Raw genomic sequence first — 47,676 nt, forward strand, 5'->3', positions numbered from 1 at the left:
ACGTCCTAAACCTGTTGATCCACCTGTAATTACAACTACTTTATCTTTTAAATCTGTATACATCATAAAATCCTCCTATCCCGCAGAAATATACTCTCTCTTCTGAGGTGCTTTTTAAAACAACTAATAAGTTTTGTCTTCTTGTTAGATTACCTCTGAATATATAAAATAAAACTCATTTTACCTAGTAATCCAGTAAAATGGTTAAACAGCACTATTCATTCCATATACATGTCACCTTAAAAGATTGTTTGAAGTTTTTCATTCCTAGAGACACACAATGGTTAAAATTGATTGGTTAATTAATTGAATATGAATATTTCCAAGAAGAAATAAATGTATATGAAAAGAACATTTAGTGAAAATATATAGTTTATAAGAATTAGTTTTTTTATAGAAATCTAACTTTTTCAAGCCAAAAGATTATATGAGGTCGCTTATTTCTTCCTCACTAATTACGTTTTCTCTGTTAAAACATAGGGTAAATACTTGTGCAGATAAGAATAATTTCTAACACTACCTTAATATCTATACTTACCTGCTATAGAGTTCGCTCGTTACGGAGAACTTATAACAAACATTTCAGGATTAATAATGATAAAAAGGAGTTCTTGACCAATGGAAAAGAAGTGGTGGAAAGAAAGTGTAGTTTATCAGATATACCCCATTAGCTTTAAAGATTCAAACGGTGACGGTATTGGGGATTTGCAAGGCATTATATCAAAGCTTGACTACCTACAAGAGCTAGGCATTGAAGTGATTTGGCTATGCCCTATTTATCAATCACCAAATCATGATAATGGCTATGATATTAGTGATTATCGAGCTATTATGAAACAGTTTGGAACGATGGAGGATTTTGATGAACTATTAACTCAAGCACATAAACGAAATTTGAAGATTATTATGGACTTAGTTGTTAACCATACATCGGACGAACACCCATGGTTTATTGAATCCCGCTCTTCTATAGATAACCCAAAGAGGGACTACTACATTTGGAGAAAAGGTAAAAATGGAGGTCCACCGAATAACTGGGAATCTTATTTTGGTGGATCTGTTTGGGAATATGATGAACTGACGGACGAGTACTATCTTCATCTCTACACTAAACAACAGCCAGATCTGAATTGGGATAATAAAAATGTTATAAGAGAAGTTGAAGAAATGGTGTCTTGGTGGCTAGATAAAGGAGTAGATGGATTTAGATTAGATGCTATTGCTCATATTGTTAAAGCTGAAAATCTTCCAGATGCGCCGAATCCAACGGGCCTTCCATATGTAAGAGCCTATAAGCTATTTTCTAATTTGGAAAAAGTTCATACTCTACTTAGAAATTTATATGAGGAAGTACTGTATAAATACGATATCATGACAGTGGGGGAAACATCAGGATTAGGACCTGAACAAGCATTGAACTATATTGGGGATAAACGTCACGAACTGAATATGGTCTTTCATTTTGAACATATGCTATTAGATTCAAAAGCTGGGGGGACTGGTAAATGGGGATTTAAGCCATGGAACCTTCTGGATTTAAAGAATGTAATGAGTAAATGGCAAACGATTATTCATAACCAGGGTTGGAATGCGAATTATCTCTGTAACCATGATCAACCTCGGTCAGTCTCGCGTTTCGGAAATGATGGAAAATATCGAAAAGAATCAGCCAAAATGTTAGCAACGTTCTTGCTAACATTAGAAGGGACACCTTACATATTCCAAGGAGAGGAAATTGGCATGACAAATCCCAATTTCCCGTCCATTGAGGATTATCGAGATATTGAGACCCTTAACTATTATAAGGAATCAACGGAAAGGGGAGCTTCGCTGGATTCTACTATGAAAGCAATTTGGAGGAAAAGTCGGGATAACTCTCGCACTCCTATGCAATGGGATGATACACATGCTGCGGGTTTTACTCAAGGTAAACCTTGGATTAAGATAAACGCAAACTATAAAGAAATTAATGTACAGGAAGCTCTTCAGGATAAGAATTCTATTTTTCACTATTATCGAAAGATGATTGCATTGAGAAAAAAACACGATGTCCTTATCTATGGAGAATATAATCTCTTATTACCTATTGATCCAGACCTTTACGTATATACTCGTACGTTAGGTGAAGAAAAATTTTTAATTATATTGAATTTCTTTGATCGAACGCCAATATTTGAAATGCCAGAAGAGTTAAGTATGTTAGATGCTAAACTTTTGATTTCTAATTATGATGTAGAAAGAGAAGATTTACATGGGTTAAAGCTACGGCCTTATGAAGCTCGGATTTATAAATTATAAAAGAATTAATGATCGAAATTTCACCTTTACTTTAGGGCGGGTATATTTAGGAGTATCGTAATAAATTAAACTATATATTTCATATTTCAATCGATAATTTTCTCAAAATTATTACAATCATAAAATAAGTATATAAATAAGCCAAGACATTATAACCTGTCTTGGCTTATTTAAAAAATTCAATAACCAACCGATTTTGATTATATATCCAATTTTTATTATAAAATTAAATGGGTTCGAAGAAAGTCCAGCATGTTAAATAACTCTATATCTCCCATACATCATAAAAAGACAAAAAATTAGAGGTTTAAAATGAACTGAAAATCCATCTAGTATAAATTCTATAATGAAGAAAACTACGGGCTTTTTTGATGATTGTTTTTATATTAGTTTAAAAAAGAGTCAAGATAAAACAAAATAATGCAAATATAGCAAAATTACTAGCACTCATCCTTTACTTACCCGTCGACTGAAGACTCATAATCCTAGAAATTTTGCATGTTTCTTTCTTTTCAACGAGGGAATATCCAAAGTAATACTTGTTTATAAGGAGTTGGGAAATCAGTATGAAACTGAGAGCTCTTGCACTTAATTGTACATTAAAGAAAAGTTCTGAAGTCTCAAATACAGGTGCGTTAATTGGCGAAGTGGTGAAGATATTTGAGAAGAATGAGGTGCAAACCGAAGTTATAACCGTAGCAGACTATAAGATTGGACACGGAATTACAGAAAAAGCAGTAAATGAAGAAGATAAATGGCCTTCTATTTTTGAAAAAGTAAAGGAAGCAGATATTGTACTAATAGGCTCTCCTATTTGGCTAGGTGAACAAAGCAGTATTACTACTCAAATTATAGAAAGGCTTTATGGTGGAAGTAGTCTAACAAATGATGAGGGGCAATACATTTACTACAACAAAGTAGGGGGAGTAGTAGTGACGGGAAATGAGGATGGTGCCAAACACGTTTCACGTTCGGTCATCTACGCATTATCTCATATAGGTTTTACCATTCCTCCCAATGTGGACACGTATTGGGTAGGAGAAGCAGGACCGGGACCATCCTTTATTGAGGCAGAAGGATATAAAAATGATTTCACCATGCAACATGTGAAAATGATGGCTCATAACCTAATACATTTTGCAAGACTGTTGAAAAGTCACCCAATTCCTGCTGAAGGAAATGTAGTCAATAGTTAATAAAAGAGGATCCCATTAACGGGTCCTCTTTTATACGTTTACATACATCCTGTACCTATTTTTGCAAAAAATCTTCCTTTTTTATGTTAGCCTGCTTTGGTTGCAACTACTAGTACACGTCCTTGATCTAATTCTCTTTCATATTGTTGAGCTTCAGCATCCGATAACCCTAAAGATTGAATTTTAGAACGTAATTCATCTCCACGAGATCGGAATACATTGGCTACTAAATCAAATGCGCCTTGTTCTGAAACACCAACATCGTTCGTCTCTAATGCTTCCGTTAAATCTTTGGAACGATTTTTATCGTGAGCTAATAAATATACTTCCTCCTTTGTGTATCCTCGATTTAGAAATTGTTCAATTGCCTCTTTTGCTTGGACTCCGTTTTCTACTACTCTTACATTTTTCATAAAAACCCTCCTTTGTAGTTAAATGATATATACCCATTTTCAAGAAATAAAAATCTTTTTTTACTAGCTAATAAAATGCTATGAATTTTCCTAATTCACAATTCATTTTCTCCCCCTTAAAATCTAAAGCTGTGTTTACTAAAACTCAAGCTTATGTTTTAGAAGATGCTGTACGGGAATGAAGTAAAATAAGACGATTATTTAATAAAGGAGGAATTATTATGAACATAACAGAAGTAATGACCTCAAATATTGAGACATGTAACCTTAAAAGTTCTTGTGGTGAGGTAGCCAACATGATGAAGAATCTAGATGTAGGAGTTATTCCCATTTGTGAGGATAATAAGCTAATAGGATTAATAACGGATCGTGATTTAGTTATCAAAGGATTGGCTAATAATTTTAATGCAAATACGCAGATATCTGAAATGATAACAACGGACGTCATTACTGGTACAAAACATACGTCTGTAGAACAAGCTATGGAAATCATGTCTCAATATCAAATACGCAGACTTCCTATTGTAGATGATGGAAAACTCATTGGAATGGTTTCTTTAGGAGATTTAGCAGTAAGTAATGATTCAAATAAAGAAGCAGGGAAAGCTCTTGAGGATATTTCAGTCCCTGCTGAACCTACTAAATAAAAATCAGGAGATTTTATCTATAAATTGTCTCTTTCTTAATTTCAAAAATACAAGGATATGAGAAGGGAGTAAACGTTATGCCATTGTTAGAAATAAGTATTATACCTGTTGGAACAGATTCAACAAGCTTTAGTTCAGAAGTGATTAACGCTATACGTAAGCTTAAGGGAAAGGAATTACATTATGATGTAACACCTACTTCTACCATAATAGAAGGAGACCTGGAACAATTATGGCAAGTAGCAAAAGAAATACATCAAGAGGCAATTTCAAGTGGTCCTAATCGAGTTATCACAAATATACGTATTGATCACCGGAAAGATAAGAAAACAGATATGAACCATCAAATAAATACCGTTGAGGATGCGTTACATCATAGTTAGGATAACGAAAAAAAAAGATAATCTACTCAACGAAAGGGATTTTTTAGTTTTTCTCTCTCTATAATAGCCATTATGATAAGTAGAAGTTTTAATATTTATACCTAGGGAACATGAATAATAGAAAAGAAATAGGAGGAGATGAAAATGGAACGAACTGCAAAGAGAGTTGTAGGGATCTACAACTCTGAGCAAGAAGCCATTGCAGCTGTAGAAGATCTTAAAAATCAAGGGTACGCTACACGTGACATCTCCATCATTGGACAAGACCGTAAAGAAGTAGATAGAGTAACAGAAGAAACAGATACTGAAGTGGTGGATGGAATTGCAACAGGTGCCCTAACTGGTGGAGCTCTTGGCGGGCTAACAGGTTTATTAGCAGGAGCTGGTGCACTTGCTATTCCAGGAATAGGACCGATTGTTGCTGCGGGACCAATTGCAGCCGTGTTAACTGGCGCTGTAACGGGTGCAGGAGTTGGAGGATTAACAGGAGCTCTTGTTGAAATAGGTCTTTCTAAAGATGAAGCTGAATACTATGGTAACTCAGTCAAAGAAGGAAATATCTTAGTACTCGTTGATGAAAAAGAGCAGTTTAGTAAAAATACAGAGCAAAAACCACCTCTATCCCGAAGAATTCTTTAAATTTGAATAAAAAAGTTTATAAAAAGAGTTCTCTAATAGATGATGGGGCTGCCTCAGAGAGTAAAACAAATAAAAAAACTACTGGCATATGTGTCAGTAGTTTTTTTAGGTTAAATGGTACGTAGATAAGAGCCTTGTATTTTAGAATCTAAACACTTCATGAGTAGTTTGCTCCAGATGTGAAAACTTATTACTCTTACTAACGAAAAAATATAATTTATAAAAATAAGTTTATATAATTATTTTAAATCATGTAGTTATATATTAATTGACTACTATTAACGAACTACATATATATTTTTTGTTTTCTTATTTATCAAAACTAGAAAAAACTTGTTAAAAGAAAATAAATCCTTTTAACAAGTTTCTTTTTATCGGCATCAGCATGCTGAAAAGCCCTTTCATCAAGGGCTTTTTGAAGCATTTTTATATAACGAATTTTTAGAGTGTTATGTAATATTATCAAGTAGAATCTTTTTATTAATTAGGTTACATTCCTTTTAAAGCCTTTCGGTTTGGGGCCTGAGGCGGTTGCTCTAGCCATTCTCGGTTGACCATAATATTAAATCCCTTTCCAGCATACATTAATATTTCTCCAATTAATTTACTATAATAAGTAGCTAAATCCAACCTCATAGATAAAGACAAAGCATGTCCGATAAGTGTCACATCAATAGAATTTAAAAAATGAAAAAGCGCAACGATCAGCTTGTCGGAAAAAGGAGAAACCGTTGAAGTCGTTACTTCCATACTAACAGGAACTGTGCCAAGAAGTTCTTCTTTCTTTAAAAGATCATTAAAGAAATTAATTTGTTTTTTTGATATTTCCATTCCATCTTTTATATAATTTTTAATTTCTTTATCCTTAATCACTTGTAACAAGCCCATACAGAGCAACACCGAGAAATAGTTACGTTCAATATTAAAGAATATCTCAGTAAGCTCGATAGCATTTAAAGGTCTTTTTTTTCCCATGGCTGCTACTATATAAGATTGTTTTTTTACATATTCAACTTTTTTAGGATAGGTAATCATAGGTGGTCGATCGTAAATGCCTTTAGATAACATTAAAGTAGTAGATTCTGCATAAAGCTCTGTAGCCTGATTCAAAGCTTTAGTGAAGAAATTAAGAACATCTGCTCGAGCAACAGTAGAAGTAGCAAACCCTAAGTTAACCATCGCCATACGATTCATCGAGTAGACAAAGCTCAAAGCAAAAAGATCATAAAAAAGGGGAGGAGCTGATAAGTTAATATCCTTTTCCGTAAACCCATCAGGTAAAGGGATATTTTCTTCGGAAAAAATATCTCTAATTTGGTTTAGGTGTGTTTGAGAGATACGTAAAGATTTTTGCAAAATAGGCTTTATCTCTTCATCTTGTACGTGATGAAGAAAATACTTTAACAAACAAGTGGACATTGTTTCTTGAATATAAACTCCCCATAATCCACCAATTTCCGGACTTGACAACCTTACATTACGCTTAACCATTGATGCCTCCTAGTTACATGTATTTATCTTGATTATTGTATTTATTTTCCCGAATTATTCCTTTTTACTTCACAAAAAGATAATCTGCCTACAAATACACAATTTCTATATTGTATACTCCCTTCATCTTTAGTCTACATAAAGTTGTTCACCAAAATAAAGTGTCAGTATATGTCGAAGGGGTAATATAAAAGAAAGAACATCAGGAGGGGAGGACATGTTAGATAATTATGAACTTTCCCTATTCCATAGGGAGGTTAAAGGTTTAATTGCGGATTATAATAAGTGTAAAGATTTAGCTATTAAAAATGAATTATATCATCAAATAATACTTCTAAAAAAAGCGCTTAAATATAAACGAAATAAGGTCCCGAGATAATATAGGCGATCTATTTATTGAGGAAAACGATTTATCTCTCAAATCAAATTGTTTTTCTCTTTTTTTATATAAATAGGCTTTTAACCTTTCAAACGAAATAAGAAAATAATAAAAATGGAATAAACTATCCTTTCTAACATGCTTGGTCGAGATGATACTTAACTTCTTTCTAGTTTATATAAAAAAGATATGGGGAAATTAGCTATATGTAAGTTTTTGATAGAGGGAACATTTTAATGTAGTCACTTTTTTATTAAATAGTATAGTACCTCGTCACTACATGAAGAAATTTCCTCAAAAGTTACTCCAAACTGAGGGGGAAATCCTTACACAAGAAAAGGCAGACTTAGTTTCTTTCCTTAAAGATGTAAAGCCAACTAAATCTTTTAATAAATAATGTTTAATGTACATATTGTGAATGTTAATTAGTTGTGAAATTAATGGATAAATCGCTGGTTTAATTATAGGAAATGATGGTCCCTTTTTTAGCTTGTTATAATGAAAGTATATATAATACGGGGGGCAGAGGATTTAAATATGATACTTATTAAAAACAGTGAAGAAGTAATAAGAGAAGCAAAATATCAACTTCACCTGACTATGGATGATTATCAAACCAAAATTATCTCTATTTTTGATAAACAACGTATTCTAATGAATCAACGAATTAAATTAATGATTCTCCTGTCGGATATAAAAGAACAGGCTGTATTAATTGGAAAGCATTCCGCAACCAAAGGAAGATTAGAATATGAGGGACAGGATCAACTAATTACAGAAGTTATAGATGAAGTTCCTTTTCAGTACAGCAAAGAGACAGTAACCGATTTAGAAAATAACATACAAATTAGTAAAAGAGAAATCGAAGAGCTAGCAAAAGAGTGCGAATTAGATACTGAAGAAACCATTAATCTTAAGGCTCTTTTACTTAATTTAAAAATATCTAGTTACATAAATGGACACTATGAAATGTATGTAAAAGATAATACTTTATCTGGAAAAAGACCCTAGAATGTTAGGATAGAAAGAATAAAGCTTTACATATAAGTAAAACGCATCAAGATTTGGTGAGATATTAGTGCTTAAATATAAGACATATATGTAACAGAAAAAGTACTGTACAGAAGTAGTACCTTTTCTATGTTTATGCTTTGTACTCCATATATTTTTAGTTACTATATTGTAGTTTATCGGAAATAAAGATATTATAGAGAATTTATGATATAATTTAGGTGTGCTATACAACTAAATAAAGATTATAAGTAACTTACCATTTCATTAATCTTAATACACTTTTCGACATGTTTAGTCCTCTAATCCTCATCTATTAGAGGACTTTTACTTTTTTAAATAAAAGGAGGAAAACCTTTGCACTATATACAACAAGAAAAATTACATGTGATTAGAGAAACAATTTTACAACGAAAAGAAGAGTTTGCTGAAAATAAAAGAGAAGATCTTGCAACATCTCATAACATTTATACAGAATTAACTACTTTTCGTTTTGACCTCCTTACCACTTATGCCGATTCTCTTTTGATGGAAAAAGAGGCAGCAAATGAAGCCGTACAACAATGAAGGGAAAATATGGCTAATTTATTAGTCAATTACGGTCTTCCCTTAAACCTAGCTCTAGAGGAGATTATCTATTATCGAGGTGTAATCGGAGAAATAATTAAAGAAGAAGCAAAAAATAATGATTTTTCTCTCGATGCTTTTTATCAAATCATTTCTCATTTTAATAGCATTGTAGATAATGCCATCCAATTCGTAAGTAAGTCGTATGTAAAAGATTACACTGAAAAAATAAATTATGCTCAATATGCCATTGATGAATTATCTGTTCCCGTTGTTCGTATGACAGAAGAAATAGGCATCCTTCCTTTAGTAGGTGATTTAGATACCAAACGGGCACAATATTTGATGGAGAGTGCCTTAGAGAAAGGAAGCCAATATAAATTAGAATGGCTTATTATTGATTTATCAGCAGTTCCTATTATTGATACGATGGTAGCCGATCAACTGTTTAAAGTAATAGCTGGGCTACAGTTAATAGGAGTTGAAGTTGTCATCAGTGGAATACGTCCGGAAATCGCTCAAACTATGGTGAACTTAGAAATAAAGGTTGAGGAAGTCAAAAGTTTTTCTAGCTTACATCAAGCTGTTCAGTATACGAATTCATTTACAGAATCTTTAATGTAAATATTTCTCTATATGATGAGCAAACTATCAAAGACGCCGTGAAGCATCACACTAAATTTCCTATTCTAAATAGAAGAAACCTACTGTACAGGAGCAGTAGGTTTTTCTATTTTAATTTGTATATAATATAACTCGTAGTTAACAAAAATTTTATCAGTAATACAGCAAAATAACTCTAGGGTTATCTAAGTAATCGTTGCTAAGATAGAATAGACCTTATTTAATTTTTGAGTACGAATTTATTTTCACAAACTTATCTGCATTTCCACGTGTAGAAAAAAATTCTCTATTCTTTCTATAATCGGTTCTGTTCTAAGTATTCCTTTAAAGTTTGCTGTAACGTTCCTTTTGCTTCTGCCTTATCCTCAAAGGAGATTCCAGAGTGAATCATTGTTCGTACCAAGTCAGCACGTAAACCTGTGAGAATGGATTTACTTCCCATCATTGAAATTCCGGTTAATATTTTTTGAAAATGGTCAATAACATGCATCTCCATGTTGGCAATTCCAGACAGGTCTATAATTAATGTTTGAATCTTTAAATCTGAGATGCCCATCAACACTTTCTCCTCAATCGTTTGGATACGATTGAGGTCAATCATTCCGATCAATGGTAGTACAGCCACAGATTGGCTAAGTGGTATAATGGGTACCGAAAGGTTTTCAACTAAGTCCCTTTGGGAGGCAATTAGTTCATCTTTATACTCGGAATAACTAATGAGAAAAGTATTAAGGAATTGATCAATCTTATCATTAATTCGCTTCTCTAAGGCATAAAATTCTTCACGGCTATTAAATTGGTCATTTATTCGATCATATTGATAGAGAAAATGCCATAATGTTCGCCTAATGGCCTGTACCCATTCTAGTTTGAAAGCAAGAGTTAAGGCGTGCTCTGCCCAAGCGATCCCTTCCTGTTGAGCGAAAGCAATGAGTTCTTCCTCTTTTTGCTCCACGACATATAGAGATAACTTTTGAGCATTTTTCAAAAGATCAATATTTCCCTTTTCTAAAATGTCACTAATATTAGAAGCCACATTAACCGCCTCTGATAAGAGCTTATCCTGGAAGTTCTGTTTGTTGTCTTTAATAAAATCGGTCATTTTTTCTCTTTTGTTGTAAATAATATCCATTTTGATAATCTCCTTATTCAGTTCTAGGTTATAGTTTCTTTAAATGAATTTTTGTCTACTTTTTTTCATTTTTTGTATATAAAGAAAGATCCTCATTCTTTGTACTATCTCCAATAGATATATTTTTAGGTAAAAACCAACAAAGTTTTTATAATAAATCTTTAACCCTCGATATACCTATAATTATGAGCTTTTCTTACATGAGAAAAGGTTAATTAAGGCTATTTTCACTAGACGATAGCTGTTCAGACAGCCCATCAAAGATAGTCTGAGCTTATTTTTCCCTTTAACATGTCAACTTTCTCTTAAGCAATAGGGATATAACTTTATAAAGGATTAATCAAGAGTAAATACTTTATAGAATAAAGGATTAACATTTCATCTAGGATTGTAAAACCGCATTTTGCATCAAGCTTTACTACTCAGTTGACATATCTCTTATCCCCCTTGACACTATTCTCTTTTCAGTAAGATTCTTTTTTATTTTACCCCAAAAAATATATATTTCATATACATCTTAAAGGAGTAAATTCTTCCTCAACATTATAAAACCGTAAATTATATAAACCATGTTACATTAATAAAGATTATATACATTTTTATGTGTAAATACCTTATTCCATATAAGATAATTATCTTAATATGGTATTTCTCACTCTATATATTAAGTCCTTGAAATCTATTTCGAGGGCTTTTTTTGTTGGGGCTTCATCTTTTAGTTCAATATATATAGAAAAACTCCTGGTGCCAATCAGGAGTTTTTCTATTTTTGAATTCGAAAGACAAACTTGTACTTTTACATTTTTCATAGTTACCATAATTAAATCGAATCGACCAGCCCATGTACGATTTTCATCTTCTAGCGTGGGATACATACGGCATCATTTGTTCATCTACATATATACTGTGCTATGAGCGACATACTGAACTTATATGTAATGGAGGTGTAAAAATGAAGAGGACAGCAGTTACAGCCTTTGTCCTAGCTACTTTCTTAACCTTTGGTAAAAGCATGCAAGTTAAAGTTCTAACTATTCCTGAATTACCAACGACAGAAGCGTCTAAACAATGGACCTTGGAGGTCAATAATCCTGACAACGATTACCCTAATTTAGCCCAATCTAAGAGGGGAGTGTATCACACATATTGTTTAAACATGAAAAACGTAGGGAAGAACGTACACGATGTAAAAGTTCAATTATTTCGCAATGAATCCAATTCAAATACTAAATATGGACTTTTACCAACTATGGAGTCGCCAGAGCTTTCTCAGAAAGACGGACATCCCTTACATGTTTCCAATTTTGGTTTGTCTGAAGAGGCAACCGACTTAAATATTGTGATAACGTAGAAAGAAAAAGGAGCAGAAAGAGAATATCAAGAAACATTTACTTTCCATCAAAAATAGAGTCTCAAAGTTAATGAGGCTCTATTTTTGATGGAAAGCTAGTATTAAGTAGGATTTTTAGTTAACATAATTACTCCTTCCGGAAGAAATCAAAAAAAGAACTCTTTTGGAAGAAGGATTCTGCATAGGACCTTGTCTCTTCTTTATGCAGCTTTTTATACATCCTTGATCTATCAACATTTATGACTAATGCGAATGGGGAAAAATGAATAAAACAACTGCCTTTTATACATCTATCATGAACATCTCAAGGGAAATTAATAAAATGAGAATCCCTAAAATGACGCCGATTATTACAATGTATGATAGTATTTTTTGAAATATCCAGTACTTGAAAAGCCTGTTATAAGGTATGAAATTTACTCTTTAGGTATATAAAAAGCACCTAACCCGCAGTTAAGTACTTTTTTGTGTATGATGAGCAAGTTTCTTTCTCACCGTCATAGTAATCATAAGAACGCCTATGATACTTAATATAGTCTCTAGAACATACACTTTATGTTCTTTTATATATTCTGTAACAGATTGGCTACCAAAGATGAGAAATAAAATAGCTTCTAAATAAAACGAAGGATTTTTACTACACCAACTCATTTTTGATTCCATCTAATTCCTCCTTTCACGCTTTCTATTTTGTATTTATTGTATCTTGACTAAGAAAGGAGTAAGGGTTCCTTATGTATCTATAAGAGGACTTGAGAAAGGTTTCAACAATAACATTCACTCTCTTTTAGTATAGAGGTTTATTTTACATTCAAAACTGAAACTAATTTTTTTAGTGTTGTTCCTTGTATAAGAAGAGAAAAGACTACATTACTAAATGTCATTGCTAACAGAAGATTTTTTCCTTCAAATTCGGGTGTAATGCCTAAAACAAGCGCAATTGAAAGAGATCCCTTTAATCCTCCCCACGAAATAATAGGCTTCCAAGATGTTGGAATAGATTTATCAAAAGCTAAGCTTATATAGACAGCGAGAAAACGCGCTAACAGGACAATAAGAATACTTCCAACAATGAGCCATCCTTTGTCTAAAAAATCAATACGACTTACTTCTAATCCTACCAGTAAAAAAATAAGAGCATTAGAGAGAAAAGCAATCGTTTCCCAAAAGGAATTTACTTTTTCATGAGTTAAGTCTGACATACCTATGTTTCGTCCATAAGTTCCTAGGATTACACCACCTACTACTACAGATATTACTCCAGAAACCCCAAAGTGTTCAGCTAGCTGAAACGTACCATAAAATAAAACCATTGATAATCCAGTCTCCACTAAATAATGATCAATCTTAGATGTAATACGAGAAGCTATTAAACCAAACACTCCACCAATCAATACACCTCCAGTTGCAACTTTCAGAAATTCGAGAAGAGCATTCAACGTACCGGTTAAGCTCAAGGCGGTAGTTACCACAGCAATTTGAAATAACACAACAGCAACTCCATCATTGGCTAAACTTTCGCCTTCGACCACAATGGAAAGGCGCTTGTTTAGACCCATTGACTTAAAAATGCTTAGAACGGATACAGGGTCTGTAGCTGCCATAAGTGCACCAAAAATTAAGGCTTCTTGTAAGGAAAGGTGTAAGAAAAAATAAGTAGAAAGCGCAACTAGTAAGAACGTGAGAAATGTACCTAACAAAGCTAATAAAGAAATTGATTTCTTATTACGTTTTAATTCATCAAAAGGCAGTTTAAGTGCTGCATCTCCTAACAAAGCTGATAAGAAGATGAAAATAACAGTCGTTTGAAATACGGTATCATTGGCTGCATAACTTTTTATTTCTCCCAATGCAGGAATGGGTACCAAACCAATGATTAATCCTATTACTACAAGGAAAGTGGGATAAGGTTGTTTCATTTTTTCTGCGATAAATACTACACCTATAGCAATCGCTAATAAAATAATCCAATATGTAATCATTTAATTTCTCCTTTTACCTCTAATAGATGACATGTTTTATTAAAGAAATATGCAGCTATCCATGGAATTTCAGCTTAGCTAGATTAATTTGCCAGTCTTACTTTGATTGGAGAAAGTAAAATTAATCTTAAATTACCATTATATACGTTTGACCTGCTATATGTAAAAACCGAGTTGATTTCCTCACGAAGCGTTTCCCTGCGTAACAGATAAATTATGCTCCTACGGGTTTTATTTAACCAAGCTTGTTCCTTCATTTGTTCTAAAATGTTCAATGTTTTTGTCTGCTATTTTAAGAAAATCACTCTACTGAGTGATTTTCTTTGTTTAAGGCTAAACTTATACTAAGAATGAGTGTTATAAAACAAGAATATATAGGTGGAAAATGTATGTTAAAAAAGATAGCTCTACTCTTATTCATATCTTTTTTTGCTTTAGGTGCACCTCTTAATGTATCAGCACACGCAGTCCTTTTGGATGCATCACCGAAAGAAGGAAGTCAACTAAAGCAAATGCCTGGCAAGGTATCATTGACGTTTAATGAACGATTAGGAGAAGGTGTTTTTAATCTTCAAGTACGCAATGATAAAGGGAAACTTATTACCACTAAAAAAGCAACAATGAATCGAACTCACAAAACGATCTCTTTGGATGTGCCACCTTCCCAAAAAGGTATTTATACCGTTAGCTATTCAGTCATTTCTGCAGATAGCCATCCTGTACAAGGAACGTACGTCTTTTCTATAGGAGAAAAAATAGATCAAGCTATTACGAATGATAATAGTAATCAAGACGAAAGTGGGAAGCAGAGTTCTTTTTATAATATAGGTTTTTCTTTAGTACAGACATTCTATTATCTGGCTTTATTATGGTTAGTTGGCTTTGTCCTATGGAAATGGTATGTTCCTTATCAATCAGGTCAACAAAAACAAAAGTATAAGACGAATGTAAGGTACCTTCAAACTGGATATATTATTTTTTTACTGATTAGTATAGGAGTCCAAAGCACTGCGCTATTAAAGGGTGCTAACCTTTCCCAAATAAAAACATTTGTCATTCATTCTGCTACTGGCTGGTCATGGCTAACTTGCATTCTTCTTGCCTGTGTTGGATTTCCTTTCCTACTAAAGAATAAGTGGCTTGATTTTATATGGGTAGGTTTGCTGTTAGTAGCTACTACGTTAAATGGTCACGCTGTAGCATCAGACGTACCAGTCTATACAATAATTTTAGACTTTATGCATTTGGTTACCGCCTCTTTATGGGCAGCTGGGTTAGTTTATCTTTTCATGATTTGGCGTAAGGAGAGAGAACAAGCTTTAGCTTTTCTTCCGATTTTTTCGCGCATAGCCTTTGTGAGTCTTATATTATTAATCCTTTCAGGTGTTCTTTACACTTTAAAGCTTCTTCCAGATATAACAGCACTCTTTAAAACCACGTGGGGACTGTTATTGTTAGCTAAAATATTTATGGTCATGTTAGTAGGTGGTGTAGGGCTACTCATTAGAGAACATCTACGAAAGAACGATTCACCAGGCCTTACAAAGTTTTTAATGTCTGATATAAGTTTTATGCTGATTATTGTATTAATTGTAGGAACGATTACACACTTAAACCCTGTTCCACAGAATGAACCTTTGGTATGGAAAGAAAACAAGCAAGACATAGAATTTTTAGTAAAAACGTCGACCTTATCTCCTGGCAAGGGTTCTCTCTGGGTAACAGCATCTTTACCACAGGATGGATCTTCTATCCAATCGATAGACATCGCACTTTCTCCTAAGAATAAAGGAGAGCTTGCACCAATTGATGTGCCCTTAAAAGTAAATAAAGACGAAAGTCAGGAGAAACAACAAGTGCAGTATAAGATGTATGAAACAAACAACCTTGTCATTCCTTATGCGGGAAGATGGCAAATTGCTGTACGGCTTGTTACATCAAACCTAGATGAGATTGTAATCTATAAGGACATCGTTGTTTATGATGTTAAATAATGATTTTAGAAAGAAGGAAAAGAAATGAAAAAACAAGTAACAGCTCTTTTATCTACATTAGTTCTTTCAACGATTGCATTTGCGGGAACAGCAAGTGCTCATGTTGTCGTATACCCTCAAGAAGCGGCACAAGGCTCTTATGAAAAATTTACTGTGCGCGTTCCAACTGAAAAAGATATTCCAACTACAAAAGTGAAAATTGAGATTCCAAAAGACGTAGAGATATCTCGATTCGAACCTATGGAAGGGTGGAAATATGAACTTCAAAAAGACTCTTCAGGTTTGATTACAAGTGTGACATGGACAGCTACTAATGCAGGTTTATCACCTACAGAGTTTGGAGAATTCAATATGCAAGGAAAAGTAGGCGATAATGCTAAGAAGATTGTTTGGAAGGCTTATCAAACATATAAAGATGGGTCAACAGTAGCATGGGAAGGCCCTGCTGATGCAGACACACCTGCATCTATCACAACGGTAGTAAAAGGAAACAGAGCAGAGGGAGATTCTCATACATCAGCTACTAGCGACACAACTGCTACTAGCGAAGCAACTAACAATGATTCAAATTCTGCACTTCCTACTACTCTTTCAATTATTGCATTAGTATTAGGCGTTATTTCATTGATCTTTAGTTTAAGAAGAAAGAAGCAGAGCTAATTATTTTTATTAAAGATCTAATTAGACAGCCATCTAAAAACGCAGGTTAACATTTGTTAGCCTGCGTTTTCTGTTCTTATTTATTGATTATTACGATATACATAAGGATCATCTGGTTTTTCTTCACGTTTTACTTTTGTTACTTTTACAATAGGAATTGTCTTTTTAAATGGTTGATAATACATCGTACTTACTTCACCCGTTACCGTTACCCAATCATCATTTTTAAATGATACATCATCCGGAAATTGAACTAACATACCAAACACACCTGAATCAGCTATACAATGAATGATACCAAAACGAAATAAAAAGTACTGATTGTCTTTTAATTCTTTGGTGTGGTACATAAATCCCTTAAACTTAATTTGTTTCTCGGTAAACTCACCAGGATATCGATAAATGGTTTCCATTGCATTTAAAAACTCTTCATCTTCTAAATTAATAGTTTTCCCTTTTGAAAACTTTTTTAAATCTTTATGAATCATTTTATCGTATGCATCTTCTCCATAAAAAGAACTCGTATCTGGCTGTAGAAACTGATGCGAAGAGTAAGGATCTTTTTTATCATAAATAGGAAAATGAAATCCTTTTGCTTCAACAATATTTGAATCAAGTGTAGCTACAGGTAAAAAGAAGACAGTTACAACAGGTAAGAAATAAAGAGGGTACCATGCCCGTCTTTTCCATTTGTTTGGTGATTCATGACTATGACCGCATCCGCTGTCACAATTATGGTCATGATCCTGGTCTTTCTCATCAGATCCTGTCATATAAAAAACGAGTTCTGCAATAGTTAAAAACCAAAGTAAAAAAATCGTTCCATATGAAATCCATGAATATTTCATGTTAATATATTTTGAAATATCTCCAGTTGCGTGAAGGTGCATAAAAATCATAGTAAAGCCTAACAAAATTAAAACTCTAAACATTAATATCCCTCCTTTTTAATGAACGATTAGTAGAGATAGGACTAGTACAAGAATAAACACGTATATAAATAGTGAAAAAACAAATTTTGTCTTAAATTGACTCAACATCATTAATGTATTTTTTATATCAAACATAGGGCCAAATACTAGAAAGGCAATAACTGCACTATCATTAAATGTACTTCGAAACGATGAAGCAATGAAAGCATCAGCTGAAGAACATAATGATAAAATATAAGATAACCCCATCATTACTACATTTGAAGATACTACTCCATGCCCGAGAGCCATGAGGGTAGAGGTCTTTACATAAGTTTGCATGGCAGCCGCGATTAGCCCGCCGATAATGACAAATTTTCCAACAGAAAAGAATTCATCAATAGTATGTTTAAGAGCATCTCCTATTTTTTCACTCATCTTCTTGGAAGCAGTGTGTACATGTATTTCATTTTTAACTTGTGGGGTTTTAAATTGAAAGGCTAAAATTAAACCTACTATTAAAGATACAAGAAAGGCAACCACACCACGTTCAATCATGATTTTCCAATCGTTACCGAAAGCCACAAATGTCGCGAATAGGACAACAGGATTAATAATAGGACCTGTTAACATGAACGGAATAGCAGCATATAAGGGAACGCCTTTTGCCATTAAACGTCTTGTAATTGGGACAATCCCACATTCACAGGCTGGAAATAAAGCCCCAATTACACTTGCTAGAACAATTGCGCCAAATTTATTTTTAGGAATAGCTTTTGCCATCATTTCGTCCGTTACAAAAATCTGAATAATACCGGAAATAATTACACCTAATAATATAAAAGGTAGGGCTTCAATTAGGATACTAATAAAAATGGTGTTCATTTGTAAAAGAGATGAACTCATTATACTCACTCCAACTAAGAAATAATCATGTTGCTTTGTATTCGAATTTTCTGTTTGTTTTTAAACATAGAAAAAGCCCCTTTAAATAGAAATTAATATCACTTACAAAAAGTGATATTACACTATTTATCTAAAGGGGACAATCTCAAAAAAAAATAAATATATACAAGAGCCGTAATAAAAAAATATCTTTATAACATAAACAACTAGCAGTCTCTAGGAAAGTGAGCTTAATCAAAACCATAAAGACCATATTATTTAAAAATACAAATTTAAACAAATCTTGGGATATCATATTCTTTTTATACAAATATCCTTTAATATTTACATGAACATTTCTTTTTACATTAGTACTTTACCATAGAAAAATGAAAGAATGGTGAAAAGTCATTTAACAATTTTTTACTTTTGTTTCTGACCATACGTTTTGCAGTACTTTAACACAATAAAAGGAGAATATAACTATTTTAAATACGTATAGCTTATCATAATGAAGTAGATCTATCTTAAAATATTTCTATTCACCTGGACCTATGAGCTGTTCACCTTGGTAAAGTTCGTACACGTATGGGTTATCAGGCGGGTGAATGGACTCAATTTGTTGAACCTGAACATAGGGGGCATCTTCTCTGTTGTACGTAGTTTTTTGTATTATTCCCTTTATATGAACCCACGTATCTTTTTTTAATGTTGAGGCATTTTCTAGTGTAGATAATAAGCCGTATACAGATGCATCTGCTGCACAACAAGATATCCCAAAACGAGCAACAACAAATTGATTATCTTTAAATCCTTTTTCACGATATACAAAGCCGCTGACTTCGACTTTTTTTCCTATGAACCGAGCCGTGTTGTTTTCAATAATGTTCATGACTGGAATATAGTCGGTGTCATTTATAGAAATCTTCGGTTGTTTGACTAGCTTCTTTTCCAGTAATTCATAGAAACCTTTAGGAGCCACTTTAGCAGCAATACTACTTTGATGTGTGATTGGAACATTCTTTGGCGTTTCATCTGAATTTCCGGACAATAAATCATTCGTATCTTTTTCTAGTTCTGAATTAATGACGTCAATTTTTTCATCATCTGCGGGTTGTTGCTGAGTATCAGATGTATTAACGGAAAAACTTAACCCTCTTTTTACTGCAACAGAACTATCAAGTGTGTGGTTAGAAAATAAAAAGCCTGTCATGATAGGCAATAGAAATAAAGAGTAAATAAACGTTGTTCGAATTTTTCCTTTTTCCGTATGATCATGACCGCATTCACAAGATGAATCCTTATTTACACTACTTCGCCAAATTTGTATAATTCCCAACAAAAAAAAGGTACCAGAAGAAAACAATATAAAAGGCATCATTTTAGGCGCAATAAATTGAATGATTTTACCTGTTAATATGAGTTTAAACATAAGGAGGGAAAAACCCATTAGTAATATTCCCCTTATATAAATGATAAATTGCTGATCAATTTTTTTCATCCCATTTCTCCTATCTACTAACTATTCCATAAGTTATGACGATAAGATACACAATCACAGTAATGATAAGAATCAGACTAAATGCAAAACGTTTTTTAAAAAAAGACAAGAGCATAATCGTGTTTTTAAAATCCATCATAGGCCCATATAGTAGAAAGGCAAGAAGAGCTGTAGGAGAAAATGTATGGGAAAAAGATGAAGCAACAAAAGCATCTGCTTCTGAACAAAGTGACAGTACATAAGCAAATCCCATCATAACGGCAGAAGACGTATAGTCATTGCTTGCAAGGTTCGTTAATAGTTGTCTATCTAAAAAGGTTTGAAATAGACTTGCTACGAGTGCACCAAATAATAAGTATTTGCCCATGTCGAAAAATTCATCACCGGCATGATATAACGTTTGTTTTAATTTATTGCCTACGTTTGCTTCTTCATGTTCGTGAACGTGTACATGTCGTAGCTGATTTGAATTTTTAAAAAAGAAATAAACGGATAAACCAATTAACAGACAAGCCACAGCAGCCAGGCCCATACGACTGTAGACGATGGACATATTTGACTGGAATGCATAAAAAGTAGCAGCAAAGACAACGGGATTTAAAATGGGTGCTCCAACTAGAATGACAATGCCGATGTGCAGAGGCATTCCTTTTCTTAATAAACGCCTTACAACGGGAATAATGGCACATTCACAGACCGGTAAAAGGGCACTTACCAGAACAGCTGGCAAAAGAGCTATATACGGATTTTGTGGGATCAGACTTTGGATGAATTTTTCTGAAATAAATACTTGAATAAGGGCAGATGCAAATACTCCAAGCAAGATAAAGGGGATAGCTTCAAGTACAATGCTTAAAAAAATGGAGTTTACATTTAATAAAGATGCTGGAATGGCTAAATCATTTGTATTTATATCAACAAAGAAAAAACAGTAACCAAAAAGCATTAGTAATAGCACACCAATTAGGTCTTTACTTAACTGTGATAGAGTTGTCATAATCTATCGTTTCACCTCCAATTACTAGAACTATATGATAGAGTTTGAACAAGTTATGCACCTAATAAAAAAGAGTTAATATAAAAAAATTATTTAAAAGATAAAAACCTCGAAAATAATGATTATATCCCCTCAGAAAAACGTAATGATTACGATTTGATATATATTATGTAAAAATTATAAGATATAGAACTGAGAAAAATTAATACATTTAATTTTTCCATTTCTTATCTTAGCATCATTGAATTTAGCACTAGAATATAGTGAGAGTGGATATATGAATTATTTGTGTGGTGGAATCTTCCTGTTTGTTGGCCTATTTCTAATCAATGTTTTGTTTTCTTATCAAAATAAGCATATTGATCCAGCTTTTGAAACTACATTAAAATACCAAATTTATGCTTTCCCGTTATTTTTAATCGCTAATATGTTAATTGGATATGGAATTAAATTTGGGTTTAAAGCTGTTCATAACTTAACATTTGTTTTACTGACATCGAAAGGGATGGAAGTAATAATTGCCGTATTAATGGGTTACCATTTCTTTAAAGAAGCTCCTACGTGGAAAACCTTACTAGAAATTTTTATTATGGTTATAGGGGTAGTTATTTCTAAAATGAAGTAGGGAGGGTGACAATTCAGTATAAACTAATTAAAAAGAAAGAGGCATTATAAAAAATCAATAAAATATTCTTTACCTATTAAATAAAGAGACTTTAAACATCTAAAGTAAAGAAAAAGAATGAAAGAATAACACCTTTCATTCTTTTTTATATAGATTAATTCTTTTTATAAAAAATATATCTATCATTATCCTAAAACAGAGATAATTTTATTGCTTACTTGCGCGTAATAAAATTTACATTATTTTAATACTTATATTGTTATAAAATATATAAGTTGGTAAAATAAAGAAAAATGATTGGTGGTATCTAAATATTGATGAGCATTAAAGAGAAGATACTGATGAAGTATGTAGAAAGAAAACTACATAAATTACAAATTGATCTTGTGCATTTTATTCCAGGAAGAATTAGACTTCGTTCAACTGTTTGGAAAGAGAATGAAAAACTAGTTGAATTAATTATTTTAAATTTGAAGTCTCAAGTTCTTGTCTATGACGCAGTATTTACACCAGATACCGGGAGTTTACTTATTACATATAAAGCTTCCCATATGACAAATAACAAAGAACTTGAAGAGTGGTTTCAACTTATTGAACAAATATATCAAGAACAATATAGATCTTAAGGAAAGGGAGGTATAAGCATGCTTCCTACTGTAATTGGTTTAGGTGCTTCTTTTATTGCTCCAAAAATTATGTCTCAATTCCGTGATCAAAAAATAAAAGTATTGCATGCGATGCCGGGGCGACTGCGTATACAATGTGACAGTTGGAAACACCGTATCATTGCACATGCTCTAACGGAAGAAGTAAAAAAACATCCTCTTATTTTAACATCGGAAGCTTCAGAACTAACCGGAAGTTTGCTGCTTCAATTTGTTGTACCTCATATTAACCAGGAAGAGCTAGATGAACTGATGAGTTATATCGTACAAATAGCAGCTAACGCCATTTTAAACAAAGATGCTACATTGATGAATGGCATGACTAACACACTTGGATTTATAGATAAAGGGATTAAAAAGCAAACCAATGGCTTTGCTGACTTTGATAGTTTATTTGTTCTATTTTTATTAGGAAAAGGAATTCAGACATTTGGAAGTGCGCCTGCTTTCTCTGCAAGCTTACTTTATTGGTCATACAACATCATTAAGGATAAGGGGGAAAAGAATAGGTGATGATGTTCGGGGTAAAGGTAGCTCATTCTCTCCCTGGAAGAACCCGATTTTATATACCTAAACAGCTAGAAACAAGCCATATTGAAACTTGGTTACGCTCTTTTCCAGGGGTATATTCTGCAAGCTATAATCAAGTAACCGGAAGTCTACTCATTTATCATCATATTACTCTCTCTTTATACAGTCTAAAATTATTCATCCATAAATATAAACATACACTCAAGCAAGCAGCATGTTCATGGAAAAAGGCTATACCTATCATAGCTTGTGGAACTATTTTTTTAGTTAACTGGTACCTTCAGCGTTCTTCATATCCTGCTATAGTAAAAGCACTTTCCTATTGGCTTAGCACCTTTACTGCTATTAGTACTTCCTATGAGGTAATTAAAGATGGTGTTGGTCATGTCCTAAAAGCACGAAAAGGGAATGCTAATACATTAACAGCTGCTTCTATATTCGCTTCTTTGTATATGAAGAATCCAGGATCGGCTTTAATTATCACTTTGATGTCTACTATTAGTGAGCTATTAACAGACTATACGTCTGAACAAACCAAGCATTATATTCACTCCGTCCTAAAATTAGATGTCTCATATGCCTGGAGAGTAAAGGAAAAGGGCGTTGAAGAAAAGGTTTTAGTCGAGGATATTCAAGTTGGTGATAAGGTTGTAGTTTTTACTGGAGAAAAAATTCCCGTGGATGGAATCATAATAGAGGGGAACGGCACAGCAGATGAAGCTTCAATTACTGGGGAGTATATGCCACGAGAGGTAAGTGGTGGAGATAATGTGTACGCTGGAAGTGTTTTGCAGAGTGGACATGTTACTGTAACAGTTGAAAAAGTAGGAGAAGATACATCCCTCTCTAAAATTGTGAAACTGTTGGAGGAAGCACAAGATAAACGCGCTCCTATTCAAAATATAGCCGACACAGTAGCTGAAAAAATGGTGCCTGTTTCTTTCGGATTAGCACTTCTTACATTTTTCTTCACTCGAAACCTTAACAGAGCGATGAGTATGTTAGTTATTGATTTTATTTGCGGAATTAAATTATCAACGGCCACAGCTTTATACGCATCCATTGGACGTGCTGCAAAAGAAGGGGCTATTGTTAAAGGCAGTGATCATATTGAAAAGATGTCTAAATTAAATACAGTTATTCTTGATAAGACCGGAACGATTACAGAAGGAACGCCTGTGGTTCAGCAAGTAATTGCTGCTGAAGGCTTTAATCAAGAAGATGTCATTCGTTTAGCTGCAGCAGCTGAGAAAAATTCTACCCATCCTATTGCTGATGCAATTATGAAGCAAGCGAAAGATTGGAACATTTTAATTCCTATTAGAGACAATAATGCTCAGGTAGAAACAACGGTAGGAAAAGGAATTTCCACTTGGCTAAATGGTAAAAGAGTTGTTGTTGGAAGTTTGCGCTTTATGAATGAATTAAAAGTTAAAACAACCAACTTACTTCAACAAATGCAAAACGACGAAAATGTGATTTATGTAGCTTATGATCAAACACTTGTAGGAGTAGTTAGCATTTTTGACAAAATACGTTCTGGTATGCACCGCGCAGTGAACAATCTTCGACATCAAGGTATCAACGACATCATTATGCTTACTGGAGACAAGAGAACGGTGGCAAGAGAGATGGCGCGTCGCTTAAAACTAAACTGGTATCATGCAGAGGCTTTGCCAGATGATAAAGCCTTTTATGTAAAGAAGTATGGGAGAACAGGAGCTGTCATGATGGTAGGTGACGGCATTAACGATGCACCAGCTTTAGCTCATGCTCATGTAGGTGTAACGATGGGTGCTAAACGAACAGACATTGCTTCAGAAGCCAGTGACGTTATTATTACGTCTGATAACCCAGTAATGCTTTCTGAGTTAGTTGGACTATCTAAAAAGACCATGAACATTATTAGACAGAACTTTATTGCCACGTTTGCTATTAATGGTATTGCAATTTTATTCGGTGCTTTAGGTATCTTCTCTCCAATTGTGGGAGCAGCTATTCATAATGCGGCCACTATTGGTGTAGTAATAAATAGTGCAAGAATTTTATGGTTAGGGAGGGAAACTAATGAATCCCAAATTCTACGTTCTGCATGATATACCAGGTCGTATTCGATTTCATATCCCAGCATTGAGAGATAAGAAAAATCATGTAGAAATAGAGCATATGTTTTCTGCTTTAAATGGTATAACGAGTGTGAGAATAGAACCCACCATTCAAACCATGCTTATTCACTATGATGTTTCACAACTTTCTCGCAATACCATTTTTCGTTATGTATCTATCTTTTTTCAGCAAACGCGTTTAGATCCATTAGATGATATTATGATTCAAATGGATCCTGCCACACGAAATGATTGGCTACGTACATTGTTTTCTGGGGGATTACTTCTACTGGCAGGTATTCGAAAATCATCTTTTTATAAACCAGATGCACTCGTATATGGAGCAGTAGTTGCAACAGGCTATACGGTCTTATCCCATGGTACGAGCAATAAAATGAGGCACCCAGATATTTTAACTGGAATTGTTACGATGTTATCTCTAGGGCCATCAAATATGCTATATGTAGCGATGATTACATGGATTGTAAATGTGTTGGAATTGTTACATGAAAAGCAGAAAGTGCAATCACATAAGTTATCTACAATTACGTAAGATATTCATTCATACCTTTTGTATGAATTGATATAAAAAACTTAGGATTATGGGGGAGTTTTATAATGATTAATCGCGATTTTCTAATGGGGTTTGTATCAGGAACAGTGGTAGGCGCAGTAGGCTACCGTTTATATGAACAGAATGGTGGGCAATTACAACGTTTGGTTCAACCTAAACAGGCATATGGTGGACAACAAACTATTTCATCTTATCAACCTTCTATGGAAGAGCTTCAGGCACAGAAAGAGCGTCTAGAAGATATGATTGCTGAATTACAAGTAAAATAATGATAAAAAGAGTGAGAGGTAGTTCCAGGCTACCTCTCACTCTTTTTATTCATAATGAGGGAATCATTTTTAAATGATGAAACGCTTATTTACCGTACACTAAAAAGTTTCCTATGGTAAACTCTTGTTATTATTATATTCTGCAATTTGAAAATTATCAATAATTATAGAGGAATTATAGAGGGGAATGTTCTAATTTTACAAATGAGCAGAAAGAATAATTTACTTTTTATTTAAACCTATTACAAGGTGTTAAAGGGATTGAAGTGTTTATACATATTTCTCTTCCCAAAATGGTAATTATTTAAATGAAGAATAAATAAAGAAAAGCCTTCTTTTAAACAAAGAGGGCTTTTAAGTTTAACTTTGTGGAAATAAAAATGTTTGTCTAAACTTTCGTGCAGAATATTTCTTTCCGTCCTTCATAACTCTAAAGGGTTCTTCTTTCCATGTTACAACTACTTCGATCTTTTTTGAGTCAACCGAAATAGGTTGATTTTGATGATGGAAGAAATTCTGGGAATCAGGGATTTTAAATGTGATTAATTCACTTTTAGTATTTGTATTTGGCTCGTCTCTATAGATTTCTACTGTAGCATCATAAACCTGTGCACCTAAGTTTCTCACATCGATACTATAGGTATTAAACATATCATTATCCTTCAAGTTTTTAACATCAGGTTTGTCTATCATTACTTTCCAATGTTCTGATGATTGAGATGTGGGAAGCTCTTCTGGTGTATAAGCGTAAGTATTAACAGAACCAAAAATGATGGAACACAAACAACTACCAACAAGTAAGATATGTGCTTTCTTCATTGTAGAACCCTCCAAATTAAAAGATAATAGTATTATCCTTCCAATTAGAGTTAATATACGTGATTCTTATTGTGCTAAACGGGTTAATGAACACGAATTCTATTGAACTTGATCTCTGGATCCGATACGATGTACATCGTAGGAAGAAGTATGTCACAAGGTAGAGAAGCAGGTGTGTATTCTGTTTTAGAGATTATTATAGGTTCTTTGGTTCACACATTATTTGTAGCATGTGGTTTATCATTGAGACTTGTAAAATCTGTTTTTCTATTCAATACGATTAAGATGATTGGTGTTATATACTTGGTGTAGTTAGGAATTCGGATGATACTCGATAAATCCAATCCATCCTTTCAAGCTGTGACTGATACACTTAATATACGAAAGATATAATAGAAAAAAGACCGATGGAGGAGCAAAACAAGCTCTATGAAAGGTGTAAAGAATAGAGAGGATAATCATGGAAATATACGAGAATCAGGTTTTTACAAAAACAAATCGTCTAGTTTTAAGAAGATTTAGGGTGAGTGATACAAAATACTTTCACTCATACCGTTCTAATCCAAAAGTTGCTATGTTTCAATCATGGGAGAATTATCAATATTCCGAAGCACAATCGTTTGTTAACGACCAAATAAGAAATATACCCAATCAACCAGGAACTTGGTTTCAATTTGCGATTGCTCTAGCTGAGAATAACCAGCTTATTGGAGACTGTGCGCTTCACACACCTTTACATGAACCTCGCATCGTAGAAATTGGATTTACTCTTTCTCCAGAATATCAGGGGAATGGATATGCAAGCGAAGCAGCCTCAGGTTTATTACATTATATATTTCATTCATTAGGAAAATACAAAGTAACTGCTTTCTCCGACGTTCGAAATCAAAAGTCTATTGCTGTTCTAGAGCGTGTAAACATGAGACGGGAAGGACATTTATTACAAAATTATATGTCAAAAGGACAATGGGTTGATGAGTATCAATATTCAATACTGGAGTCTGAATGGAAGTCACAACAAATTGATCGAATAGATAAGAAAAGCAGAGGTTGATTTGCTCTTCTTCGTGAGAATTCTTACTAAGGTACAGTATTATAAGGATTTGTGCGCCATTATGTCGCCTAGATCTGTAGCAAACGAACTAGGCTTCTTTTTCACATCCAACATAAGTATAAGTAATAGAATATTCTTAAACAGCTTAAAAAGTAAAAACCCAACCTCTGAGTCCTAAAGGTTGGGTTTTCTGTTGCAAAAATTTCATGTGGAAAGCTAATGAGCTTCTTGAGTAGTATGCCCCTATTATTGTTTTTTATCCTCATTTTTTCCCATTAGTTTAATTCCATCTTAGGAAGTTCTTCCATTACATCTATACGAAGGGGTGAAATGAATTCTAGGATATTTCCATCAGGATCTTCAAAGTATATTGCAGTACGAGCCTGATGATTATTCGGTAAGATTAAGGGTTGACGATCTGGAGCAAATCCTCAAGCTTTTATATACCTCCTTCTACGACCTAAGACGTAGCTAAAATTGCTTCTTCAGCGGCTATTTGAATATTTAAAGTTTCTCTATACTTAAATACATATAAAAATGGTTGGAGTGAAAAGCATGACGGAAACAATATTGAGCCCTGTAGAAGAATATACCCCTATTTTTAAAAATCATGGGCTCTCTGTAAAAGTAAATATTCCTGATGATGCTGTCTTTATGTCCATAGATATTGAAAAAATGATTCGCGGTTTTGATAATTTACTTTCGAATGAATAAAAAACGGTCTAGCAAAGTGGCAGGGTCGGGAATTGGCCTTTCCATTGCCAAATGAATTGTCAAACTTCATCAAGGCGAAATATGGGCGGAAAGAGAGCAAAACAAGATAATGATGTATGTTGCGTTGCCTTTGCACCAAGATATAAAGGAGAAAGAGAGCATTTATGAAAATTTATGAACTAATTAGACTAGCATTAGAAATTATGTTTACGCCTATTTCTGATGATGTCCTAATGTTGACTCAAGTCGGTATCTGGGCTTCTAAGGATATCAACCCTTATATAGTGTGGATATCGTCTTGGATTACACTCTTTATAGCTTTTCTATGGTTCTTTCTAGTAGGAAGATTCTTTAGGCAGGTGCCTCTAATTGAAAATTGGATGGCGAAAAAATGGTTACAAAAAGCTGAGAAGCTACTTGACCATTTTGGGGCTTGGGCGATTATGCTAGCTTTTTTTGTACCTGGAGTTCGACATCCTATTCATTATATATCCGGAATGCTGAAGTTTCCGTTAAAAAAATACTTGCTAGCTAACTTTTTAGCATCTTCCCTATACTCAGGCGGTTGGACTTTTATAGTTTATAAGTTTAACCAAAAAATTAAGATTAAATTAGTGTTGATTTGGCTACATCAACACTGGTCTATTGTTGTACTACTGCTAGTCGCTATTCTTTTTTTATGCTTCATTTTCTACAAGGTGAAAAGAAATAAAAATGAGTCGTGACATTGTTGCTGCTTCATATTGCTCATGAAAAGACTTGTTTTATAAAAAGGCTAAGCGATACGGGAATTATTTAATTAAAGGAGCCATGTGATGTGAAATTGGTACAACAAATTTTCTTTTCAATTTCTTTATTTTTATTAATATTCGGCATGGTATTAGCGATTTGGGAATTTATAAATTTATTATTACATATTAAAAGCAACTTACACTAACCATTAATTGGGCTTAAGTAGCTACTTGATCGTAAAAGGCCGCATACGACAAAAAGAGATTTTAATTAGAACTCTAATTTTGGAAGGGTTCTTTTTTATGCCTAGAATTCACATTATGTTGACTAGATATGTATGTGGTATTCATGTTATTAAATAAGCTTATAAGGATTACAATGTTTGGGATACAAACGAACAGATCAGTTTAGATTTAAATAATATCGATACAGTATTGAACTTACCCACTCTATAAAAATAAAATAGGAGCAGTTTAACATTACCAACCTAAACTGTTCCTGACAATCCATATATATATCTTCAAAAAGATCTGAAGGGACTTGTAATGTTTACAGAGTATGAAGAATAAAAACAATATAAAAGGCAAGCCTAAGAAAAATAAACTTAGGAGACTATAAATGGGAACAATTAAACCAATTAAGATAGGCTTAAAAAAATCAAATCCTGATAGAAAATTGACGGCTCCAGAAATGGGAAAACTCTGGGCAACCTATATGGGTAATAGCATGTGTAATTGTATTTTAAATTATTTTCTACAACATGTTGAAGATCAAGACATAAAAAAGCTAGTAGAACATGCGAAAAGATTAACCGAAGAATTTCAAAGTAGCGTCAAAGAGATATTTATCAAAGAAAATATACCTATTCCACATGGCTTTACAGAGGAAGACGTTAATCTAGGTGCTCCAAGATTATTTGCAGATGAATTTTATGTATATTATTTAAAGTATGCAGCAAAAGCAGGACTTAGCATTTATAGTATCGCTATACCTTTAATGTATAGAGAAGATGTACGCAATTTCTTAACTTACTGTATGAACTCGACCATGGAATTAATGGAAGAAATTAAAACCATTTTAATGGATAAAAGCCTTATTATTGCCCCACCCATTATTCCAGCTCCAGAACAAGTGAAAATTGCCAGTACTGATTATTTGAGTGGTTTTGTTGGAGATGTTCGTCCTCTACATGCGTTAGAAATTGCTCATTTATACGATAATATTGAAAATAACGTAACAAGCAAAGCTTTAATCATGGCTTTTAGTCAAGTTGCCAAAAGCCAAAAAGTTAGGGGCATATTTGTAAAAGGAAAAGACCTTACGCATAAAGCAGTTGAACATTACATAGAAAAACTTCATCGTGAGAACTTACCTGCTCCAGAATTTATTGACCATCTAGTCACAACTTCAACTTTCGCACCTTTTTCGGATAAACTAATGCTGTTTCATAAGGTCGATATGTTTTCCATGAAAATAAGAGCATTTGGGAATTCACTAGCTGTAAATGGAAGACATGATTTAGCGTTACTTTATGGGAGATCTTTAATGAATATAGCAAATTTTGTTAAGGATGCATCAAATATTATGATGGAAAATGGATGGATGGAAATTCCACCAGAGGCTGTAGATAGAGAAAATTTAGCTTCAAAATAATATTAGTGAAAATAACAAAAACCCCTTATGGAAGGTTGTTTTGCATGTAATTTCCGATAAGCCGTTTTATGTTAACCACGATTGTCTATTCTTTGCACTTTTGTACTAGTGATTAATCTATTGGAGCGATAATTATCAACATAACACTTTTTTCCTGTGATAGCATTAACTTGAGTAAATTTATAAATGAAATAGGGAGAGGTTAGAATGAAAATTCGTTCAGTAGAGGGAGCAGATTATTACGTAATATCTCCATTAATTAATGAGTGGTGGAACGGTAGACAAATGTCTGATATGTTGCCAAAACTATTTTTTGATCATTTTCAAAATACAAGTTTTATTGCTGAAGAAGAAGGTGAAATTAGAGGGTTTCTAATTGGTTTCTTATCTCAATCCCATATGAATGAAGCATATATTCATTTTGTCGGAGTTCATCCAGAATATAGAGGAAAGAAGATTGGAAAACAGTTATATAATCATTTTTTTGATATTATTAAACAAAATAGACGAAATACTATTCGATGTGTAACGTCTTCTGTTAATAAAACCTCAATTGCTTATCATACAAATATGGGATTTAAGATTGAACAAGGCGATAAGAATTTAGATAATGTATCTTTACATAATAACTATGATGGAGTTAATCAGGATCGAGTTCTATTTGTAAAACATTTAGTTTAATTTAAGGTTAATTAATAACTAAAATAACTACGAAGAATCTATATAAGATTCTTCGTAGTTATTAGTATGATTTTATATTTCTTATTTATTTACAGATTTATTTGTTTTTAGAGCTATTTTAGATAGATATGAACCTAAACCGAGAGCAATTCCAACTCCCAGACAACTACAGATACATCCAATTAAAAGATAGACAGATGGATTAGATTCGCCAATAGCAACAGAAGCAACTCCTGCTATAGCTGGAAAAAGAGCGACCATATATCCACTTTTGGCCCCACCAATTCTTTCGACAAGCTTTAGATAAAATAGCCATGCACCAAAAGAGGCGATAATTGTTAAGTAAAGTAAACCTGACCAATAGGAAGTCGATGTTGGGAAGCTAATTTCCTGACCTTGAAAGATTACAACTCCACCTAATAATAAGCCACCTACTGTAAAGCCTATCGCATTTGCATATAGTGGGTTTACTTTTTTCTTTGCGTTCCTTGCTGAGGCAGCATCCCCAAGGGCTGTAATAACAGTCCCTAAAAAGGCAATCATCATTCCTTTTAAATCAGCTAACCCATGAATGTCTCCCATACTTGGATGGAGCAAAATACAGACACCTGCAACGCCTAATAGTCCACCAAGTAAGATACGTGGATGAAAGCTTTCTTTTAGAAAGATACGTAGGGCAATAGGAGTTAGAATAACTTTTAAAGAAAAGATTAATGTAACCATGGCTGCTGAACTTAGAATGGTTGCATAGTAGAGGCATAGGTAACTTAACATAAAGTTACAAATACTAAATATGAGAATGAAGGGAACATCCTTCTTTTGAGGTATACCTTTAGGGCGTAAGAAAGCACCTAGAATAATAAATAGGACAGCTGTAATAAGAAGACGATAAGTTAAAGATAATTCCAGACTTACAGGGGTGCCTTGAATTTTTACAGCAATAAAATTCAACCCCCATGCAAACAGGCAAAATATGTACAGGAAATTTGTCATGCTACAAGCTCCCTCTCAGTTGATTTTACTAACAAAATGAATCATCTAAATATTACCATATCAAACTTGGTGATTTTCATTTAGAGAGAAATTGATACACAAAATTCATATATTATAAATATTTAGAGTGCCCATAATATGATATTACTTAAGTAAATAGTAAAGTATTTCGTTAGAATGATTAGTTTTACCATTTACTCTAATTGACGACAAATAAAGTATTTGCCCCCACTAAACGTAAAAGGTAAAACTTTAATTTATAAAAAAGAAGATTGAGGAATTCCTTCTATAAATGAAGAGAGTTCAAAAAAGCATACGCCTTTAGTTGCCATAATGTCTCTTAAAGGAATCAGACAAAAGAATCTACACCGGAGGCCTCTAACAAGGATCCTTTTGCTTGTGTATGAAATTTTCCGCATCCTAATTTCTTAAACTTTCTGAGACAACCAAGCTCGAGTTCTTTGGGAAAAGATAGCTATTTTAATCACTCTAAATTAAGAATAAATTGCTTCAGGTCTTTAAGAGAAAACTTTTTCCTTTGTAAATGTTATAAATTTATTTAAGTAGTTCCATCTTCTAAGAGCTTAACAGGAAGATAGGTTTCAAGTTCTATATTGGTAAATTCGCCTTCAATCTCTTTAGATAAAATGTCTATTGCTACTTTTGCAATAGACTCAATAGGCTGTTGTATGGTCGTTAGTTCTGGTAGTATAGCCTTTACTGTTTCTGTTCCGTCGTAACCAATCACTTTTAATTGAGTCGGTATATTTTTCCCTCTTTTTCTAGCTTCTGTTATGACAGCAGCCGCAATTAGATCATCACTTGCAAAAATACCGTCTACTTCTGGATGGTCATCAAAAAGCTTAGCAATTACCTCCTCACGACTCTTTTGAGGAGAGACTTCATATGTAATTGGTGATTTCCCGTATCCCTTCATAACATCCTCATACGCTTTTCTTCTTAAGTTTGCCGGCGTTTCCAGATCGAGTGGGCCATTAATATGAATGATATTTTCACACTGTTTCTTTATTAACAACTCTGTAGCTTTTTTTCCTCCATCATAATTATCGGATCCTACAACAGGAATCTTTTCAGATAAATAATGATCAATCGCTACGATGGGTAAATTTTGTTTATGATAATCTAGGACTCCTCGGTTGTATGTTACAACAATGACCCCATCTACCTGGTTTCGTATAAGCATTTCTAAGTATTTTTCCTCTTTATCCATACGGTTTAAACTGTTACAAAGCAATAATTTATAACCTAGCGATGTACAAACACTTTCAATATGAAAGGCAAGTTCACCGAAAAATGGGTTACTTGAATTGGGTATAATCAATCCTATTAAATTTGTTTTTTTATGAAATAAGGAACGCGCTAAATCGTTTGGAAAATAATTAATTTCCTCCATTGCTTTATAAACCTTATCTTTTGTTTTTTCACTTATGTACCCTCGATTATTTAAGACACGTGAAACGGTTGTGGATGAAACTCCTGCAACTTTTGCTACGTCATGGATATTAGGTTTCATTTTATTTCCTCCTACCCCACTAAATACCACTTTTTAATATTATATTAGGATTTTTTTCTTTGTTATTTAAATAAGCTTTTATATTTTTAATTACATAATAAATTTTTTATTTAGGTTAAGGAAATAGCTTATTAAACATTAGATAAATACTTTATAACGATTAACATTAATTCCTCCTTTGACAGCTTTATAATTTCCAGATTAATAAAACTCCTGTATTTTGAAATAGTTTATTGTGAGGAATGTTTTTATTAATTAAAGTTTACTTGGTACGGACTTATTGTAGAAAATATCTCTAACATGTGCAAGAATTAGAGGTTAATTACTATTAGCTTATATCGAACGAACATTAACATTTATTATGAACGAGATATTGATAATGCATATATTCTAATATATTATACCTTCGTTTTAAGGATAGAAACGAAAAGTTTGATATTTCAAAAAAAAAATGTCAACCGATTGACATATGTAAACGGTTGACATAAAATACTCCTTGAAAGCGCTTTTATATATTTGTTGTGAATAAGGAGAAATAAGGGGGACTGGAACGTATGAAGAAATGGTTTTTAGTAGGTATATCTTTATTACTAATTCTTGCTATAGCAGGTTGTAGTAAGGGGAAAAGCGTAAACAGTGACGGCAAACAAATGATTACAATGTGGGTACACGTATCAGATGATAGTGAAGAAGGTAAGGTGTATAAAAAACGAGTTGATGCTTTTAACAAGAAGTATGCATCTAAAAATGTTAAAGCTAAAATCGAATTTATTCCACGTAGTGGGAACGGTGGAGGGTATGAAGATAAAGTAAACGCAGCGTTGACAACGGATACATTACCAGATGTTATTACATTGGATGGGCCAAATACGGCTGCTTACGCAAAATCTGGAATCATTGCTCCACTAGATGATTACGTGAAAGAACAAGATGATTTACTACCGAGTATCAAGCAACAAGGAACATACAAAGACAAATTGTATGCGATTGGTGCGAGTGAATCATCCGTGGGAATTTACTACAATAAAAAAATGCTACAAGACGCAGGCGTTGATTTAAATACGTTACCGACAGTTGATAATCCTTGGACATGGGATCAATTCATGGCTCTTTGTAAAACGTTGAAAGAAAAATATAATAAACCGGCTATCGATATGCAATTACAATCAAAAGATGAAATGTTAACGTATGCACTAACGCCATTTGTATGGTCTGCAGGCGGAGAAATTCTCTCAAAAGATGGTACCAAAGCAGAAGGTGTGTTTAATAAAAAGCCTAGTGTTGAAGCCATGACTTTTATTCAAACGATGCTAAAAGAAGGTTATACAACGCGTACTCCAGTCAAACAAGCTTTTGAAACAGAAAAGTATCCCATGAAGTTTAGTGGTGTATGGACAGTAACGGATATGAAAACAAACTTTCAAAAAGTTGACTATGGTGTGATGCCTTATCCTGTATCACCAAAAACAAAAAAACTAGTTTCACCTTCAGGAAGTTGGCAGTTTGCAATGACACAGAAATCTGAAAATAAAGAATGGTCTGCTAAACTAGTAGATTGGATGACAAATAAAGATTCGAATTTAGAATTAAGTCGTACAATTGCAGCACTACCAGTTCGTTACTCTTCTGAAAAAGTACTTACAAAAGAATTTTCGGATCAAATGAATGTGTTTATGAAGCAATTAAAGGAATCAGGACACGCTCGACCAGTAACACCAGCATATCCACAAGTAACACGTGCTTTCCAACAAACAATTGATGATATCAGTTTCTATGATCAAAACAAAAACATTAAAAAAGTCTTAGATACACGTGCTACAGAAATGCAAGCAGCTATCGATAAATCTAATCGATAAAAGCAGCTAGAAGGAGGTATTATGATTAAAAGTGGATTAAAAGGAAATAAGACTCTTTACACATTTCCAAGAACAGAAAAAAACATCAAAAATAAAATTAAATGGAAAGAAAATGTAGTAGCTTATACATTTTTAGGACCAGCATTATTGCTTTTATTGCTGTTTCTTATTATCCCAGCTGTTATGTCTGTCTACTATGCATTTACGGATTATTATCTTTTAACACCTGATATGCGCAAATTTGTAGGAATAGACAACTTTATCAATTTATTTCAAGATTCTATTTTTTTAAAAAGCTTGGCAAATACACTGAAATTTGTCGTTTGGGTAATTCCTTTACAAATAGGGGCAGCTCTTGGGCTGGCCCTCCTGTTAAACAAACAACGGAAAGCTAACACATTTTTTAAAGTAGCTTACTTTAGTCCTGTGGTAATGTCGCTCGTTGTTATCTCAGTTCTTTGGCTGTATCTGTTAAATCCAAATGAAGGAATTATAAACAATGTACTCACTTATTTTGGTATATCAGCTCAACCGTTCTTAACGAGCCCTAAACAGGCTATGTTTACAATTGTTTTTGTGTCAGCATGGCAGGGGGCTGGCTTTCAAATGTTAATTTTCCTAGCAGGTTTGCAAAATATACCCGGAGACGTCTATGAAGCTGCACAGCTAGATGGAATGAATAAATGGCAACGCTTTATTTATATTACGTTACCATTATTAAAGCCAACTTCTATTTTTATATTTATTACGACATTAATTGGTGCGTTTAAATTATTAGTCCAACCAATGGTTATGACACAAGGTGGGCCAGTAAACTCCACGATGACAGTTGTGTATTACATTTATCAAACTGGCTTTACGGATCGAATGGTCGGATATGCTAGTTCAATTGCTCTTCTATTTGGAACAATTATTGGATTAGTTACGCTAGCGCAACGGAAATTAGTGAAGGAGGAAGATGAATAATGCGACGAAAATTCGGGCCTTTAACAATTCTAGAATACATTTGTTTAGTTTTGCTGGCAGTATTATTTATATTCCCATTGTTTTGGATGATTGCGTCCTCAATGAAACCTGAAGCAGAAGTTTATAATAACATGAACAGTATTAAGGCTTTCCTACCTTCCTTTCATCCGTCAGATTGGTTTATATCTTATAAGCAAGTTCTGTCACGTTTTCATTTACTTGGTTATATAATAAACAGCTTGTTTTATGGTTTATGTGTAGCTGCAGGTTCTGTCATTATCAATGGGATGGCAGGTTATGCGTTCGCTAAATTGAATTTTAATGGAAAAAGAGTGCTGTTTGGTCTTTTATTGGCGCTTTTAATCGTACCACTTGAAACAATCTTAATCTCCCAATTTACTATAGTTCACAAGCTGGGATTAGTAGACACTCGTCTCGCCGTAATCCTTCCTGCCTTAGCAGGGGCATTCAATATCTATCTATTCCGGAACTTTTTTATGGCTATTCCAGCAGAGATTATTGAATCAGCCAAATTGGATGGGGCAAATACGTGGCAAATATTCTTGAGAATTATGCTCCCGATGTCTAAACCGGCTGTTGCTACAGTTGGAACTTTAGCCTTTATCGGAAGTTGGAATGATTATATTTGGCCTTTAATGGTTTTAACAGACAAGTCAAAATTTCCGATTCAAGTAGCAATAACAGCCATCAATAGTACGGAGCCAGTTTACACGAATCAAGTTATGGCTGTTTTAACAATATCCACCATTCCATTAATTCTTATTTATATAGTGGCTCAGCGTTATATTTTAGAAGGGATTGGTGGTTCAGGAACAGGTATTAAATAAGGAAAATTAGATTATTGCTTCGAAAACAATACCTATGTATGGGTAATTTTTAAAATAAATGTCAACCGGTTGACATAAAAGCATTGACTTGTGAAACCGGTTGACATAAAATCAATGTGAAAGTGCTTTCAGTTTTTGTTTCAAAGATTCTATATATCTAGTTAAAGGAGCAACAAACATGAAAAGTTCAAAAGTTCTCTATTGGAAGTTAAGTGCTTATTTTTTCTTCTTCTTTTTTACTTGGTCTTCTAGCGCCTCTTTATTTCCTATTTGGTTAAAACAAGAATTAAATTTAAGTGGATCAGCCACAGGTTTGATTTTCTCTGTAAACGCTATATTCGCATTGTGTATACAGCCTGTATATGGTTATATCTCTGACAAAATAGGCCTAAAGAAAAATATATTATCTTTTATTAGTTTACTGCTTGTATTTGTAGGACCATTTTATATTTATATATATGGACCACTATTAAAATATAATGTGATTTTAGGTGCAGCTGTGGGAGCTATTTATTTAGGCATTGGTATTTCTGCAGGTATTGGCGCTATTGAAACCTATGTTGAAAAAGTTAGCCGCAAATACGATTTTGAATACGGAAAGTCTAGAATGTGGGGTTCTTTAGGTTGGGCGTCAGCAACCTTCTTTGCAGGTCAGCTATTTAACATTAACCCAAATATCAACTTTTGGGTGGCATCTGTTTCAGCAATTATCTTAGTTGGAATTATTTTATCAGTGAAAATAGAAGTTACAAACTATGAATTAGAAAAAGCTGAATCCGTTAAATTAAAGGATGTTGGACAACTTTTTCTTTTAAAGAAATTTTGGTTTTTGATGATGTATGTGATTGGAGTAACGTGTGTATATAGTGTGTACGATCAACAATTTCCAATTTACTACACATCTTTATTCGCTACTGAAGCCACAGGGAACCAGGTGTTTGGATATTTAAGTTCTTTTCAAGTATTTTTAGAGGCTGGAATGATGTTTATTGCACCTTTCATTGTAAATAAAATTGGAGCCAAAAATGGACTATTATTAGCCGGTCTTCTAATGGCACTTCGTATTATTGGTTCGGGGCTTGTAGTAGGGCCAATTGGTATTTCTTCAATGAAATTAATACATGCATTAGAATTACCTATTATGTTGATTGCTATTTTTAAATATTTTGCAGCTAACTTCGATACAAGACTATCTTCTGTTTTATATTTAGTTGGATTTCAGGCTGCCTCTCAAATAGGTGCATCCCTGTTATCACCTTTTGCAGGTAAATTATACGACATGATAGGTTTCCGTCATACTTACCTTATTCTAGGCACAATGGTCCTATGTTTTACGATTATTTCAATGTTTACTTTATTAAGTTCTAATAAAAGCAAAGGTTTAGAAGGAGATATAAAGGACATAAAACAAGTTATATAAGGAGATGTTAGAATGTTCACAATAAACAAACTTCAGCAAGCGCAAGAAGCATTGGATACTGCAAGAGAAGGAGTAAATAACCGTTATCGGTTAGGTTATCATATTATGGCACCTGCCAACTGGATTAATGATCCAAATGGCTTGGTACAGTATAAAGGAGAATATCATGTATTTTATCAACATCATCCTTACGATGAAAACTGGGGTCCAATGCACTGGGGACATGTAAAGAGTAAAGATCTTGTACATTGGGAACACTTGCCTATCGCTTTAGCTCCTGGTGCTGCTTGTGATACTAACGGGTGTTTCTCGGGAAGCGCTGTAGATAATGATGGTGAATTAACGTTGATCTATACAGGTCATCACTATGTGGACAAAGAAAAAGATTTATTTTATCAAAATCAAAATCTTGCTGTTAGTACCGATGGTTTAACATTTCATAAGATAGCAGAAAATCCAGTAATCCCTAAACCGCCTACGGATAGTAGTCATCATTTCCGAGATCCTAAAGTATGGAAGCACAAAGATAGTTGGTATATGGTAGTAGGAAATTCGACGAAGGAGAATGTGGGCAGAGTAATTTTATATCGTTCTCCAGATTTACGTAAGTGGTCATACATTGGTGTATTGGCACAAGGAAACGAAAAGCTCGGATTTATGTGGGAATGTCCAGATTTCTTCGAATTAGATGGAAAATATGTTCTCATGATTTCTCCACAAGGGATTAAAAAAGATGGGGACTTATACAACAATCTATTCCAAACGGGATATTTAATTGGAGATTACAATTACGAAACAAACGAGTTTATGCACGGATCATTTAATGAGTTAGACAATGGACATGATTTTTATGCAGTTCAAACGTTATTAGATGAAAAAGGACGTCGAATTGCTATTGGTTGGATGGATATGTGGGAATCCGATATGCCGACAAAAGAAGATGGATGGTGTGGGGCCCTTACATTGCCACGTGAAGTTACATTAGGAGAGAATGATAAAGTTCTAATGAATCCTGTGGAAGAATTAAACTTATTACGTGAGGTTGAACATAATACACTTACCAATGTGATTTCTAATAGCCATTTAATAGAAACAAACGATGATTTACTTGAAATAAAAGCTGTGTTTGACTTAACTAATTGTAACGCTCAGTCTGTTGGAATAAGAATTCGTGGAGTTAACCAGGAAGAGACTGTATTAACGTATCACTTGGACAAACAAACACTAAAACTCGATTGTTCTAAGTCTGGTAAAGCTGAAGATGGTGTGAGAAATACCATTCTTAGAGCAAATCAAGAGCTTTCCTTACGCATATTCATTGATCGATCTTCTATTGAAGTATTTGCAAATGAAGGACAAGCAACTATGACAAGTCGTATTTATCCATCTGAAGATAGATTAGGCATTGAAGTGTTTGCAGATGGCGAGGATGTAAGAGTTAAGGAGTTAACATATTGGAAGTTAAAGGATATCTGGAAATAAATTATGAATGAACAAGTGTTTGTACACTTGTTCATTGTTTTGGGGTGAGGATGTTGAAAAAAGTTTTTTGTATTGGTGAAACATTAATTGATTTTATTCCTGTTCAAAAAGAAAAGTCTTTAAAAGAAGTTACTAGTTTTGAACGCGTAGCTGGGGGAGCTCCTATGAACGTTGCAATTGCGATTGCAAAATACGGGGGGAATTCTGTAATGCTAACGAAAATAGCTAATGATAGCTTTGGTGATTATTTAGTAGATGTGCTTGAAGAAAATGGAGTAGATACTTCCTACATTATTCGATGTAATGAAGGAGAGACCGGTTTGGCATTCGTATCTGTAGATAAATTGGGTGATAGAGACTTCAGTTTTTATAGAAAGAATTCAGCTGACTTATTACTTTTACCAAACGAAGTGAAAGTAGAGTGGTTTGATAAGGGAGACCTTCTTCATTTTTGTTCTGTAGATTTAGTCGAAAGTCCAATGAAACAAACTCATGTAAAAGTAATAGATAGTTTTCAAAAAATAGGGGGAATTGTCAGTTTTGATCCCAATGTTCGTCTTCCCTTATGGCCTGATAAAGAAAGCTGTCGCCAAACAATTCTAGACTTTTTACCTTTAGCAGATATCGTGAAAGTATCGGATGAAGAACTATTTTTTATAACTAACATTAGAGAAGAAAGAGAAGCTATTAACTCCCTTTTTGTTGGCAATGTAAAAGTAGTAGTTTATACAAAAGGAAAAGATGGAGCCATTATTTATTTGAAAAATGGAGAACAATTTGAGGATAAAGGATTTAAAATAACTGTCTCAGATACAACCGGAGCAGGTGATGCATTTATAGGTGGTTTTTTATCTGAATTGCTTTCAATTGATATATCTAGTGACAATCTATGTCAAAAAGTGAGTGAACACCATCAACAATTGCTTACCTTTGCTAATGCAAGTGGGGCACTTACTGCCTCAGTAAAAGGAGCGATTCACGCAGCACCTGGAAAACAACATATAATGAATTTTATTGCTACTCAAAGAGGCAGATTAGTTTAAGAAAATATGTATCTATAATTGGGAATTAGTTTGGAATTCACAATATAAGTAGGGGTTAAAAGAAAGGGTTTAAATAATGAGGACTGAAAAAGAAAAGATGTTAGGTGGAGAAATGTATAATCCTGCAGACCCACAATTAAGAAAGGATCGAGAACATGCTAGAAGGCAGGTTAGAATATATAATGAAACTTTAGAGAGTGAAGGTAATAAGCGTATTAAATTATTAAAAGATTTATTCGGTTCTACTGGGGAAAACGTATACGTTGAACCAAATATTAGAGTTGACTATGGCTATAACATATTTGTTGGCGAAAACTTTTTTGCAAACTTTGATTGTGTCATCCTAGACATTTGTGAAGTGAGATTTGGAGATAATTGTTTACTTGGCCCGGGTGTACATATCTATACAGCAACTCATCCAATTGATCCAAATGAACGGAATTCAGGAAAGGAATACGCAAAACCAATTATTTTTGGAGACAATGTATGGGTTGGTGGAAGTTCAGTGATAAATCCAGGAGTGACGATAGGAAACAATGTTGTTATTGCATCTGGATCAGTAGTGACTAAAGATGTAACTAACAATGTAGTGGTGGGAGGAAATCCAGCGAAAATCATTAAAAGAATTGAGAATTAAGTTTATAAGGCTATTTCACTAAATTTTAGTAACAGTACGTTAAATGAGATCTGAATTTCTAACTTATTAGTTAATTGGTGATTAAATTGAATATATGGAGGGGGAAAAAAACCCTTCTATAAAAGTAAAAGGGTTTAAACATGCAGATATTGTTTTTTTAACTAGTTTTTCTTAATTACTTTACATGGATTTCCTACAACAGGCATTAGAGGGATGTCTTTTGTAACTACGCTTCCCAACTAAGCAATATTCTATATTTTATTACAGAATGCTGCTTATTTTGTGACTAATGTTTCATTAAGACTACACCATATGTCATTTTATATACATGAGTGTATCAAAGGTTATGGGTCATCATTCTCATGGTATACTATTGATTAACGACAAAACATTGTATATGCAGCATGTTTTGTTTATTTTCTGCTTTGGAGGGACAATTTCATTGCGTATTGTTCCTCCTTTTTATTTTATACAAAAAACATTGTGGAATACAATTAATAACATAGGTTTAATAACCAAATATATGAGCAAACTATTCAAGAAGCTTATTAGCTTTCTACCCAAAAGTTTCATAAAGGAAAAACCTGCCTTTGTTGCGACAGGTAGTTTTTTCTATTTTTAAGCTGTATATCGTATACATATATAGTTACCATACTGGGATTTGTGGAAAATAAAAAAGATGTTTCTATTTGCTAAGAAACATCTTTTTATTGATGGAAATCTAGATCTAATAATTAACAATCCGTTTGTTTAGACTTATGAAGTGGTGGAGGAACTAACCAGCCCTTTTCTTTGTTAAGTCGTAAAAACTTTCCACCAAGAGCTACTTTTTGCATGTGAATTTGTGCAAACATGGCAGCAATATCTTCACGAATGGATTGGCCGATCAATTGGCTACAAGCAACTAGACCAGCAGCTATATCCGTTGAGATAGCTGCAGCGACTTCTGGATCTTGAACACGTGCACCTACTGGAATATCATCTAAGCAAGCTTCTGGACGTTCAGGTGGAGTTGGAGGTAAAGCCATACCATTCTCTTTTAATAGAGTCTCTACACCTTTCATTTCTTGCTGGCATTGTTCAATTGTGTCCTGAACTAACTTATGTAGCTCCTTGTCTCCTACATGATTTAGAAATGTTTGATAACCAGCTACTAACCCTTTGGAAGCAGAGAGAAACGACCATGCTCCAAACACCTCACCATAATGCATGGGTTCATCTGTAGGATTTCCACTTAAAATACCCATTGTTATCCTCCTTAACATATTCATAATAATGTGCAACCTTTCTCACTATGCACATGCTTGACTTCTCCATACCTTGTTTTATTATTCTTATATATACAAAAGGTAGTTTTATTAAGGAATACTATTCACTATTTTAGGTAAACTAATCAAGATGCATAGACGGGTATCGACCACAATACCCTTGTTATAAAGAGAGCTGCCTTCTTGGGCAGTTTTTTTATTTTGGTTTATATATGCTTTTTTATTCGGCCTTTTGCCTATGATAATAGAAAGTCTCCATAATAAAAGGAAGAAGGGATACCCATTCTTCCTTCAGCCATCATTATAAAGTTGTCTTAGAAACGTCCTCCGCCCAGTTGTTGCTCAGCCATTTGTACAAGACGCTTAGTGATCTCGCCACCTACTGATCCGTTTGCACGTGAAGTCGTATCAGCACCAAGGTTTACACCAAATTCGCTAGCGATTTCGTATTTTAATTGGTCAATTGCTTGTTGAGCACCGTTTACTAATAATTCGTTACGGCTACCACTGTTGTTGTTTGCCATGTTGTGTCACCTCCTTGTTTTTCTTAAGTTTCCTATTATACAAGGAGTACATACATGGTAATTAATGGATGGATAAATCCTCATCCATTGACTATACTAAAGGGTAGAAACAAATTACGCTGTAAAAAGTGGAATTACATGTTTCATTTCCTTGTTATAAAATCTATACACTTGCCATGTGTAGGAAAAAGAATGACACCTCGTTTGTCATTCTTTTTTCATGCTCTTATATATAATTAATTTCTTTTTTAACGTTAATCGGGGTGAGACCTACTTAACATTTTTTAAAATTGAGATAACGATAGCAAAAGAAGCTACTTCTGCGTAGGAGCTTCTTTTTTTGTAAAAAAATAAAATACATAAAAAAGCTACCTGCCTATGAAGCAGGTAGCTAAAGCCATAAAGGGTATTAAATTTAAATGTAAGCCTCAAAATTAGCGAGAAGTACCTGATTGTCCTGAAAATCCACCAGCTAATTGTTGTTGAGCTGTAGCTACAAGACGTTTTGTGATTTCGCCACCTACTGAACCATTTGCACGTGCAGTTGCTTCAGCACCAAGGTTTACACCAAATTCGTTAGCGATCTCATATTTCATTTGATCGATTGCTTGTTCAGATCCGCGTACTAATAATTGATTACGGCTTCCACTGTTGTTTGACATATTATTTCACCTCCTCCATGTGTATACTTCTAGCATATGTTTTTGTCTCAATCGCATACAAGGGAAGTATTGGCTGAATAAAAGACACCTATTTCGTGATAATAAAGAACGTGATGGATTAAGTTCTCAATGCAAACTGGGAAGAATATTTCCTTCACTTCCTTGTGAAAATACTATTTGCCATGTGGAAGAAGGATTGCAATTGCTAGTGCAATCCTTTTTTGAAAAAGATATTTTATCAATGAAGAAATAAAAAGAAGAAGGCCCCTTTCCTATTCAGAAAAGAGCCCTAGCTTCAAAGATAACATGTGTGTGCCAGTTAATTACACTATAATATTCAGTGGGAATTTAAAGTATATTATATAATTTATAGAACAAACTATTCTAGAAGTGAAGTTCATTCACTAACTACCTTCTTAAGCAGAAAACCCTACTGATGAGGTCCAGTAGGATTTTCGACGGCTAAATTTACAAGATAATCAAAATAAACTCATCTTTGAATGTTGAGGCTTTAGGGAGGAAGCTTTTTTTCAAAATTTAATTAAAAATGTATGAACATCTTATTTTTAAAGAAACTACTTTAATATACAGCTTCTTTTTCAAACAAAAAGCTCATCTTTTGTCATATAAGGTGAGCTTTTTGCTGTTTCTTTGTATAACCCTTTATTTCGTGAGCATCCTAATCTACAGGTCAATATATGATTTCGAGAAAACTAATGATTAGGCAACAGTAGTTTTTCTATTTTCTATACATAAATTCTTACTAAATTGAACAAAGTAAACAAGACGCCGTGAGGCATCTACGAAAATCCTTTAGCAATAGAGCAGAAAAAACCTATCTCTTTTAACTGGAAACAGATAGGTTTTTTCTGTTTTTTAGGGTGATTATGATATACAACCTTAGTTAACATAAAACACGTTCTAAGAATAAGCAAGTGAAATTATAAAGGTTTCCATTGCGAATCTTTTATATCAAATTTATTTGGGCTTCTTACAAATTTTAAACTTTCCTTATCACAGGCTCCGTACTTTACAAAGTTTTGTTGTGCTTGTCTTAATGATATAACATTTGCTCCACCCTCAAAGTCAGGATCTTGAAATTGCACACCATCATCTTCCCAAAAGCATATTTCACAAATATCAAAGGTATCTGGTGGTTCTTCATCTAGTGTTTTGTATCCGCAGCAAGGGCAAGTATAATTACCATTCATAAACTAACTAACCTCATTTCATAATCGTATAGACGTAAGTTACCATAAGGTCCATTATCGGTACAAAAAGTGCTTGGATAACAATTATCCAAGCACTTCTAAATTTAATTATGTATTACTTTTCTTTTTTATATTTTTACCTGTATAAATAGAATTAACTATCAATATTAGGGTTCCTAAAAGCCATCCTACAGTTGGAGAGTACTCAAATACATTCTTTAGGGCCATCCCTAAAGAAATAGATGCCATTCCTAACATTAGTAAAAGTACAGAAATACCTTGTTGTCTTTGCATATAAATCACCTCAATTGCTTTTTCTTCTAATCAATTATTTTTCACGTTGCTGCTCTCTTTGTCCTACAATCCAAGCCAAAGATAAAATTGAAATAGTTAAAACTACTGCAGTTAACATACCTATATACACCTCTTTTTCCTTATAATTACATTGTAACATACAATCAAAATAGAATTTAAGTGTGTATAACATATACAAAGTTAGTTAACATAATACCAATTATCGGAAATTACATGCTGAAAACCTTTTTTTGTTAAGAAAAAATTCATATCTATTAATAAGTTAGTAAATATTATCCAAGAGGTGATAATGTGGATAAGAATAAGTTAAAACTCACATCTTCTGAAATAGGGACACTATGGGGAGAGTATGTAAACGGAACAATGACGGATGTAGTAAATCGATATATGTTCTCTATTATTGAGGATGAGTCAATAAAGACCATTTTTGAAGATGCTATCAAGACCTTCGCAAAACAAAAAAAACAAATTGTAGCTTTTATAGAAAACGAAGGGTTTCCAGTTCCAATTGGATTTACTGAGTCTGATCTTAATAACGGTACCAAGAGATTGTTCACGGACATATTCTGCTTAAATTATTTACATATCATGACGTTACATGGCTTGCTAGGACATACAACCTCATTAGGTGTTTCTGTCAGAGAAGACTTACGCCACTTCTACGATTCATGTGATAATGATGCTAAAAGGATGTATCATCAAACGATTGAATTATTACTTGAAAAAGGGGAGTTTCAGAGGGACCCTTATTTTTATCCTGCTACGAACCCTGAATATATTTCTAGCCAGGATTTTACGGATGGGTTTTTCGGGAAAGGCAGACGGTTAACGGCATTAGAAATCATAAGTATTTCTTTCAACCTTAAAAAAAGCATTATGGCTAAAACTCTTTCTATTGGATTTAGCCAGGTCTCTCAATCAAAAGAAGTAAGAAAATTTTTAGAGGATTCGGAGAAAACAGCTGATGATCAAATACAAGCCTTTTCAAAAATAATGCACGCAGATAATTTACCAGTTCCTAAATCGTGGGAGACAGAAGTAACAACTTCAACGGACTCTCCTTTTTCTGATAAATTAATGATGTATCATATTGGTTTCTTATTCCAAGCTGCACAAGCGTATCATGGAACAGGGTTAGCATCAGCCATGCGAACAGATCTTGTAGCTGCTTACGAAAGTGTTATTCTAAAGAATTTAATGGTAACAAAAAAATGGTTTGATATTATGGTGAAAAATAAATGGTTAGAACAGCCACCACTTGCTCCTAACAGAAAAGAAATAACAAAAGAAAAATAATAAAATCTAATATTTTGAGCAAACTACTCAAGACGCTCTGCAACGTCAACTGACTATTGACCATTCAAGAAACAGAAAAAACTACTGATCCCTGTTCAGTAGTTTTTTCGATTTTTAAACTGTATACGATATGCATTG

The 47,676-nt window shown here is 33.6% G+C and carries 48 protein-coding genes and 2 pseudogenes; 32 read left to right on the forward strand and 18 right to left on the reverse strand.

The window, feature by feature from the left end:
* Positions 1-618: 618 nt before the first annotated feature.
* Entirely contained in the window at positions 619-2,298 is a 1,680-nt protein-coding gene (locus tag OK414_RS09100; RefSeq protein ID WP_263046208.1) for a glycoside hydrolase family 13 protein, read from the forward strand.
* A gap of 566 nt (positions 2,299-2,864) precedes the next feature.
* Positions 2,865-3,494: a flavodoxin family protein gene (locus OK414_RS09105; protein ID WP_317620604.1), complete on the forward strand. Its 630-nt coding sequence runs from the start codon at positions 2,865-2,867 to the stop codon at positions 3,492-3,494.
* Between the two features lie 86 nt (positions 3,495-3,580).
* Here the strand turns inward: OK414_RS09105 and OK414_RS09110 are convergent, their stop codons facing one another.
* Entirely contained in the window at positions 3,581-3,907 is a 327-nt protein-coding gene (locus OK414_RS09110; protein WP_047933663.1) for a general stress protein, read from the reverse strand.
* Between the two features lie 221 nt (positions 3,908-4,128).
* Here OK414_RS09110 and OK414_RS09115 point away from each other — a divergent pair, with 221 nt between their 5' ends.
* From OK414_RS09115 to OK414_RS09125, 3 genes are all read left to right on the forward strand, one after another.
* Positions 4,129-4,554, forward strand: a complete 426-nt coding sequence (locus tag OK414_RS09115; RefSeq protein ID WP_013082704.1) for a CBS domain-containing protein — start codon at positions 4,129-4,131, stop codon at positions 4,552-4,554.
* 77 nt (positions 4,555-4,631) lie between these two features.
* Positions 4,632-4,937 (forward strand): MTH1187 family thiamine-binding protein, encoded by a 306-nt coding sequence (locus OK414_RS09120; protein ID WP_171777394.1) that lies wholly within the window; start codon positions 4,632-4,634, stop codon positions 4,935-4,937.
* A 144-nt stretch (positions 4,938-5,081) separates the two neighbouring features.
* Entirely contained in the window at positions 5,082-5,576 is a 495-nt protein-coding gene (locus OK414_RS09125) for a general stress protein (protein WP_263046207.1), read from the forward strand.
* Positions 5,577-6,065: 489 nt separating this feature from the next.
* Here the strand turns inward: OK414_RS09125 and OK414_RS09130 are convergent, their stop codons facing one another.
* Positions 6,066-7,067: a DUF3231 family protein gene (locus OK414_RS09130; protein ID WP_047933061.1), complete on the reverse strand. Its 1,002-nt coding sequence runs from the start codon at positions 7,065-7,067 to the stop codon at positions 6,066-6,068.
* Positions 7,068-7,284: 217 nt separating this feature from the next.
* Here OK414_RS09130 and OK414_RS09135 point away from each other — a divergent pair, with 217 nt between their 5' ends.
* From OK414_RS09135 to OK414_RS09150, 4 genes are all read left to right on the forward strand, one after another.
* The gene (locus tag OK414_RS09135; RefSeq protein WP_162837690.1) at positions 7,285-7,446 is read left to right on the forward strand and encodes a hypothetical protein; all 162 of its coding nucleotides are present in this window, start codon (positions 7,285-7,287) and stop codon (positions 7,444-7,446) included.
* 537 nt (positions 7,447-7,983) lie between these two features.
* Positions 7,984-8,457, forward strand: a complete 474-nt coding sequence (locus OK414_RS09140) for a hypothetical protein (protein ID WP_263046206.1) — start codon at positions 7,984-7,986, stop codon at positions 8,455-8,457.
* Positions 8,458-8,814: 357 nt separating this feature from the next.
* The gene (locus OK414_RS09145) at positions 8,815-9,024 is read left to right on the forward strand and encodes a hypothetical protein (RefSeq protein ID WP_263046205.1); all 210 of its coding nucleotides are present in this window, start codon (positions 8,815-8,817) and stop codon (positions 9,022-9,024) included.
* Positions 9,025-9,033: 9 nt separating this feature from the next.
* Entirely contained in the window at positions 9,034-9,648 is a 615-nt protein-coding gene (locus OK414_RS09150) for an STAS domain-containing protein (protein ID WP_263046204.1), read from the forward strand.
* A 295-nt stretch (positions 9,649-9,943) separates the two neighbouring features.
* On the opposite strand, the gene OK414_RS09155 is transcribed toward OK414_RS09150, so the two are convergent.
* Together OK414_RS09155 and OK414_RS09160 are read right to left on the reverse strand one after the other, a co-directional pair.
* A complete protein-coding gene (locus tag OK414_RS09155; protein WP_263046203.1) occupies positions 9,944-10,780 on the reverse strand; it encodes an STAS domain-containing protein in 837 nt (278 codons plus the stop codon).
* A 755-nt stretch (positions 10,781-11,535) separates the two neighbouring features.
* Positions 11,536-11,658, reverse strand: a pseudogene (locus tag OK414_RS09160) (hypothetical protein); the annotation flags it as partial.
* A 74-nt stretch (positions 11,659-11,732) separates the two neighbouring features.
* Here OK414_RS09160 and OK414_RS09165 point away from each other — a divergent pair.
* The gene (locus OK414_RS09165) at positions 11,733-12,131 is read left to right on the forward strand and encodes a hypothetical protein (RefSeq protein ID WP_263046202.1); all 399 of its coding nucleotides are present in this window, start codon (positions 11,733-11,735) and stop codon (positions 12,129-12,131) included.
* 453 nt (positions 12,132-12,584) lie between these two features.
* Here the strand turns inward: OK414_RS09165 and OK414_RS09170 are convergent, their stop codons facing one another.
* A complete protein-coding gene (locus OK414_RS09170; protein ID WP_263046201.1) occupies positions 12,585-12,794 on the reverse strand; it encodes a hypothetical protein in 210 nt (69 codons plus the stop codon).
* Positions 12,795-12,931: 137 nt separating this feature from the next.
* Complete coding sequence (locus tag OK414_RS09175) at positions 12,932-14,113, reverse strand: cation:proton antiporter (protein WP_047933066.1); 1,182 nt, start codon at positions 14,111-14,113, stop codon at positions 12,932-12,934.
* Positions 14,114-14,502: 389 nt separating this feature from the next.
* On the opposite strand from OK414_RS09175, the gene OK414_RS09180 reads away from it, so the two are divergent.
* Positions 14,503-16,107 (forward strand): copper resistance CopC/CopD family protein, encoded by a 1,605-nt coding sequence (locus tag OK414_RS09180; protein WP_263046200.1) that lies wholly within the window; start codon positions 14,503-14,505, stop codon positions 16,105-16,107.
* Positions 16,108-16,131: 24 nt separating this feature from the next.
* The gene (locus OK414_RS09185) at positions 16,132-16,767 is read left to right on the forward strand and encodes a YcnI family protein (RefSeq protein WP_016766214.1); all 636 of its coding nucleotides are present in this window, start codon (positions 16,132-16,134) and stop codon (positions 16,765-16,767) included.
* An 80-nt stretch (positions 16,768-16,847) separates the two neighbouring features.
* Here the strand turns inward: OK414_RS09185 and OK414_RS09190 are convergent, their stop codons facing one another.
* The 4 genes from OK414_RS09190 to OK414_RS09205 all read right to left on the reverse strand — a co-directional run bounded on the left by OK414_RS09190 (position 16,848) and on the right by OK414_RS09205 (position 21,061).
* A complete protein-coding gene (locus OK414_RS09190) occupies positions 16,848-17,699 on the reverse strand; it encodes a TIGR03943 family putative permease subunit (protein WP_205662646.1) in 852 nt (283 codons plus the stop codon).
* 15 nt (positions 17,700-17,714) lie between these two features.
* Complete coding sequence (locus OK414_RS09195) at positions 17,715-18,584, reverse strand: permease (protein WP_263046199.1); 870 nt, start codon at positions 18,582-18,584, stop codon at positions 17,715-17,717.
* 517 nt (positions 18,585-19,101) lie between these two features.
* Positions 19,102-20,064 (reverse strand): TIGR03943 family putative permease subunit, encoded by a 963-nt coding sequence (locus OK414_RS09200; RefSeq protein ID WP_263046198.1) that lies wholly within the window; start codon positions 20,062-20,064, stop codon positions 19,102-19,104.
* Positions 20,065-20,074: 10 nt separating this feature from the next.
* A complete protein-coding gene (locus OK414_RS09205; protein WP_047933078.1) occupies positions 20,075-21,061 on the reverse strand; it encodes a permease in 987 nt (328 codons plus the stop codon).
* 277 nt (positions 21,062-21,338) lie between these two features.
* Here OK414_RS09205 and OK414_RS09210 point away from each other — a divergent pair, with 277 nt between their 5' ends.
* From OK414_RS09210 to OK414_RS09235, 6 genes are all read left to right on the forward strand, one after another.
* A complete protein-coding gene (locus OK414_RS09210) occupies positions 21,339-21,686 on the forward strand; it encodes a hypothetical protein (protein ID WP_263046197.1) in 348 nt (115 codons plus the stop codon).
* A 341-nt stretch (positions 21,687-22,027) separates the two neighbouring features.
* Positions 22,028-22,312, forward strand: coding sequence for an HMA2 domain-containing protein (locus OK414_RS09215; RefSeq protein ID WP_221788780.1), 285 nt, complete (start codon positions 22,028-22,030; stop codon positions 22,310-22,312).
* 18 nt (positions 22,313-22,330) lie between these two features.
* Complete coding sequence (locus OK414_RS09220; protein WP_047933083.1) at positions 22,331-22,864, forward strand: HMA2 domain-containing protein; 534 nt, start codon at positions 22,331-22,333, stop codon at positions 22,862-22,864.
* Positions 22,864-24,978 (forward strand): heavy metal translocating P-type ATPase, encoded by a 2,115-nt coding sequence (locus tag OK414_RS09225; protein ID WP_263046211.1) that lies wholly within the window; start codon positions 22,864-22,866, stop codon positions 24,976-24,978. Before OK414_RS09220 ends, OK414_RS09225 begins: the two co-directional genes overlap by 1 nt.
* The gene (locus tag OK414_RS09230) at positions 24,950-25,540 is read left to right on the forward strand and encodes an HMA2 domain-containing protein (RefSeq protein WP_216874910.1); all 591 of its coding nucleotides are present in this window, start codon (positions 24,950-24,952) and stop codon (positions 25,538-25,540) included. Before OK414_RS09225 ends, OK414_RS09230 begins: the two co-directional genes overlap by 29 nt.
* A gap of 65 nt (positions 25,541-25,605) precedes the next feature.
* Positions 25,606-25,830 (forward strand): hypothetical protein, encoded by a 225-nt coding sequence (locus tag OK414_RS09235; RefSeq protein WP_011106165.1) that lies wholly within the window; start codon positions 25,606-25,608, stop codon positions 25,828-25,830.
* 360 nt (positions 25,831-26,190) lie between these two features.
* Here OK414_RS09235 and OK414_RS09240 read toward each other — a convergent pair whose 3' ends face one another.
* On the reverse strand, positions 26,191-26,649 hold the full coding sequence (locus tag OK414_RS09240) for a hypothetical protein (RefSeq protein WP_216874912.1): 459 nt from the start codon (positions 26,647-26,649) through the stop codon (positions 26,191-26,193).
* 96 nt (positions 26,650-26,745) lie between these two features.
* On the opposite strand from OK414_RS09240, the pseudogene OK414_RS09245 reads away from it, so the two are divergent.
* The 6 genes and pseudogenes from OK414_RS09245 to OK414_RS09270 form a co-directional block, all read left to right on the forward strand.
* Positions 26,746-27,039, forward strand: a pseudogene (locus OK414_RS09245) (LysE family translocator); the annotation flags it as partial.
* A gap of 70 nt (positions 27,040-27,109) precedes the next feature.
* Positions 27,110-27,703, forward strand: coding sequence for a GNAT family N-acetyltransferase (locus OK414_RS09250; protein WP_263046196.1), 594 nt, complete (start codon positions 27,110-27,112; stop codon positions 27,701-27,703).
* A 555-nt stretch (positions 27,704-28,258) separates the two neighbouring features.
* Positions 28,259-28,417, forward strand: coding sequence for a hypothetical protein (locus tag OK414_RS09255; RefSeq protein ID WP_016766227.1), 159 nt, complete (start codon positions 28,259-28,261; stop codon positions 28,415-28,417).
* 164 nt (positions 28,418-28,581) lie between these two features.
* Entirely contained in the window at positions 28,582-29,142 is a 561-nt protein-coding gene (locus OK414_RS09260) for a DedA family protein (RefSeq protein ID WP_216874916.1), read from the forward strand.
* 625 nt (positions 29,143-29,767) lie between these two features.
* Complete coding sequence (locus OK414_RS09265) at positions 29,768-30,802, forward strand: DUF3231 family protein (RefSeq protein WP_216874918.1); 1,035 nt, start codon at positions 29,768-29,770, stop codon at positions 30,800-30,802.
* 207 nt (positions 30,803-31,009) lie between these two features.
* The gene (locus OK414_RS09270) at positions 31,010-31,483 is read left to right on the forward strand and encodes a GNAT family N-acetyltransferase (RefSeq protein ID WP_263046195.1); all 474 of its coding nucleotides are present in this window, start codon (positions 31,010-31,012) and stop codon (positions 31,481-31,483) included.
* 81 nt (positions 31,484-31,564) lie between these two features.
* Here OK414_RS09270 and OK414_RS09275 read toward each other — a convergent pair whose 3' ends face one another.
* Together OK414_RS09275 and OK414_RS09280 are read right to left on the reverse strand one after the other, a co-directional pair.
* Entirely contained in the window at positions 31,565-32,476 is a 912-nt protein-coding gene (locus tag OK414_RS09275; protein ID WP_263046194.1) for a DMT family transporter, read from the reverse strand.
* A gap of 559 nt (positions 32,477-33,035) precedes the next feature.
* Positions 33,036-34,010 (reverse strand): LacI family DNA-binding transcriptional regulator, encoded by a 975-nt coding sequence (locus OK414_RS09280; protein ID WP_263046193.1) that lies wholly within the window; start codon positions 34,008-34,010, stop codon positions 33,036-33,038.
* A gap of 554 nt (positions 34,011-34,564) precedes the next feature.
* Between OK414_RS09280 and OK414_RS09285 the strand changes: the two genes are divergently transcribed.
* The 7 genes from OK414_RS09285 (at position 34,565) to OK414_RS09315 (ending at position 42,262) form a co-directional block, all read left to right on the forward strand.
* Positions 34,565-35,866, forward strand: coding sequence for an ABC transporter substrate-binding protein (locus tag OK414_RS09285; protein WP_263046192.1), 1,302 nt, complete (start codon positions 34,565-34,567; stop codon positions 35,864-35,866).
* Between the two features lie 21 nt (positions 35,867-35,887).
* On the forward strand, positions 35,888-36,832 hold the full coding sequence (locus OK414_RS09290) for a carbohydrate ABC transporter permease (protein WP_263046191.1): 945 nt from the start codon (positions 35,888-35,890) through the stop codon (positions 36,830-36,832).
* Positions 36,832-37,680, forward strand: coding sequence for a carbohydrate ABC transporter permease (locus OK414_RS09295; protein WP_221782535.1), 849 nt, complete (start codon positions 36,832-36,834; stop codon positions 37,678-37,680). The genes OK414_RS09290 and OK414_RS09295 overlap by 1 nt, the downstream gene beginning before the upstream one ends.
* 178 nt (positions 37,681-37,858) lie before the next feature.
* On the forward strand, positions 37,859-39,100 hold the full coding sequence (locus tag OK414_RS09300) for an MFS transporter (protein ID WP_237893871.1): 1,242 nt from the start codon (positions 37,859-37,861) through the stop codon (positions 39,098-39,100).
* A 21-nt stretch (positions 39,101-39,121) separates the two neighbouring features.
* On the forward strand, positions 39,122-40,582 hold the full coding sequence (locus OK414_RS09305; protein WP_263046210.1) for a glycoside hydrolase family 32 protein: 1,461 nt from the start codon (positions 39,122-39,124) through the stop codon (positions 40,580-40,582).
* Positions 40,583-40,635: 53 nt separating this feature from the next.
* Positions 40,636-41,625, forward strand: coding sequence for a carbohydrate kinase family protein (locus OK414_RS09310; RefSeq protein ID WP_263046209.1), 990 nt, complete (start codon positions 40,636-40,638; stop codon positions 41,623-41,625).
* 76 nt (positions 41,626-41,701) lie between these two features.
* Complete coding sequence (locus tag OK414_RS09315; protein WP_263046190.1) at positions 41,702-42,262, forward strand: maltose acetyltransferase domain-containing protein; 561 nt, start codon at positions 41,702-41,704, stop codon at positions 42,260-42,262.
* 734 nt (positions 42,263-42,996) lie between these two features.
* On the opposite strand, the gene OK414_RS09320 is transcribed toward OK414_RS09315, so the two are convergent.
* The 5 genes from OK414_RS09320 to OK414_RS09340 all read right to left on the reverse strand — a co-directional run bounded on the left by OK414_RS09320 (position 42,997) and on the right by OK414_RS09340 (position 46,221).
* Positions 42,997-43,509 (reverse strand): DUF3231 family protein, encoded by a 513-nt coding sequence (locus tag OK414_RS09320; protein WP_263046189.1) that lies wholly within the window; start codon positions 43,507-43,509, stop codon positions 42,997-42,999.
* Positions 43,510-43,844: 335 nt separating this feature from the next.
* The gene (locus tag OK414_RS09325; protein ID WP_047933096.1) at positions 43,845-44,054 is read right to left on the reverse strand and encodes an alpha/beta-type small acid-soluble spore protein; all 210 of its coding nucleotides are present in this window, start codon (positions 44,052-44,054) and stop codon (positions 43,845-43,847) included.
* A 434-nt stretch (positions 44,055-44,488) separates the two neighbouring features.
* The gene (locus OK414_RS09330) at positions 44,489-44,716 is read right to left on the reverse strand and encodes an alpha/beta-type small acid-soluble spore protein (protein WP_016766171.1); all 228 of its coding nucleotides are present in this window, start codon (positions 44,714-44,716) and stop codon (positions 44,489-44,491) included.
* Positions 44,717-45,657: 941 nt separating this feature from the next.
* Entirely contained in the window at positions 45,658-45,927 is a 270-nt protein-coding gene (locus OK414_RS09335; protein WP_095380514.1) for a CPCC family cysteine-rich protein, read from the reverse strand.
* Between the two features lie 108 nt (positions 45,928-46,035).
* The gene (locus OK414_RS09340; protein WP_263046188.1) at positions 46,036-46,221 is read right to left on the reverse strand and encodes a hypothetical protein; all 186 of its coding nucleotides are present in this window, start codon (positions 46,219-46,221) and stop codon (positions 46,036-46,038) included.
* A gap of 312 nt (positions 46,222-46,533) precedes the next feature.
* Here OK414_RS09340 and OK414_RS09345 point away from each other — a divergent pair, with 312 nt between their 5' ends.
* Positions 46,534-47,538: a DUF3231 family protein gene (locus tag OK414_RS09345; RefSeq protein WP_205662677.1), complete on the forward strand. Its 1,005-nt coding sequence runs from the start codon at positions 46,534-46,536 to the stop codon at positions 47,536-47,538.
* Positions 47,539-47,676: the final 138 nt, after the last annotated feature.

This window comes from Priestia sp. JV24, from assembly GCF_025910025.1.
Taxonomy (GTDB): Bacteria; Bacillota; Bacilli; order Bacillales; family Bacillaceae_H; genus Priestia; species Priestia megaterium.

What these genes read in the sequence shown, in the direction of transcription:
- OK414_RS09100 (WP_263046208.1), top strand. Translation starts at nt 619, where the DNA reads ATGGAAAAGAAGTGGTGGAAAGAAAGTGTAGTTTATCAGATATACCCC.
- OK414_RS09105 (WP_317620604.1), top strand. Translation starts at nt 2,865, where the DNA reads ATGAAACTGAGAGCTCTTGCACTTAATTGTACATTAAAGAAAAGTTCT.
- OK414_RS09110 (WP_047933663.1), bottom strand. Translation starts at nt 3,907, where the DNA reads ATGAAAAATGTAAGAGTAGTAGAAAACGGAGTCCAAGCAAAAGAGGCA.
- OK414_RS09115 (WP_013082704.1), top strand. Translation starts at nt 4,129, where the DNA reads ATGAACATAACAGAAGTAATGACCTCAAATATTGAGACATGTAACCTT.
- OK414_RS09120 (WP_171777394.1), top strand. Translation starts at nt 4,632, where the DNA reads ATGCCATTGTTAGAAATAAGTATTATACCTGTTGGAACAGATTCAACA.
- OK414_RS09125 (WP_263046207.1), top strand. Translation starts at nt 5,082, where the DNA reads ATGGAACGAACTGCAAAGAGAGTTGTAGGGATCTACAACTCTGAGCAA.
- OK414_RS09130 (WP_047933061.1), bottom strand. Translation starts at nt 7,067, where the DNA reads ATGGTTAAGCGTAATGTAAGGTTGTCAAGTCCGGAAATTGGTGGATTA.
- OK414_RS09135 (WP_162837690.1), top strand. Translation starts at nt 7,285, where the DNA reads ATGTTAGATAATTATGAACTTTCCCTATTCCATAGGGAGGTTAAAGGT.
- OK414_RS09140 (WP_263046206.1), top strand. Translation starts at nt 7,984, where the DNA reads ATGATACTTATTAAAAACAGTGAAGAAGTAATAAGAGAAGCAAAATAT.
- OK414_RS09150 (WP_263046204.1), top strand. Translation starts at nt 9,034, where the DNA reads ATGGCTAATTTATTAGTCAATTACGGTCTTCCCTTAAACCTAGCTCTA.
- OK414_RS09155 (WP_263046203.1), bottom strand. Translation starts at nt 10,780, where the DNA reads ATGGATATTATTTACAACAAAAGAGAAAAAATGACCGATTTTATTAAA.
- OK414_RS09165 (WP_263046202.1), top strand. Translation starts at nt 11,733, where the DNA reads ATGAAGAGGACAGCAGTTACAGCCTTTGTCCTAGCTACTTTCTTAACC.
- OK414_RS09170 (WP_263046201.1), bottom strand. Translation starts at nt 12,794, where the DNA reads ATGGAATCAAAAATGAGTTGGTGTAGTAAAAATCCTTCGTTTTATTTA.
- OK414_RS09175 (WP_047933066.1), bottom strand. Translation starts at nt 14,113, where the DNA reads ATGATTACATATTGGATTATTTTATTAGCGATTGCTATAGGTGTAGTA.
- OK414_RS09180 (WP_263046200.1), top strand. Translation starts at nt 14,503, where the DNA reads ATGTTAAAAAAGATAGCTCTACTCTTATTCATATCTTTTTTTGCTTTA.
- OK414_RS09185 (WP_016766214.1), top strand. Translation starts at nt 16,132, where the DNA reads ATGAAAAAACAAGTAACAGCTCTTTTATCTACATTAGTTCTTTCAACG.
- OK414_RS09190 (WP_205662646.1), bottom strand. Translation starts at nt 17,699, where the DNA reads ATGTTTAGAGTTTTAATTTTGTTAGGCTTTACTATGATTTTTATGCAC.
- OK414_RS09195 (WP_263046199.1), bottom strand. Translation starts at nt 18,584, where the DNA reads ATGAGTTCATCTCTTTTACAAATGAACACCATTTTTATTAGTATCCTA.
- OK414_RS09200 (WP_263046198.1), bottom strand. Translation starts at nt 20,064, where the DNA reads ATGAAAAAAATTGATCAGCAATTTATCATTTATATAAGGGGAATATTA.
- OK414_RS09205 (WP_047933078.1), bottom strand. Translation starts at nt 21,061, where the DNA reads ATGACAACTCTATCACAGTTAAGTAAAGACCTAATTGGTGTGCTATTA.
- OK414_RS09210 (WP_263046197.1), top strand. Translation starts at nt 21,339, where the DNA reads ATGAATTATTTGTGTGGTGGAATCTTCCTGTTTGTTGGCCTATTTCTA.
- OK414_RS09215 (WP_221788780.1), top strand. Translation starts at nt 22,028, where the DNA reads ATGAAGTATGTAGAAAGAAAACTACATAAATTACAAATTGATCTTGTG.
- OK414_RS09220 (WP_047933083.1), top strand. Translation starts at nt 22,331, where the DNA reads ATGCTTCCTACTGTAATTGGTTTAGGTGCTTCTTTTATTGCTCCAAAA.
- OK414_RS09225 (WP_263046211.1), top strand. Translation starts at nt 22,864, where the DNA reads ATGATGTTCGGGGTAAAGGTAGCTCATTCTCTCCCTGGAAGAACCCGA.
- OK414_RS09230 (WP_216874910.1), top strand. Translation starts at nt 24,950, where the DNA reads ATGAATCCCAAATTCTACGTTCTGCATGATATACCAGGTCGTATTCGA.
- OK414_RS09235 (WP_011106165.1), top strand. Translation starts at nt 25,606, where the DNA reads ATGATTAATCGCGATTTTCTAATGGGGTTTGTATCAGGAACAGTGGTA.
- OK414_RS09240 (WP_216874912.1), bottom strand. Translation starts at nt 26,649, where the DNA reads ATGAAGAAAGCACATATCTTACTTGTTGGTAGTTGTTTGTGTTCCATC.
- OK414_RS09250 (WP_263046196.1), top strand. Translation starts at nt 27,110, where the DNA reads ATGGAAATATACGAGAATCAGGTTTTTACAAAAACAAATCGTCTAGTT.
- OK414_RS09255 (WP_016766227.1), top strand. Translation starts at nt 28,259, where the DNA reads ATGACGGAAACAATATTGAGCCCTGTAGAAGAATATACCCCTATTTTT.
- OK414_RS09260 (WP_216874916.1), top strand. Translation starts at nt 28,582, where the DNA reads ATGAAAATTTATGAACTAATTAGACTAGCATTAGAAATTATGTTTACG.
- OK414_RS09265 (WP_216874918.1), top strand. Translation starts at nt 29,768, where the DNA reads ATGGGAACAATTAAACCAATTAAGATAGGCTTAAAAAAATCAAATCCT.
- OK414_RS09270 (WP_263046195.1), top strand. Translation starts at nt 31,010, where the DNA reads ATGAAAATTCGTTCAGTAGAGGGAGCAGATTATTACGTAATATCTCCA.
- OK414_RS09275 (WP_263046194.1), bottom strand. Translation starts at nt 32,476, where the DNA reads ATGACAAATTTCCTGTACATATTTTGCCTGTTTGCATGGGGGTTGAAT.
- OK414_RS09280 (WP_263046193.1), bottom strand. Translation starts at nt 34,010, where the DNA reads ATGAAACCTAATATCCATGACGTAGCAAAAGTTGCAGGAGTTTCATCC.
- OK414_RS09285 (WP_263046192.1), top strand. Translation starts at nt 34,565, where the DNA reads ATGAAGAAATGGTTTTTAGTAGGTATATCTTTATTACTAATTCTTGCT.
- OK414_RS09290 (WP_263046191.1), top strand. Translation starts at nt 35,888, where the DNA reads ATGATTAAAAGTGGATTAAAAGGAAATAAGACTCTTTACACATTTCCA.
- OK414_RS09295 (WP_221782535.1), top strand. Translation starts at nt 36,832, where the DNA reads ATGCGACGAAAATTCGGGCCTTTAACAATTCTAGAATACATTTGTTTA.
- OK414_RS09300 (WP_237893871.1), top strand. Translation starts at nt 37,859, where the DNA reads ATGAAAAGTTCAAAAGTTCTCTATTGGAAGTTAAGTGCTTATTTTTTC.
- OK414_RS09315 (WP_263046190.1), top strand. Translation starts at nt 41,702, where the DNA reads ATGAGGACTGAAAAAGAAAAGATGTTAGGTGGAGAAATGTATAATCCT.
- OK414_RS09320 (WP_263046189.1), bottom strand. Translation starts at nt 43,509, where the DNA reads ATGGGTATTTTAAGTGGAAATCCTACAGATGAACCCATGCATTATGGT.
- OK414_RS09325 (WP_047933096.1), bottom strand. Translation starts at nt 44,054, where the DNA reads ATGGCAAACAACAACAGTGGTAGCCGTAACGAATTATTAGTAAACGGT.
- OK414_RS09330 (WP_016766171.1), bottom strand. Translation starts at nt 44,716, where the DNA reads ATGTCAAACAACAGTGGAAGCCGTAATCAATTATTAGTACGCGGATCT.
- OK414_RS09335 (WP_095380514.1), bottom strand. Translation starts at nt 45,927, where the DNA reads ATGAATGGTAATTATACTTGCCCTTGCTGCGGATACAAAACACTAGAT.
- OK414_RS09340 (WP_263046188.1), bottom strand. Translation starts at nt 46,221, where the DNA reads ATGCAAAGACAACAAGGTATTTCTGTACTTTTACTAATGTTAGGAATG.